The organism is Chthonobacter rhizosphaerae (assembly GCF_013839525.1).
GTDB classification, from domain to species: domain Bacteria; phylum Pseudomonadota; class Alphaproteobacteria; order Rhizobiales; family Pleomorphomonadaceae; genus Chthonobacter; species Chthonobacter rhizosphaerae.
Window position 1 is genome coordinate 451,501 of record NZ_JACDIS010000002.1, and the last position, 57,671, is coordinate 509,171.

Annotated in this window: 43 protein-coding genes (2 of these 43 only partly in view); 10 read left to right on the forward strand and 33 right to left on the reverse strand. The window is 69.7% G+C overall.

The window, feature by feature from the left end:
* Positions 1 to 104 carry the 3' portion of a UbiH/UbiF family hydroxylase gene (locus HND91_RS05880; protein ID WP_181705591.1) on the forward strand. 1,090 nt of this gene lie to the left of the window's left edge, so only the last 104 of its 1,194 coding nucleotides appear in the window; its start codon lies beyond the left edge, outside the window; its stop codon occupies positions 102 to 104.
* Positions 105 to 111: 7 nt separating this feature from the next.
* Here the strand turns inward: HND91_RS05880 and HND91_RS05885 are convergent, their stop codons facing one another.
* Positions 112 to 1,062 (reverse strand): AEC family transporter, encoded by a 951-nt coding sequence (locus HND91_RS05885; protein ID WP_181705592.1) that lies wholly within the window; start codon positions 1,060 to 1,062, stop codon positions 112 to 114.
* A gap of 135 nt (positions 1,063 to 1,197) precedes the next feature.
* On the opposite strand from HND91_RS05885, the gene HND91_RS05890 reads away from it, so the two are divergent.
* Positions 1,198 to 2,169 (forward strand): LpxL/LpxP family acyltransferase, encoded by a 972-nt coding sequence (locus tag HND91_RS05890; protein WP_181705593.1) that lies wholly within the window; start codon positions 1,198 to 1,200, stop codon positions 2,167 to 2,169.
* Positions 2,170 to 2,287: 118 nt separating this feature from the next.
* Positions 2,288 to 3,337 carry an HpcH/HpaI aldolase/citrate lyase family protein gene (locus tag HND91_RS05895; RefSeq protein WP_181705594.1) on the forward strand — a complete coding sequence of 350 codons (1,050 nt, stop codon included), beginning with the start codon at positions 2,288 to 2,290 and terminating at the stop codon, positions 3,335 to 3,337.
* A 122-nt stretch (positions 3,338 to 3,459) separates the two neighbouring features.
* On the opposite strand, the gene HND91_RS23195 is transcribed toward HND91_RS05895, so the two are convergent.
* The 5 genes from HND91_RS23195 to dusB form a co-directional block, all read right to left on the reverse strand.
* Entirely contained in the window at positions 3,460 to 5,430 is a 1,971-nt protein-coding gene (locus tag HND91_RS23195; protein WP_181705595.1) for a methyl-accepting chemotaxis protein, read from the reverse strand.
* Positions 5,431 to 5,622: 192 nt separating this feature from the next.
* Positions 5,623 to 6,609 (reverse strand): TRAP transporter substrate-binding protein, encoded by a 987-nt coding sequence (locus HND91_RS05905; protein ID WP_181705596.1) that lies wholly within the window; start codon positions 6,607 to 6,609, stop codon positions 5,623 to 5,625.
* Positions 6,610 to 6,799: 190 nt separating this feature from the next.
* The gene (gene ntrC / locus HND91_RS05910) at positions 6,800 to 8,242 is read right to left on the reverse strand and encodes a nitrogen regulation protein NR(I) (RefSeq protein WP_181705597.1); all 1,443 of its coding nucleotides are present in this window, start codon (positions 8,240 to 8,242) and stop codon (positions 6,800 to 6,802) included.
* 24 nt (positions 8,243 to 8,266) lie between these two features.
* Positions 8,267 to 9,415, reverse strand: a complete 1,149-nt coding sequence (locus HND91_RS05915) for a two-component system sensor histidine kinase NtrB (RefSeq protein ID WP_181705598.1) — start codon at positions 9,413 to 9,415, stop codon at positions 8,267 to 8,269.
* Positions 9,412 to 10,482 carry a tRNA dihydrouridine synthase DusB gene (dusB, locus tag HND91_RS05920; RefSeq protein WP_181705599.1) on the reverse strand — a complete coding sequence of 357 codons (1,071 nt, stop codon included), beginning with the start codon at positions 10,480 to 10,482 and terminating at the stop codon, positions 9,412 to 9,414. The genes HND91_RS05915 and dusB overlap by 4 nt, the downstream gene beginning before the upstream one ends.
* Before the next feature lie 165 nt (positions 10,483 to 10,647).
* Here dusB and HND91_RS05925 point away from each other — a divergent pair, with 165 nt between their 5' ends.
* Both HND91_RS05925 and HND91_RS05930 read left to right on the forward strand, forming a co-directional pair.
* Positions 10,648 to 11,886 (forward strand): bifunctional 2-C-methyl-D-erythritol 4-phosphate cytidylyltransferase/2-C-methyl-D-erythritol 2,4-cyclodiphosphate synthase, encoded by a 1,239-nt coding sequence (locus tag HND91_RS05925; RefSeq protein ID WP_246329310.1) that lies wholly within the window; start codon positions 10,648 to 10,650, stop codon positions 11,884 to 11,886.
* The gene (locus HND91_RS05930; protein ID WP_181705600.1) at positions 11,883 to 12,395 is read left to right on the forward strand and encodes a CinA family protein; all 513 of its coding nucleotides are present in this window, start codon (positions 11,883 to 11,885) and stop codon (positions 12,393 to 12,395) included. Before HND91_RS05925 ends, HND91_RS05930 begins: the two co-directional genes overlap by 4 nt.
* Here HND91_RS05930 and HND91_RS05935 read toward each other — a convergent pair.
* The 19 genes from HND91_RS05935 to HND91_RS06025 all read right to left on the reverse strand — a co-directional run bounded on the left by HND91_RS05935 (position 12,386) and on the right by HND91_RS06025 (position 41,346).
* The gene (locus HND91_RS05935; protein WP_181705601.1) at positions 12,386 to 12,835 is read right to left on the reverse strand and encodes a type II toxin-antitoxin system RatA family toxin; all 450 of its coding nucleotides are present in this window, start codon (positions 12,833 to 12,835) and stop codon (positions 12,386 to 12,388) included. The genes HND91_RS05930 and HND91_RS05935 overlap by 10 nt on opposite strands.
* 119 nt (positions 12,836 to 12,954) lie before the next feature.
* Positions 12,955 to 13,920: a lipoyl synthase gene (gene lipA / locus HND91_RS05940; protein ID WP_181705602.1), complete on the reverse strand. Its 966-nt coding sequence runs from the start codon at positions 13,918 to 13,920 to the stop codon at positions 12,955 to 12,957.
* 168 nt (positions 13,921 to 14,088) lie between these two features.
* A complete protein-coding gene (locus HND91_RS05945) occupies positions 14,089 to 14,343 on the reverse strand; it encodes a GlsB/YeaQ/YmgE family stress response membrane protein (protein WP_181705603.1) in 255 nt (84 codons plus the stop codon).
* A 110-nt stretch (positions 14,344 to 14,453) separates the two neighbouring features.
* On the reverse strand, positions 14,454 to 15,491 hold the full coding sequence (locus HND91_RS05950; RefSeq protein WP_181705604.1) for a cache domain-containing protein: 1,038 nt from the start codon (positions 15,489 to 15,491) through the stop codon (positions 14,454 to 14,456).
* 344 nt (positions 15,492 to 15,835) lie between these two features.
* Entirely contained in the window at positions 15,836 to 17,272 is a 1,437-nt protein-coding gene (lpdA, locus tag HND91_RS05955) for a dihydrolipoyl dehydrogenase (protein WP_181705605.1), read from the reverse strand.
* 189 nt (positions 17,273 to 17,461) lie between these two features.
* Positions 17,462 to 17,749 carry a GIY-YIG nuclease family protein gene (locus HND91_RS05960; protein WP_181705606.1) on the reverse strand — a complete coding sequence of 96 codons (288 nt, stop codon included), beginning with the start codon at positions 17,747 to 17,749 and terminating at the stop codon, positions 17,462 to 17,464.
* A gap of 115 nt (positions 17,750 to 17,864) precedes the next feature.
* Entirely contained in the window at positions 17,865 to 19,310 is a 1,446-nt protein-coding gene (locus HND91_RS05965; protein WP_181705607.1) for a pyruvate dehydrogenase complex dihydrolipoamide acetyltransferase, read from the reverse strand.
* Between the two features lie 222 nt (positions 19,311 to 19,532).
* A complete protein-coding gene (locus tag HND91_RS05970; RefSeq protein WP_181705608.1) occupies positions 19,533 to 20,945 on the reverse strand; it encodes a pyruvate dehydrogenase complex E1 component subunit beta in 1,413 nt (470 codons plus the stop codon).
* A 26-nt stretch (positions 20,946 to 20,971) separates the two neighbouring features.
* Positions 20,972 to 22,021 (reverse strand): pyruvate dehydrogenase (acetyl-transferring) E1 component subunit alpha, encoded by a 1,050-nt coding sequence (gene pdhA, locus HND91_RS05975; protein ID WP_181705609.1) that lies wholly within the window; start codon positions 22,019 to 22,021, stop codon positions 20,972 to 20,974.
* A 304-nt stretch (positions 22,022 to 22,325) separates the two neighbouring features.
* A complete protein-coding gene (locus tag HND91_RS05980) occupies positions 22,326 to 22,748 on the reverse strand; it encodes an FtsB family cell division protein (RefSeq protein WP_181705610.1) in 423 nt (140 codons plus the stop codon).
* A gap of 260 nt (positions 22,749 to 23,008) precedes the next feature.
* A complete protein-coding gene (gene gyrA, locus HND91_RS05985) occupies positions 23,009 to 25,771 on the reverse strand; it encodes a DNA gyrase subunit A (protein ID WP_181705611.1) in 2,763 nt (920 codons plus the stop codon).
* 545 nt (positions 25,772 to 26,316) lie between these two features.
* On the reverse strand, positions 26,317 to 27,504 hold the full coding sequence (locus HND91_RS05990; protein WP_181705612.1) for a urate hydroxylase PuuD: 1,188 nt from the start codon (positions 27,502 to 27,504) through the stop codon (positions 26,317 to 26,319).
* 333 nt (positions 27,505 to 27,837) lie between these two features.
* Positions 27,838 to 33,324 carry an alpha-2-macroglobulin family protein gene (locus HND91_RS05995; protein WP_210272599.1) on the reverse strand — a complete coding sequence of 1,829 codons (5,487 nt, stop codon included), beginning with the start codon at positions 33,322 to 33,324 and terminating at the stop codon, positions 27,838 to 27,840.
* Between the two features lie 111 nt (positions 33,325 to 33,435).
* On the reverse strand, positions 33,436 to 34,464 hold the full coding sequence (locus HND91_RS06000; protein WP_181705613.1) for an Ldh family oxidoreductase: 1,029 nt from the start codon (positions 34,462 to 34,464) through the stop codon (positions 33,436 to 33,438).
* Positions 34,461 to 36,305 carry a single-stranded-DNA-specific exonuclease RecJ gene (gene recJ / locus HND91_RS06005; RefSeq protein ID WP_181705614.1) on the reverse strand — a complete coding sequence of 615 codons (1,845 nt, stop codon included), beginning with the start codon at positions 36,303 to 36,305 and terminating at the stop codon, positions 34,461 to 34,463. Before recJ ends, HND91_RS06000 begins: the two co-directional genes overlap by 4 nt.
* 199 nt (positions 36,306 to 36,504) lie before the next feature.
* Positions 36,505 to 37,494: a class II fructose-bisphosphatase gene (glpX, locus tag HND91_RS06010; protein ID WP_425485423.1), complete on the reverse strand. Its 990-nt coding sequence runs from the start codon at positions 37,492 to 37,494 to the stop codon at positions 36,505 to 36,507.
* Between the two features lie 270 nt (positions 37,495 to 37,764).
* On the reverse strand, positions 37,765 to 39,099 hold the full coding sequence (locus HND91_RS06015) for a homoserine dehydrogenase (protein ID WP_181705616.1): 1,335 nt from the start codon (positions 39,097 to 39,099) through the stop codon (positions 37,765 to 37,767).
* A gap of 464 nt (positions 39,100 to 39,563) precedes the next feature.
* Complete coding sequence (locus tag HND91_RS06020) at positions 39,564 to 40,790, reverse strand: LL-diaminopimelate aminotransferase (RefSeq protein WP_181705617.1); 1,227 nt, start codon at positions 40,788 to 40,790, stop codon at positions 39,564 to 39,566.
* Between the two features lie 151 nt (positions 40,791 to 40,941).
* Positions 40,942 to 41,346: a hypothetical protein gene (locus HND91_RS06025; protein WP_181705618.1), complete on the reverse strand. Its 405-nt coding sequence runs from the start codon at positions 41,344 to 41,346 to the stop codon at positions 40,942 to 40,944.
* Positions 41,347 to 41,582: 236 nt separating this feature from the next.
* Between HND91_RS06025 and phaC the strand changes: the two genes are divergently transcribed.
* Complete coding sequence (phaC, locus tag HND91_RS06030) at positions 41,583 to 43,400, forward strand: class I poly(R)-hydroxyalkanoic acid synthase (protein WP_181705619.1); 1,818 nt, start codon at positions 41,583 to 41,585, stop codon at positions 43,398 to 43,400.
* 22 nt (positions 43,401 to 43,422) lie between these two features.
* Here phaC and HND91_RS06035 read toward each other — a convergent pair whose 3' ends face one another.
* The gene (locus tag HND91_RS06035) at positions 43,423 to 43,776 is read right to left on the reverse strand and encodes a DUF423 domain-containing protein (protein WP_246329311.1); all 354 of its coding nucleotides are present in this window, start codon (positions 43,774 to 43,776) and stop codon (positions 43,423 to 43,425) included.
* Positions 43,777 to 43,941: 165 nt separating this feature from the next.
* Here HND91_RS06035 and HND91_RS06040 point away from each other — a divergent pair, with 165 nt between their 5' ends.
* A complete protein-coding gene (locus HND91_RS06040) occupies positions 43,942 to 44,748 on the forward strand; it encodes a TrmH family RNA methyltransferase (RefSeq protein ID WP_181705621.1) in 807 nt (268 codons plus the stop codon).
* Here HND91_RS06040 and HND91_RS06045 read toward each other — a convergent pair.
* The 6 genes from HND91_RS06045 to HND91_RS06070 all read right to left on the reverse strand — a co-directional run bounded on the left by HND91_RS06045 (position 44,738) and on the right by HND91_RS06070 (position 52,836).
* Positions 44,738 to 45,787, reverse strand: coding sequence for an ATP-binding cassette domain-containing protein (locus tag HND91_RS06045; protein ID WP_181705622.1), 1,050 nt, complete (start codon positions 45,785 to 45,787; stop codon positions 44,738 to 44,740). The genes HND91_RS06040 and HND91_RS06045 overlap by 11 nt on opposite strands.
* A complete protein-coding gene (locus HND91_RS06050; RefSeq protein WP_181705623.1) occupies positions 45,784 to 46,647 on the reverse strand; it encodes an ABC transporter permease in 864 nt (287 codons plus the stop codon). The genes HND91_RS06045 and HND91_RS06050 overlap by 4 nt, the downstream gene beginning before the upstream one ends.
* Complete coding sequence (locus tag HND91_RS06055) at positions 46,644 to 47,510, reverse strand: ABC transporter permease (RefSeq protein WP_181705624.1); 867 nt, start codon at positions 47,508 to 47,510, stop codon at positions 46,644 to 46,646. The genes HND91_RS06050 and HND91_RS06055 overlap by 4 nt, the downstream gene beginning before the upstream one ends.
* Positions 47,511 to 47,522: 12 nt before the next feature.
* On the reverse strand, positions 47,523 to 48,758 hold the full coding sequence (locus HND91_RS06060; protein ID WP_181705625.1) for an ABC transporter substrate-binding protein: 1,236 nt from the start codon (positions 48,756 to 48,758) through the stop codon (positions 47,523 to 47,525).
* 303 nt (positions 48,759 to 49,061) lie between these two features.
* The gene (gene ntrX, locus HND91_RS06065) at positions 49,062 to 50,429 is read right to left on the reverse strand and encodes a nitrogen assimilation response regulator NtrX (RefSeq protein ID WP_181705626.1); all 1,368 of its coding nucleotides are present in this window, start codon (positions 50,427 to 50,429) and stop codon (positions 49,062 to 49,064) included.
* A 64-nt stretch (positions 50,430 to 50,493) separates the two neighbouring features.
* Positions 50,494 to 52,836 (reverse strand): sensor histidine kinase NtrY-like, encoded by a 2,343-nt coding sequence (locus HND91_RS06070; protein WP_246329312.1) that lies wholly within the window; start codon positions 52,834 to 52,836, stop codon positions 50,494 to 50,496.
* Between the two features lie 287 nt (positions 52,837 to 53,123).
* On the opposite strand from HND91_RS06070, the gene hspQ reads away from it, so the two are divergent.
* Positions 53,124 to 53,459, forward strand: a complete 336-nt coding sequence (hspQ, locus tag HND91_RS06075) for a heat shock protein HspQ (RefSeq protein ID WP_181705627.1) — start codon at positions 53,124 to 53,126, stop codon at positions 53,457 to 53,459.
* 308 nt (positions 53,460 to 53,767) lie between these two features.
* Here the strand turns inward: hspQ and HND91_RS06080 are convergent, their stop codons facing one another.
* Positions 53,768 to 54,442 (reverse strand): invasion associated locus B family protein, encoded by a 675-nt coding sequence (locus tag HND91_RS06080; protein ID WP_246329313.1) that lies wholly within the window; start codon positions 54,440 to 54,442, stop codon positions 53,768 to 53,770.
* 307 nt (positions 54,443 to 54,749) lie between these two features.
* Between HND91_RS06080 and HND91_RS06085 the strand changes: the two genes are divergently transcribed.
* Both HND91_RS06085 and HND91_RS06090 read left to right on the forward strand, forming a co-directional pair.
* A complete protein-coding gene (locus HND91_RS06085) occupies positions 54,750 to 56,531 on the forward strand; it encodes an extracellular solute-binding protein (protein ID WP_246329314.1) in 1,782 nt (593 codons plus the stop codon).
* A gap of 37 nt (positions 56,532 to 56,568) precedes the next feature.
* Positions 56,569 to 57,671: the 5' portion of an AMP-binding protein gene (locus tag HND91_RS06090; protein ID WP_181705628.1), read on the forward strand. Its footprint extends 544 nt past the window's final position; the window shows 1,103 of its 1,647 coding nt (coding positions 1-1,103); its start codon is at positions 56,569 to 56,571; its stop codon lies beyond the right edge, outside the window.

The following is a 57,671-nucleotide window of genomic DNA, read 5'->3' on the forward strand; positions in this document are numbered from 1 at the left end:
AGATCGGCCGCACCGTGATGCTGCAGCTCGCCCGCGACGTCGGGCCGATCCGCAAGCTCCTGATGCGGGAGGGCCTGCGGCCGCGCCTGTTCCAGAGCGTGTGAGGCGGTCTCAGAGCGGGATGAGATCGTGGGTGACGAGGTAGAGCGCGGTGGTGACCGTGAGCACGGAAACGGCCGTGCCGATCAGGATCGCCGTCGCCGCCCGCGCCACGTAGATGTTGTACTGCTGGGCGGCCACGAAGATGGTCGCCGCCGGCGGCAGGGCGGCCATCAGGACCGCGGTCTTGACCCACACGGGCTCGAAGCCCCCGATGGTGGTGACGAGCGCCCAGGCGATGATCGGGTGGACGATCAGCTTCACGGCGACCAGAGCCGGGATCTCCCGCGCGCCCCGGCCCACCGGCTGCAGCGCCACGGTGACGCCGAGGGCGAACAGGGCCGCCGGCGCCGCGGAATTGCGCAGGAAGGTGACGATGCCCTGCACGGGCGCCGGCGTCTGGAAATCGACGAGGGCCGCGGCCGCGCCGACGAGGGTCGCCAGGATGAAGGGGTGGAGGAGGACGCGGCGCACGACCAGGAGCGCCGTCGCGACCGCGCCCCGCTTCTCGCCGCCGAACAGCGACATCATCACCGGCACGAGCGTGAACACGAGGGCGACGTCGAAGCAGAAGATGAGCGCGGTCGGCGCAGCCGCCGCCGGGCCGAGGGTCGCGAGCGTGAGGCCCGGCCCCATGTAGCCCACGTTGGCATAGGAGCCGACCAGCGCCCGGATGGTGCCGACGCGGGCGTCGCGCTCGCCGAGCAGCATGCCGAGGCCATAGGCGATCAGGAAGGCCAGAAAGGTGGAGAGCGTGGTCGCCAGAATGAAGCTGCCGCGCGCGAGCTCCTCCACCGGCGTGCGGGAGATGAGGTCGTAGAACAGCGCCGGCAGGGCGACGTAGATGAGATAGAAGTCGAGCCAGGCGAGGCCCGACCGTTCGATCCGGGCGATCTTGCCGGACACGAACCCGATCAGGATCACCCCGAAGAACGGGAAGGCGAGCGTGATGACCTGAAGCATGCGGGGAGGATCCGGGCGCCGGACGAGGGAGCGACGGACATGCCGTCGCCGGGCTGGCCTTTCCCCGCCTAGACGGTTATCGAGGGCCGGTCAATCCGAACCCCGCCCCGTCCTCGCGATCGCCGAACGTCCGCCGTGTCCGACAGGCCCACAGACACCGACCCCGACAGCCGCCGCGCGGCCATGCAGGACGCGGTCCGCCGCAATCCGACGCGTCGCCGGACGTCGCGGGAGACCGTCCGGGCCACGGACTGGGTCGAGCTCGCCGCCCTGCGGCTGGTGGCGTGGATCCTCGGCGCCCTGCCGGTCGACCGCGGGTCGGCGCTGATGGGTTGGGTCTGGCGCAAGGTGGCGCCGTTCAACGCCCGCCACGCCCGCGCCGACCGGCATCTGGCGGCCGTCATGCCGGAGCTTTCGCCGGCGGAGCGGCGCGCGCTCCTCGACCGCATGTGGGACAACCTCGGCCGGGTGGCGGCGGAGAGCTTCCGGCTGGCGGACATCATGGCCGATCCGGATCGCTTCGAGCACGCCTTCACCGCCCTGGAGGCGCACCGGGCCGACCTCGCGCGCGGCGCGGTGTTCGCCTCCCTGCACCAGGGCAACTGGGAACTTGCCGGCTGGGGCATCCGCCTCGCCGGCTTCCAGGTGGCGGCGGTCTACAACCCGCTGAAGAATCCCCTCGCCGAAGCCTTCCTCCTCGACCGGCGGACGCCGGTCTACGACCAGGGCCTGTTCACCCGCGACCGGGTGTCGGCGCTGAAGCTGCGCTCGCTCGCCCGCCAGGGAGTCGCGATCGGCATGCTGGCGGATCTCCACGACTATACCGGCGTGGAGGCGGACTTCCTGGGCCACCGGGCGCGGCTCGCCACCTATCCGGCGGTGCTCGCCCGCCGTCTCGGGGTGCCGCTGGTGGTCGGGCGGGTGCTGCGCACGACGGGCGTGCACTTTCGGGTGGAGGCCGAGGTGATCGACGTGCCGGTGACCGACGACGTGGACGCGGACATCCGCGCCGGAGCGCTCGCCATGCACAGGCGGTTCGAGACCTACATCCGCGAAGCGCCGGACCAGTGGATGTGGGCGCACCGGAAGTGGCTGACGCTGCGCTGACGCTCCGGCTCGGCCGCCGGCCCCTGCGACCGATCGCCGTGCGCCCTTGGTCCGATTGTGCGGCGCGACGGCCGTGCGCTACCCCTTCGCCCCGAGACTTGCGAGGGAGGAGAGCCCGATGACCGTAAAGACGCCGCGCGCCTACTGGAAGCCGCTCGCCATCGGGGCGCCGGAGCCTCTGAGGGACATCCCCGTCAAGGTGGAGCGCATGATCCACTTCGTGCCGCCGCACATCGAGAAGGTGCGCGCCAAGGTGCCGGAGCTCGCCCGCCAGGTGGACGTGGTGCTCGGCAACCTGGAGGACGCCATCCCGGCGGACGCCAAGGAGGCGGCGCGCGCCGGCTTCGTCGAGATGGTCAAGGCCACCGACTTCGGCGACACCGGCGTCTGGACCCGCATCAACTGCCTGAACAGCCCGTGGGTGCTCGACGACCTGTTCACCCTCGTCGGCGAGATCGGCGACAAGCTGGACGTGGTGATGCTGCCGAAGGTGGAGGGTCCGTGGGACATCCACTACCTGGACCAGCTGCTCGCCCAATTGGAGGCCCGGCATCAGGTGAGGAAGCCGATCCTGATCCACGCCATCCTGGAGACCGCCGAGGGCGTGAAGAACGTGGAGGCGATCGCCACCGCCTCGCCGCGCATGCACGGCATGAGCCTCGGCCCGGCCGACCTCGCGGCCTCGCGCGGCATGAAGACGACCCGCGTCGGCGGCGGCCATCCGGACTACGCGGTGCTGGCCGATGCGAACGGCGACGCCCCGCGCACCGGGTTCCAGCAGGACCTCTGGCACTACACGGTCGCCAAGATGGTGGACGCCTGCCTTGCCGCCGGCATCAAGCCCTTCTACGGCCCGTTCGGCGACTTCGCCGACCTCGCCGCCTGCGAGGCCCAGTTCCGCAACGCCTTCCTGATGGGCTGCGTCGGCGCGTGGTCGCTGCACCCGACGCAGATCGACATCGCCAAGAAGGTGTTCTCCCCCGACGCTCGCGAGGTCGCCTTCGCCAAGCGCATCCTTGACGCCATGCCGGACGGCACCGGCGCCGTGATGATCGACGGCAAGATGCAGGACGACGCCACCTGGAAGCAGGCCAAGGTCATCTGGGACCTCGCATGCCAGGTGGCGGGCCGCGATCCGGAAAAGGCGAAGGAATACGGGATCGGGTGACGCGGGAGAGAGTGAAAACGGCTGGTTCGGGCAGCGGTATGCGCCACCCGGCTACCGAAGCCAATCCGTGCCGTTCGCCGCTCGTGAAGGTTTGCCCAAGCGTGGCGAACAGGCCGTCGCCATCAGGCGGCGGCCACTTCGGCCAGGAAAGTCTCGATCTTCCGCTTCAACGCTTCGGACCGATCGGTGACGGCGCCCGCGACCCGGTTCACGTCGTCGATCGCCTCCCGCGCGCCGAGCACGCCGTCGAGGACCCGCCGCACATCGGAGGCCACGTTCTTCGTGCCATCGGCAGCCATCGCGGTGTTCCGGCTGATGGCGCCGGTTGATGCGGCCTGCTGCTCGACGGCGGCGCTGATGGCTCCAGACGTCATTTGGACGGTGTCCATGCTTTCGGAGATCCGGTTGATGGCCATGACCGCCCGTTCGGTGGTCGACTGGATCTCCGCCACATGGTCCGCGATGTTGGTCGTCGCGTGGGCAGTCTGGTTGGCCAAATCCTTGACCTCCGCGGCGACGACCGAGAACCCGCGCCCGTGTTCTCCCGCCCGAGCCGCCTCGATCGTCGCGTTCAGGGCGAGCAGGTTCGTCTGGTCGGCCACCTTGCGGATCATCGAGATAACTTCTCCGATCTGCTGGGCGGCGTATGCCAGGCCGGCCACCTCTTCCTTGGCCGACCGGCTGAGCGTGGCAACTTGATGAACCGTCGTGGACGACGTGACGATCTTCTGGGCGACCTCATCGACGCTATCAGCCAGCTCGCTTGCCGATGCGGATAATTGCTCCACGCTGTCCGACACGCGGCGGGACGCGCCCGTGGCGGACTCGGCTTTGGAAGCCCCCTCCTCCATGAGCCTGACCACCTTACCGGAAGCGACACTCAGCTGACTCACATCCCCCACCACGTCCAAGAGCAGGCCATTGGTGGTGCTTTTGAATTCGTCGATCAGGCTGGAGACCAGCTCGTGCCTCACCCGGTCGCGTCGATTGCGAGCCTCGTCGGCCGCCTGGAGCTCCAACCGGCGGATCTCGTTCAGGCGAAACTGCTCGACGCTGCGGGCCATCTGGCCGATTTCGTCCGGCCTGTTCAGGTCCTGGACCACACTGCCGAGGCTGCCGGCGTTGATGGCGACCATGGCGCTTTGCAGGTCGAAGATCGGCCGCGTGATGCGGCGTGCGAGGAAAAAGGCCAGCAACAGGCCGACAATAGGGATCAACACGGCTGCGAGCGTCAGACCGGAGCGGAGCATCCAGCCGGCTTCTTCGGCGCGGGCGCTGGCAGCCTCGAAATCGGCCAACGCACGGGCCCGAGCGACATCACCGATCTCGTCGAGAGCCTTGTAGGCCGCGTCCAGGCGAGAGGCCGCATCGTGGGATGCCCTCTGCGCGGCGTCGAGCTTGGGCATATGGTCGGTCACGAGCGCGGACAGCTCGGCCATCTTGGCGGCCATTTTGCCGACACGTGGCGGTGCGCCAGGCAGCCTGGACATGATCTTGGCCGCTTCGTCGAGGCGAGCCAATTCCTGCAGGATCCGTTCCCGGTCAAGAGCCTGAAAGGTCGCCACGTAATTCGTGGTCGCGGTGGACAGCCGACCCGACGCATCGGTCATCGTGAATCCGGCGTTGATCATATCGACGCTGCCGCTCCGGCTCGCGATGCCTGCCAGCGCGCCCGCCGGATTGCCCACCTGCACGGCGGAATCAACCAAGCGTGTCATGGCAACAGAGAGCGTGTGGATCGATCCAGCGGTCTCCCCATAAGCGGCCTGAATACTCGCGACGGCGTTCGCAACGGTCGCGTCGGCAGGATGCAAGCGGCTGTAGGTCTCCAGCGCGACCAGATTCTCCTCGGCGCGCTTGGCGTCGTTTCCGGTCCGAGACTGCACGAACACGAAGGCCGAGCGTCGCGCTTCGGAGGCCAAAGCGATCAGCTCGGCAGCTTGTTGGACGATCGCGAAAGCGTCGTTCCGCTCCAGGTCCGCGACGCGGGCACGGTTGGCCGCAAAGGTCGCTACGACCGCCAGCACGGCCGACAGGACGGCGATGGTAGAGAAGTTCCAGATGATACGACCGGATAGGGATCCAATGAACACGGCGCTCTCCAATGGGCAGAGATTGAAGGTGGCTTGATCGACGGAGCCCGAACTCCGTCGCTCTTTGCTTGCGGGCGCTCTTGGGGAATGTTGTCACCGGGGATCGTCTGCAGGTCCGATCCGCGGTGCGTCGGTCGATCCGGTCGGCCAGAAAGCGCCGGCGCGGAGAGCGGTCGGCGCGCCGGCTGGGATTCAGGCCGCCAGCGACTTGATTTCCGCCAGCACGTCGGCGCCGACGATCTCGGCGCAGGCGGCATGGACGGTGCCGGCGGCCTTCATGAAGGACGCGACATCCACATCGTCGACGATCGTCCAGCCGTTGTCCTTCAGAAAGCCGAGGCCGCTCGCATCGGCCTGGTTGGACTCTGCATGGCTCGCCTTCATGCCCGCGACGGCCGCCTCACGGAACATGGCGAGTTCGGCAGCGGTCAGCTCGGCCGCCACGTCTTCGGACAGGCCAAACATGCCCGGGGAGTAGGTGTGGCCGGTGAGTGAGACGTGGGTCTGCATGCCCTCCAGCTTGGCCGCGATGATGTTGGTGATTGGGTTCTCCTGCGCGTCCACCTCGCCGGCCTTCATCTTCGGCACGAGCTCAGCGAAGGGAATCGGGATCGGATTGGCGCCGAGCGCCTTGAAGGTCGCCACCGAAACCGGCGATTCCGGCACGCGGATCTTCAGGCCGGCAAGGTCGGCCGGGGTTCGGACGGGCATGCGCGCGGTCACGTGGCGAAGACCGTTCTCGTACATGCCTATGCCCACGATACCCGTGCCGGAAAGCGACCGGAGGCCGAACTCGCCGAGCTTGCCGGCGAAGGCCGCGCGGGCGGCGTCGCGGCTCGGGAACAGGAAGGGCGTGACGAGACCCTTGGTCGTGTTCGGGACGTCGGTCAGCACGTCGACAGCCAGGCTGAACATGTCGATGGAGCTGTCCTTCACGCCGGCGACCAAGTCGACGGCCTTGCCGATGGCTGACGCGTGGAAAACCTCGACCTGAAGCGTGCCGCCCGACTTCTCGGCCAGTGCTTTGGCGAAGCTGTCGGAGGCAATGCCGATGGCGCTGTTGGTGGCGGAAACCGTTCCGAGCCGGAACCTCCGAACGGCGGCACGGGCGATGTGCGGCATGGCCAGTGCGGCCACGCCGGCGACGGACGAGATCAGAAGGTGACGGCGAGAAAACATCGGGCGCTCCCATGGCAGCGAATACTTCCCGACGTTAATGGAAAGGCCTGAATATTCGGTTAAGAACCTTGCAATTTATAACAATGACTCCGGAAGCTCGGGATGTCCGATGGCTTAGGGTTCACGCTCCCTTCGCTTCAGGTCGGAAATGTCCCGGGCCGCGCTGAACCACGCCGGTGGTGGACCGTTCTCACCGCGTCGAGCGGATCACCTGCACGTCGAGGTCCCGGATCTTCTTTCTCAGCGTGTTCCGGTTCACACCCAGAAGCTCCGCCGCCTTGATCTGGTTGCCCCGGGTGGCGGCAAGCGCCGCGCCGATCAGCGGGTATTCGACTTCCTTCAGGATGCGGTGATAGAGGCCCGGGGGCGGGAGGCCGTCGCCGTAGCCGGTGAAGTATTTCGTCAGGAAGCGCTCCACCGCGTTGGAGAGGTTGTCGTCCGGCGGCGGCTCGTCCTCGGTGGCGGTCATGGACGGCGTCGCCAGCTCCTGCTCGATCAGGTTCACCGTGATGGTGTCCTGCGGATAGAGGGCGGCGAGGCGGCGGACGAGGTTCTCCAGTTCGCGGATGTTGCCGGGCCAGCGGTAGCGCTTCAGGCGCTCGATGGCTGCCGTCTCGATCTGCTTCGACGGCAGGCCCTCCTTCTCGGCGAGGGCGAAGAAATGGCGCACGAGGTCCGGCACGTCCTCGGTGCGCTCGCGCAGCGGCGGCAGGCGGATCGGCACCACGTTGAGGCGGAAGAACAGGTCCTCGCGGAAGAGACCCTGGTTGATCAGCTGGCGCAGGTCCTTGTTGGTGGCGGCGACGATGCGCACGTCCGTCTTGATGGCGGTGCGGCCGCCGACGGTGGTGTACTCGCCCTGCTGGAGGACGCGCAGGAGCCGGGTCTGGGCGTCCATCGGCATGTCGCCGATCTCGTCGAGGAAGAGCGTGCCGCCCTCCGCCTGCTCGAAGCGGCCGGCGGAGCGGGACTGGGCGCCGGTGAACGCGCCCTTCTCGTGGCCGAACAGCTCGCTTTCGATCAGGTCGCGCGGGATCGCCGCCATGTTGATGGCGACGAACGGCCCGGCGCGGCGCTTGCCGTAGTCGTGGAGCGCGCGAGCGACCAGTTCCTTGCCGGTGCCGCTCTCGCCGGAGATCATGACCGTGAGGTCGGTCTGCATCAGGCGGGCGAGGACGCGGTAGATCTCCTGCATGGCGGGCGAGCGGCCAACCAGCGGGATGGCATCGCCGCCGTCGTCCGCCGCGTCGAGCCGCTGCCGGTTCTTCGGCTCGGCGAGGGCCCGGCCCACGATGGAGATCAGCTCCTTCAGGTCGAAGGGCTTGGGAAGGTACTCGTAGGCGCCCTTCTCCGACGCGCGGATCGCGGTCATGAAGGTGTTCTGCGCGCTCATGACGATGACCGGCAGCTCCGGCCGCACCTTCTTGATCCGCGGCAGGAGATCGAACGCGTTCTCGTCGGGCATGATCACGTCTGTGATGACGAGATCGCCGTCTCCCTGCGCCACCCACCGCCAGAGGGTCGCCGCGTTGGAGGTGAGACGCACTTCGTAGCCCGCGCGCGACAGGGCCTGGTTGAGCACCGTGCGGATCGCGGAGTCGTCGTCGGCGACAAGGATGCTGCCGGTCGGCATGAAGGCTTCCTCAAGGGTGAGAGCTCAGTCGGCCATCTTTTCGGTGAAGGCCGGGAGAAGGACGCGGAATGCGGTGCGACGGGGCTGGCTGTCGCACTCGATGACGCCGCCGTGGTCGCCGATGATCTTGGCGACGAGCGCGAGACCGAGCCCGGTGCCGTTGGTCTTCGTCGTCACGAACGGGTCGAACATGTGGGCCTGGATCTCCTCCGGAACGCCGGGTCCGTTGTCGCGAACCGTGAACTCCAGCGGCAGCGTCACTCGCTCGCGGGTGCCCGGCACGGACAGGCGCACGCCCGGCCGGAACGCGGTCGCGAGCGCGATCTCCGCGTCCGGCGTGTCGGTGAGGGCCTCGGCGGCGTTCTTGACGAGGTTGAGGAAGACCTGGATGAGCTGGTCGCGGTTGGCCCACACCGGCGGCAGCGACGGGTCGTATTCCTCGATGATGCGGATGTCCCGGGCGAAGCCCGACTGGGCGAGGCGCTTCACGTGCTCCAGCACCGCGTGGATGTTGACCGCCTCGCGCTCGATCGGCCGCTCGTCGGAAAAGACCTCCATGCGGTCCACGAGCTTGACGATGCGGTCCGCCTCGTCGGTGATCAGGCGGGTGAGCGCCCGGTCGGGGTCGTCCACGGACTGTTCCAGAAGCTGTGCGGCACCGCGGATGCCGGACAGCGGGTTCTTGATCTCGTGCGCCAGCATGGCGGCAAGGCCGGTGACCGAGCGGGCCGCGCCCCGGTGGGTGAGCTGGCGGTCCATCTTGTCCGCCATGGTGCGCTCCTGGAGCATCACCACGGTGTCCTGGGCGCCCTCGTTGGCGGGCGCGGCGTAGATGTCCACGATGCGCTCCCCGCCGATGCGGGGCGTGCCGATGTCGACGCGGTACTCGTTGACGCTGGATCCCCGGTCGCGCACCTGGTCGATGAGGGTGAGGAGCGGGCTGCCGAAGGGCACGAAATGCTTCAGCGGATGACGGGCGAGCACGGCCGCGCTCGCCTGGAAGAAGCTCTGGGCGGCGTCGTTGGCGGAGCGGATATGGCCCCGGGCGTCGACCAGGATCACGGGATGCGGAAGGGCGTTGAGAATGGCGGCCTCCGAACCGAAACGGATGGGCGTGTCTGCGGGCGTGGCGGAGCCGGCGGCCGGGTCCTTGGGGCGGACACGGTCGCTCATGCGGCTTCCCTCCGGGTTGCTGAACGGGGCGCCGCGTCGGCGAACCAGCGGCGGAGATCGGCGAGGACGGCTCCGGGCTCCTCGGCGGCGAAGATCCGCGTCTTGAGCGCCGGCGCGGCCGGATGCGGATTGGCGACGGCCTCGAAGGTCCAGCCGATATGCTTGCGGGCGATCCTGACGCCGAGAGCGGAACCATAGAGCGAGAGGATCGCCTCATAATGCTCCACCAGCGTGTCGCGGATCTCCTCGACCGGCGGGTCGACCGCCTCGCCGCCGGTGCGCAGCGCCTCGGCGATGCGCCCCGGCGCCCACGGGCGGCCGTAGGCGCCGCGTCCGATCATGACGGCGTCGGCGCCGGAAAGGGCCAGCGCCCGGCGGGCGGTCTCGGCGGAGACGATGTCGCCGTTGACCACGAGCGGGATGCCGATCGCGTCGCGCACCGCGCGTACCTTCGACCAGTCGGCGGCGCCCTTGTAGAACTGGCAGCGCGTGCGGCCGTGGACCGTCACCATCCGGACGCCGATCGCCTCGGCGCGGGCGGCGAGCTCCGGCGCGTTCAGCGAGCGGTCGTCCCAGCCGAGGCGCATCTTCAGCGTGACCGGAAGGTCCACGGCGCCGACGACCGCCTCGATCAGGCGGGAGGCGTGGTCGAGGTCGCGCATCAGGGCGGAGCCGGAGTAGCCGGTCGTCACGCGCTTCGCCGGGCAGCCCATGTTGATGTCGATGACGGACGCCCCTGCTGCGGCGGCCCGGATCGCGCCCTCGCGCATCCAGTGGGCCTCCCGGCCGGCGAGCTGGACCACATGGACGTCGATGCCCTCCCCTTCGGCGCGGGTGAGGGTCTCCGGATCGCCCTCCGCGAGCGTCTCGCAGGCCACCATCTCGGACACGACGAGACCTGCGCCATATCGTTGGGCGATCCGGCGGAAGGCCAGATCGCTGACGCCCGACATGGGGGCGAGGAAGACGCGATTCGGCGCGGTGACGCCGCCGATCCCAAGGGACAGGCTCGCCGAATTCCCTTGTTCCGCCGACGGATCGACTACGCGTCCGTTTGAATTGCTCATAAACGGGGCATCCCGGTTTGCTGCTCACATTTTACGCATTGGAAGCGACGGCACAAGCGGTCTTGCACGCCTTCTTGCCGTTTCCTTCAAGCATCGCTAATCCACGACGATGATTTCCGATCGGCTCCGGTCGCTCGGCCTCGGTTCTTGGCCCAGAGCAGGACGATGTCCGACAGCAATTCCCTCGCACCCGCAGCAATGAACGTCAACGTGGCCGTCCTGCTGGTGGCGGCGGGGCGCGGAAGCCGGGCCGGCGGTCCGGACGCCGGAGGGCCGAAGCAGTACCGCGCCCTCGCCGGCAAGCCGGTGCTGCGGCACACGGTCGAGGCTTTTCTCCACCACCCGGTGGTGACCCGGATCGTGACGGTGATCCATCCGGACGACGCGGATCTCGCCGCCGCCTGCCTTGCCGACGTCGCCGCCGGGCGCGCCCTGCCCCCTGTCACCGGCGGCAGGACACGACAGGAGAGCGTGCGGCGCGGCCTGGAGGCGCTGGCCGGCGACCCGCCGGACCTGGTGCTCGTGCACGACGGGGTGCGGCCATTCGTGACGGGCGGAACGATCGACGCCTGCGTCGATGCGCTCGGACGCCACGAGGCGGTGGTCGTCGGCGTTCCGGTCGTCGACACGGTGAAGCGCACCGGTCCGGACGGCCGCATCCTGGAGACGGTGCCGCGCGAGGGGCTGTGGCGCGCCGCGACGCCGCAGGGCTTTCGTTTCGCCACCATCCTGGACGCCCATCGCCGCGCGGCCGCGGCCGGCGTCTCCGACCTCACCGACGACGGGGCCGTGGCCGAGTGGGCCGGCCACGCGGTGCACATGGTCGCCTGCGACGAGGGGAACACCAAGTTGACCACCCAGTCCGACTTCGCCGCCGCCGAGGCGCGGCTGACCGCCGAAACCTTCCTGCGCCTGCCGGACGTGCGCGTCGGCGTCGGCTACGACGTGCACCGGTTCGAGGAGGGCGACGCGGTCGTGCTCGGCGGCGTCACCATCCCGCACAGCCACAAGCTCAACGGCCACTCGGACGCGGACGTGGCGCTGCACGCGCTGGTCGATGCCATCCTGGGCGCGATCGGCGACGGGGACATCGGGCAGCATTTTCCGCCTTCCGATCCGCGCTGGCGCGGCGCGGCGTCCACGCTCTTCCTGGAGGACGCGGTGCGGCGCGTGCGCGAGCGCGGCGGCATCGTCGCCCATTGCGACATCGCCATCCTGGCGGAGGCGCCCAAGGTGGGGCCGCACCGGGACGCCATGCGGGCCATCATCGCCGGCGTCTGCGGCATCCCGGTCGAGCGAGTGGGCGTGAAGGCGACCACGAACGAGAAGATGGGCTTCGTCGGCCGGCGCGAGGGCATCGCCGCCATGGCGACGGCGACGGTGCGCCTGCCGGTGGCTCCATGAGCGACCTGACGCCCCTGCTGCCCCGCGCGGCGGCTCTCCTCGACGCGGCCCGGGCCGGCGGCCACCGGATCGCCACGGCGGAGTCCTGCACCGGCGGGCTGATCGCGGCGCTGCTGACGGAGATTCCGGGCTCGAGCGCCGTGGTGGACCGGGGCTTCGTGACCTATTCGAACGGGGCGAAGACCGATCTCCTGGGCGTGCCGGCGGACCTGATCGCGCGGCATGGCGCGGTCAGCGAACCGGTGGCGCGGGCCATGGCCGAAGGCGCCCTCGCCCGCTCCGACGCGACCGTCGCGGTCTCGGTCACGGGCATCGCGGGACCGGGCGGCGGGTCGACCGCCAAGCCGATCGGTCTCGTGCACTTCGGGCTTTCCGTTCGCGGCGGCGCGACGCGACACCTGGAGCGGCGCTTCGGCGATCTCGGCCGCGGCGCCGTGCGCCTCGTCTCCGTGGAGACCGCGCTCGGTCTCCTGGAGGAGGCGATTGGCCGTGCCGGCGGTCAGCCGTAGACCGTGTCGGCGCGGCTTTCGAAGGCTTCGGCGAACTTCCGGAACGCCTTGTCGAACATGGCGCCCATCAGCGCCCCGAGGGTTCGGCTCTTGAACTCGTAGGTGATGAAGAAGTGCACCTCGGAGGTGGTCTCGCCGGTCGGCCTGAACCGCCAGACGTTCTCCAGGTGCTTGAACGGCCCGTCCAGGTATTCCACCGTGATGGTCAGCGCCGCGCGGTCGAGCGTCACCTTCGAGGTGAACGTCTCCCGGAACATGGCGTAGGCGACCGTCATGTCGGCCACCATCACCTCGCGGCCGTCCGGCATGGGACGCCGGGCGCGGACGACGAGGCTTTCACACAGCGGAACGAAGCGCGGGTAGGTCTCCACGTCGGCGACGAGGTCGAACATCTTCTCGGCGGAGTGGCGCACGCGGCGGGTGGTTTCGAAGGACGGCATGACGAGCGAACGTTGAACCCGAACGATGGTTGCGGCGGCCGGCCGGTTCCTGCGCGGCCGCGGCGGCGGGCGCCCGGCCGGGCGCTCCGTCGTGTCACACTATACCGGCGCTGTGTTGATCAGGCCTTTCCGCCCTGGCGCGCCTCGCGGGCGGCCTTCAGGCGGGCGAAGTCCTCGCCGGCGTGGTGGGACGAGCGGGTCAGCGGGCTCGACGACACCATCAGGAAGCCCTTGGTGTAGGCGATCGTCTCCAGCGACTTGAACTCGTCCGGCGTCAGGAAGCGGACGATGGGGTGATGCTTCCGGGTCGGCTGCAGGTACTGGCCGACGGTCAGGAAATCCACCTCGGCGGTGCGCAGGTCGTCCATGAGCTGGAGGATCTCGTTCCGCTCCTCGCCGAGCCCGACCATGATGCCGGACTTGGTGAACATGGTCGGATCGAGCTCCTTCACCCGCTGCAGCAGGCGGATGGAGTGGAAGTAGCGCGCGCCGGGCCGAACCGTCAGGTACTTGGACGGCACGGTCTCCAGGTTATGGTTGAACACGTCTGGCTTCGCCTCGACGACGATCTCCAGGGCGCCGTCCTTGCGCAGGAAGTCCGGCGTCAGCACCTCGATGGTGGTCTGCGGCGAGCGGGCCCGGATGGCGCGGATCACCTCGGCGAAATGGCGGGCGCCGCCGTCGGCGAGGTCGTCCCGGTCCACGGAGGTGATCACCACGTGGGAGAGGCCGAGCTTCTCCACGGCGATCGCCACGTTCTCCGGCTCGTGCGGATCGAGGGCGCCGGGCATGCCGGTCTTCACGTTGCAGAAGGCGCAGGCGCGGGTGCACGTGTCGCCCATGATCATCATGGTGGCGTGCTTCTTCGACCAGCACTCGCCGATGTTCGGGCAGCCGGCCTCCTCGCACACGGTGACGAGGCCGTTCTCCTTCACGATGCCCTGGGTCTCCCGATAGATCGGGGAGCCGGGCGCCTTGACGCGGATCCACTCGGGCTTGCGCAGGACCGGATTGTCCGGCCGGTGGGCTTTCTCCGGATGGCGCGCCTTCGGCGGGTTCTTCACCGTATCGAGCAGGGTGACCATGTCGTCCTCAGCCTCTGTTCCCGGAGGGAGGCGCGCGCCGCCGCCCTACCGTTCAATTGCCCCATGGATCGCGGTTTCTCAAGGGGCGGCCGAGCATTACCGGGTTGCAGCCGACGAATGGCGGAGACACTTCCGGACCCCGGTTCAGCGGCGACGGGGGGCGGCGGCTCAGGACCGCTTCAGCCACTGATAGATGGTGATGAGGCCGAAAGCCCCCACGATGGCGCCGACGAGGTTCTCCGCGAACCCGTCGATGGTGAAGCCGAGCCTCCGGGCCAGCCAGCCCATCACCACGGCGCCGAGCACGCCGAGGAAGATGTTCGTCAGGAAACCATGATCCGAGCGGGTGATCCGCTCCGCCACATAGCCCGCGATCAGCCCGATGATGATCGAGCCCAGGAATCCCACGCCTTCCATGCCCATGGCCGCTTCCTCGCCGGCCTGGCCGCGCCCTCGGGCGGCGCCTCCATCCAGACCGGTCCCAAAAGGCAACTGGTGTGGAGGTTACGTTCCGTCAAGCTCCGCGTCACGCTTCACGGACGTGCCTTCATCTCGATGACGCCGGCCCAGCCGAGGCCTCGGTAGGTTTCGTACCCGGGGGTCCGATGAAAGGCGAGGATGGAGCCGTCGGCAGCCATCGTCCAGCCGCTCAGGTCCGCGCTCTCCAGACGAATGCGCTCGGAGAGGATCCCCTTTCCGTCCGAGGCGGCGATCACGCGCCCGCCGGCGTCGACGATCATGGCGCGCGCCGTCGCCTTCTCCTCGTCGGTGAACCGGATGCCCTCCACGATCGTCCGCGCCTGGGGCTCCCAGTCGAAGTGGATGGCCAGGATCCCGATCGGGGCACCATGGGTCGCCGCGCCGGCCCGGACGGGCGTCGCGTAGGTGGCGACCGCGCGGTTGTCCAGCAGCGGTTCCGTGGTGACGTCCTCCGCGTGGAAGTCGTCGCCGGTCCTGAGTCTCGAGGCGGCCCGGAACCATGGCCGGTCGCCGGCGGACCGGCCGCGCACCTGGAACCGGTCGTCACCGGCGGACGCCAGGATGCGGCCGTCCGTGTCGCAGAGCCAGAGGTCCAGGTAGACGGTGTAGGCCTTGATGATGACGCCCAGGCGCTCGCAGGCGAAATCCGCCGCCTGCGGGGTCTTCTCGGCGGCGGCGGCCACGAAGGCCGAGTCGGTGGCCCACCAGCGCACGTCGCAGGTGCGTTCGTAGAGGTTGCGGTCGACGATCTCGATGGCGTTGAGGGCGAGATCGACCAGCCTCTGCCCCTTGGCGGTGCGGGCCATGTCGTCGGCCATCCGCGCGAGGGCGTCTATCTCTCCGGCGAGTTCCGCCTCAAGCGAAACGGACAGGTCCTCCACCTCGTCGGAGATGCCCCGCACCTCCTGCGAGACGACCGCGAAGCCGCGCCCGAGTTCACCGGCGCGCGCCGCCTCGATGAGGGCGTTCAACGCAAGGATGCGCATCCGCCGGTTGATCGCCCGGATCTGCCCCACCTTCGTGACGGCCAGATCGCGCGTGGATTGCGAGCGAACCGAAATGTCGTGCGCGGTGACGGCCCGCAGCGCCATGGTGCCCTCCGATGATCGTCATGGTCGAACCCATGATTGTGCACCGCGACTTAAAACGTGGTTTATAAATCAAGATGATAGAAGCTGATATATTAGTAATACAGAATGTGACGAGTCCGAATACCACAGCCGGACGGCGATCGGATTCTCCTGGATCCCGCTGTGACTGTAGGGGCTTGGCGTGCATAGCGTGAACTGCTCGGCTTGCTTGTCGCAGCCGGCAGGCAACGTTGCGCAGCGCAATTTTTTCTTTGCTGCCTGGACCGACGGCCACACGGCGCTCTCTCATCAAGGTCGAATCAGGAGTGCGAGCCCGCCCGGAGCGGGCCCGCCCTCCCCCGCCGTCAGATGTGGATGGCCCGGCCGTAAGCCGAGAGCACGCTCTCGTGCATCATCTCGGAGAGCGTCGGGTGCGGGAAGACCGTGTGCATCAGGTCCTCCTCGGTGGTTTCCAGCTGCATGGCCACCACGAAGCCCTGGATCAGCTCGGTCACCTCGGCGCCGATCATGTGGGCCCCAAGGAGCTGGCCCGTCTTGGCGTCGAAGATGGTCTTCACGAGGCCTTCCGGCTCGCCGAGCGCGATCGCCTTGCCGTTGCCGATGAAGGGGAAGCGGCCGACCTTGACCTCGTAGCCGGCCTCCTTGGCGCGGTTCTCCGTGAGACCGACGGACGCCACCTGCGGATGGCAGTAGGTGCAGCCCGGGATCTTCGCCTTGTCCATCGCATGCACGTGCTTGCCGGCGATGGCCTCGATGGTGAGCACGCCCTCGTGTTCGGCCTTGTGGGCGAGCATCGGCGGGCCGGCCACGTCGCCGATGGCGTAGATGCCGGGCACGCTGGTGCGGCCGAGGCCGTCGGTGACGACGCAGCCCCTGTCGGTCTTCACGCCGAGGGCTTCGAGGCCGAGGTTCTCGATGTTGCCGACCACGCCGACGGCCGAGATCACCCGATCGACCTTGATCTGCTGCTTGGATCCGTCCTTCAGCTCCACCGTGGCGGTGACGTCGTCGGCGCCCTTGGCGAGCGCCGTCACCTTGGCCTCGGTGAGGATCTTGAAGCCCTGCTTCTCGAATCTCTTCTTGGCGTGCTCGGCGATCTCGTGGTCCTCGACGGGCAGGATCTGCGGCATCACCTCCACCACGGTCACCTCGGCGCCCATGGTGCGGTAGAAGCTGGCGAACTCGATGCCAATGGCGCCGGAGCCGACCACCAGCAGAGACTTCGGCATGACGTCCGGCACCATGGCCTCGAAATAGGTCCAGACCAGCTTGCCGTCCGGCTCCAGGCCCGGCAGCACGCGCGGACGGGCGCCGGTGGCCACGATCACGTGCTTGGCCTGGTACTCGCCGGCGCCGAGCGCGCCGCGCGGGGCCGGGTTGGGCTTGCCGTACTCGGTCTCGCGAGCGGCTTCCACCTTGACGGTACCGACCTTCGGGATCGAGGCCCGGCCCCAGATCACGTCCACCTTGTTCTTCTTCAACAGCCCGCCGACGCCACCGTTCAGCTGGGCCGAGACACCCCGCGACCGCTTCACGATGGCCGCGGGATCGAACCCGACGCCCTGGACGGTCAGCCCGTAGGCCTCCGCGTGGGTGGCGTAGTGGTAGACCTCCGCGGACCTGAGGAGCGCCTTGGTCGGAATGCAGCCCCAGTTCAGGCAGATGCCGCCAAGATGCTTGTTCTCCACCACCGCGGTCTTGAACCCGAGCTGCGCCGCCCGGATGGCGGTGACATATCCGCCGGGACCGGCGCCGATGATGATCACGTCGTATTGGGACATGGGGGATGCTTCCTTATCCTCTGGCGTGTCGTGTTCGCTCGCGTCGCGCCATGCTTGCGGCGTTCAGGTGTGACGCGGTCGGTTGGATCCCGGCTTTCGCCGGGATGACGGGCGTTGGGATGTCCGGATTTGCCCATCGTCATCCCGGCGAAAGCCGGGATCCAACCGACGGCTCAATCACCCTCGCAGTCAGAAAAGTGTGTCGTACAGATCAAGCCAATCGGGGTTGGTCGCCTCGATCAGCTGAACTTTCCAGTGCCGTCGCCATTCCTTGATCTGCTTCTCGCGCCGAATAGCCGTTTCCATGATGTCGTGGGCTTCGAACCAGACGAGCCGGTCGACGTGATACTTCGTCGTGAAGCCTTTCCGGATCTTTTCCCGGTGCTCCCAGACCCGGCTCGGCAGGTTGCTGGTGACACCGGTATAGAGCGTACCGCGTCGACCGCTTGCGAGAATGTAGACCGCGGGTTCCTTCACGTTGCGCTCCGACCGGCAGGGGCATGCACGTCATGCGAACCTGTCGGCCGGATTACCGGCCTTTAGTCGATTGGATCCCGGCTTTCGCCGGGATGACGGGGCGGGACTCCCCCCCTCACACCAGCATGGAGAACGGCTTCTCCACATACCCCTTGAACGCCTGGATCAGCTCCGCCCCGAGCGCGCCGTCCACGGCCCGGTGATCCGTGGACAGCGTCACGCTCATGATCGTCGCGACCGCGAGCTCGCCCTTCTTCACCACGGCGCGCTGCTCGCCGGCGCCGACCGCCAGGATGGTGGCGTGGGGCGGGTTGATGACGGCGGCGAAGTCTTTCACGCCGAACATGCCGAGGTTGGAGACCGCCGTGGTGCCGCCCTGGTATTCCTCCGGCTTCAGCTTGCGGTCGCGGGCGCGCTTGGCGAGGTCCTTCATTTCGTTGGAGATGATGGAGAGCGGCTTGGTTTCCGCCTTGCGGATGATCGGCGTGATCAGGCCGCCGGGGATGGACACGGCGACGCCCACGTCGGCGTGCTTGTGGCGGAGCATGCCGCCGTCGGTCCACGACACGTTGGCGTCCGGCACCGCCTTGAGGGCGAGCGCCATGGCCTTGATGACCATGTCGTTGACCGACAGCTTGTACGCCGGCTTGCCGTCCGTGACCGCGGCCGCCTCGTTGAGCTGGGCGCGCAGGGCGAGCAGCGCGTCGAGTTCGCAGTCGACCGTCACGTAGAAGTGCGGCACGGTCTGCTTGGACTCGGTGAGCCGCCGGGCGATCGTCTTGCGCATGCCGTCGTGAGGCACGAGCTCGAAGGAGCCCGGCTCGAACAGCTTCAGCACCGCGTCGTCGGAGAGGCCCGACGGAGCGGCGGGCTTCGGACCCTCCGGGGCCTTGGCGGCCGGAGCCGGCGCGCCGGCCGGGGCGGCGGCCGGCTTCGCGCCGGGCTTGGCGTTCTCAACGTCGCGCAGGATGATGCGGCCGTGCGGACCGGAGCCGAGGATGTCGGAGAGGCTGACGCCCTTCTCCTTGGCGACGCGGCGGGCGAGCGGCGAGGCGAACATCCGGCCCTCGCCGGACGACGCCGGAGCCCCCTGGGGCGCGGCGGACGCGGACTGGGCCGAAGCGGATTGGGCCGACGGGGGCGCGGACTGCGCAACGGGGGCCGGCGCGGCGGCGCCGTAGCCGCCGCCGGGCGGGCTCGACGGCGGCGGGTTGGCGACCGGGGCGGCGCCGGACGCGGGCGCCTCGGCGGCCTTCGGAGCCTCGCTCGACGCGGCCTTGGCGGCACCGTTGCCGGAGGCGGCCGCCGCGACGTCCTCGCCCTCGCCGGCCAGCAGCGCGATGACGGCGTTGACCGCCACGTCCTGGGTGCCTTCCGGCACCACGATCTTGGCGACGGTGCCCTCGTCGACGGCCTCCACCTCCATGGTGGCCTTGTCGGTCTCGATTTCGGCGATCACGTCGCCGGACTTCACCGTGTCGCCTTCCTTCACCGTCCACTTGGCGAGATTGCCCTTCTCCATGGTGGGAGAGAGAGCCGGCATCAGAATCTCGATCGGCATTCCGTGTCCTCCCCGGTCAGGCCGGTTCCCGTCGCGAGCGGCCCGTCGGCGCTCGGCAGAGAGTGTTCAGGTGGACCGACCAGCCGCAGCGGCGGTCCGCGATGAGTGTGAGGCGCCGGGCGGAGTGGCGGTCCGCCCGGCGAAGATCGGCCTTCAGGGCGCCGGTGCGGCCGCGCCGTCGGCCAGGGCGGCGCGGGCGCGGCGGTGGCCGGCGCGGCGGTCTCAGGCCGTGTAGGTGACCGCCCGGGCGGCGTCGATGACTTCCTGGATCGACGGCAGCGCCAGCTTCTCCAGGTTCGCCGCGTAGGGCATCGGCACGTCCTTGCCGGTGATGCGGGCGACCGGGGCGTCCAGGTAGTCGAAGGCGTTCGCCATGATCTGGTAGGCGATCTCCGAGCCGACGCCCGACTGCGGGAAGCCTTCCTCCACGGTCACGCAGCGGCCGGTCTTTTTCACCGATTCCACCACGGTGGCGACATCCATCGGCCGGATGGTCCTGAGGTCGATGACCTCAGCGTCGAGGCCCATGCCGGCAAGCTCCTCGGCCGCCTTGGTGGCGTAGGTCATGCCGATGCCGAAGGACACGATGGTGAGGTCCTTGCCCTTGCGGTGGATGCGCGCCTTGCCGATCGGCAGGACGAGGTCGTCCACCTTGGGCACCTGGAAGGACTGGCCGTAGAGGATCTCGTTCTCCAGGAAGACCACCGGGTTCGGATCCCGGATGGCGGCCTTCAGGAGGCCCTTGGCGTCGGCGGCCGAATAGGGCTGCACCACCTTGAGGCCGGGGATCTGGCTGTACCAGGCGGCGTAGTCCTGGCTGTGCTGGGCGGCCACGCGGGCGGCGGCGCCGTTCGGCCCGCGGAACACGATCGGGCAGCCGAGCTGGCCGCCGGACATGTAGAGCGTCTTGGCGGCGGAGTTGATGATGTGGTCGATCGCCTGCATGGCGAAGTTGAACGTCATGAACTCCACGATCGGCCGGAGGCCCGCGAAGGCCGCGCCGACGCCGAGGCCGGCGAAGCCGTGCTCGGTGATGGGCGTGTCGACCACCCGGCGGGCGCCGAACTCCTGCAGGAGGCCCTGGGTGATCTTGTAGGCGCCCTGGTATTCGGCGACCTCCTCGCCCATCACGAAGACGCTGTCGTCGCGGCGCATCTCCTCCGCCATGGCGTCGCGGAGCGCCTCGCGCACGGTCATCGAAACGTACTCGACGTTGGCCGGCAGGTCCGGGTCGGCGAGCGTCTGGCTCACCGGCGCGGCCGGCACGCCGGACACGGTCTTCAGCGAGTTCTCCGGCGTCACGGGCTTTTCGCCCTGCTCGGGCGCGGCCTGCGACTTCGGCGTGGACGCGGTGGCGGCGCTGTCCGGCTGCGGGCCGCCCACGGCGGCTTCGCCGTCGGCGGCGATCTTGGCGATGGGCGTGTTCACCTTCACGCCCTCGGTGCCTTCCTCAACGAGGATCTCGCTCAGCGTCCCCTCGTCCACGGCCTCCACCTCCATGGTGGCCTTGTCGGTCTCGATCTCGGCGATGACGTCGCCGGACTTCACGGTGTCGCCTACCTTCTTCACCCACTTGGAGAGCTTGCCCTCCTCCATGGTCGGCGAGAGGGCCGGCATCAGAATGTCGATCGGCATTGTGCGGAAACCCTTTGCGCGGACGATCAGAGGAGGATGTCGGTCCAGAGCTCGGACGGATCCGGCTCGGGATCATAGGTCGCGAAGTCGGCCGCCTCGGCGACGACCGCGCGCACCTGCTTGTCGATGTCCTTCAGCTCGTCCTCGGTCGCCCAGCCGCGCTCCAGGACGCGGTTGCGGACCTGCTCGATCGGGTCGTGCTCGGTGCGCATCCGGGACACCTCGTCCTTGGTCCGGTACTTCGCCGGATCGGACATGGAGTGGCCGCGGTACCGGTAGGTCTGCATTTCCAGGATGTACGGCCCGTTGCCCTCGCGGCAGTGGCGCACGGCCCGCTCGCCGGCGGCCTTCACGGCCCGCACGTCCATGCCGTCCACCTGCTCGCCGGGGATGCCGAACGAGACGCCGCGCTTGGAGAAGTCGGTCTGCGCGGAGGCGCGAGAGACCGAGGTGCCCATGGCGTAGCGGTTGTTCTCGATGATGTAGACCACGGGCAGCTTCCAGAGCTGCGCCATGTTGAAGCTCTCGTAGACCTGACCCTGGTTGGCCGCGCCGTCGCCGAAATAGGTGAGCGACACCCGGTCGGTGCCCCGGTACTTGTCGGCGAACGCGAGGCCGGTGCCGAGCGACACCTGGGCGCCGACGATGCCATGGCCGCCGAAGAACTGCTTCTCGCGGCTGAACATGTGCATGGAGCCGCCCTTGCCCCTGGAATAGCCGCCGCGCCGGCCGGTGAGTTCGGCCATCACGCCCTTGGCGTCCATTCCGCAGGCCAGCATGTGGCCGTGATCCCGGTAGCCGGTGATCACCTGATCCTGGCCCTCGTCGATGCACATCTGCATGCCGACGACCACGGCCTCCTGGCCGATGTAGAGATGGCAGAAGCCGCCGATCAGGCCCATGCCGTACATCTGACCCGCCTTCTCCTCGAAGCGGCGGATCAGCAGCATGTCCGAATAGGCCTTGAGTTCCTCGTCCTTGGTGAAGTCGGCGATCTTGGGGTCGTCGGTGGTGCGGGCCTTCTCGGTCGCTGCCGAGGCGCCTTGGCGCTTCTCGGACGTGGGTCTCACGGCCATGGAGGGTCCTCCCTGCGGGTTCGCTACCGGGGAGGACGGAAACCCATCCCCGGGTTCCCGTCAATGACAGTTTGTCGCATCTCTCATGCACTCAGCGCAGATCGGTGTTGCGCGTGAACTAAAACCCGGTTCATCCAGGTGAATGAACCTGATTGTGGTTTATATGCAGTGCCGAAGAGCATCCCGAAACACTTCGCACACGCGGAAAAAACGCCGGCGAGGATCTAGGCGGGCGTCGATCGTCGAGAGGACAGCGAGTCGGCAGATCCGAGCCGATCGGTTTCGCACCTCGGCGAGACTGTGTTCACTGTCCGGGCGGGAGGGCTTGCCCGATCGCCATCGCAGCCGCCGGATCGGTTCCATCCAGGGCCTGCCCGGCGTCCGGATAAGGCGGCGTTGCCGCCGAGGTGGGCCGGGCTCCGCGCATGATGACCACGTCGTTCGGGTGCACCATGGCGAGGGAATCGCGGGCGCGCTCGTCCACCATGTCCTGGTCGAGGCTGCCGGGCCGCAGGAGACCGACTTCCGTCTCCAGGGTGGCGCGCTGGGCCTTCAGGCGCGCGAGCTCGCCCGACAGCTGCTCCGCCCGGCTTTCCAGGCGGGCACGGCCCACGAGGCCGTATTCGCCGTGGAAGGCGTGGTAGGCGAAGTAGCCGAGGAAGAGCGCCGTAACCGACGGCAGCACGAGACGGCGGAGTTTGGACGGGCGATACTGCCGGGTGGCCATGAACGCGGGACGCTTCCGAGATGCACGGCGGGAGGGGCGCCGCTCATCTGAAGTGTGCAACCGGCAAGGTAAAGAGCTGGTGAACGCCGCGCCCATCTTGATCCGTTCCGGAAAAGAGCAAGGCATCCCTATAAGCGGTTGTGTCATCAGGACCGCCAAGGCGCGGCCGGCGGCGGCCACACGAGACGAGCCGGAAACGACGACGGCGGCCGAAGCGTGTGCTCCGGCCGCCGATCGGTCCCGACCAACGAGGCGGTTGCTTATTCCTCGCCGAGATCCTCGTCCTCGACCCCGAGATCGGCGATGTGCTCCACGCTCACCACCTTCTCGCCGTCCGCAGTGTTGAAGATGCGCACGCCCTTGGAGGCGCGGCTCACCATGCGGATCTGGTCCACTGGCACGCGGATCACCTGGCCGCCGTTGGAGACGAGCATGATCTGGTCGGTCGCCTCCACCGGGAAGGCGGCGACCAGGTGGCCGATCTCCTTCAGCTTGCCCTGGTCGGTCGCCTTGATGCCCTTGCCGCCGCGCCCGGAGGTGCGGAACTCGAAGGACGACGACCGCTTGCCGAAGCCGCGCTCCGTGGCGGTCAGGATGAACTGCTCGGAGGCGCTCATCTCGGCGTAGCGCTCCGACGAGAGCGCGGCCTCGCCATTGGCCTCCTCGGCATCGTCCGCCTCCACGGCGATCTCCTCGCCCTCCCCGTCCACGTCCTCGCCGGTCGCGCGCCGGAAGGCGGCGGCCTGCTTCAGATAGGCGGCGCGTTCGGCCGGGGCGGCCTCGAAGTGGCGCAGGATGGTGAGCGAGATGATCTCGTCGCCGTCGGCGAGCGCAATGCCGCGCACGCCGGTGGAATCACGGCCCTTGAACACGCGCACGTCCGGCACCGGGAAGCGGATGCACTGGCCGAGCGCGGTGACGAGCAGGAAGTCGTCGTTCTCGGTGCAGGTCTCCACGCCCACGATGCCGTCCGCGTCGTCGTCGAACTTCATGGCGATCTTGCCGTTGCGGTTCACGTTCGTGAAGTCGCTCAGCTTGTTGCGCCGGACCGACCCCTGGCGGGTGGCGAACACCACGTCGAGGTCCGCCCAGGTCGCCTCGTCCTCCGGCAGCGCCAGGATGGACGTGATGCGCTCGTCCTCCTGCAGAGGCAGGAGGTTCTTGATGTACTTGCCGCGCGACTGCGGGTTGGCGAGCGGCAGCCGCCAGACCTTCATCTTGTAGACGATGCCGCGCGAGGAGAAGAACAGCACCGGCGTGTGGGTGTTGGCGATGAACAGACGGGTGACGAAATCCTCGTCCTTCGTCGTCATGCCCGAGCGGCCCTTGCCGCCGCGCCGCTGCGCCCGGTAGGTGGAGAGCGGCACGCGCTTGATGTAGCCGGCGTGGCTGACCGTGACGACCATGTCCTCGCGGGCGATGAGATCCTCGTCCTCCATGTCGGCGTCGCTGTCCAGGATCTCGGTCCGGCGCGGCGTCGCGAAGGCGGTTTTGATCTCGGTGAGCTCGTCGCGGATGATCTGCATGATCCGCTCGCGCGAGCCGAGGATGTCCAGGAGGTCCTTGATCTCCTCGGCGAGCGTGTTCAGCTCGTCGGCGATCTCGTCGCGGCCGAGCGCGGTGAGCCGCTGCAGGCGCAGGTCCAGGATGGCGCGAGCCTGTTCCTCGGAGAGGTTGTAGGTGCCGTCCTCGTTCACCGTGTGGCGCGGGTCGTCGATCAGCCGGATCAGCGACGCCACGTCGTGCGCGGGCCAGCGGCGCGTCATCAGCTGCTCGCGGGCGGTCGCCGGGTCGGGCGCGTTGCGGATGAGGGCGATGACCTCGTCGATGTTGGCGACCGCGATGGCGAGGCCCACCAACACGTGGGCGCGGTCGCGAGCCTTGGCGAGCAGGAACTTCGTCCGCCGGCTCACCACCACCTCGCGGAAGCTCACGAAGGCGGCGAGCACGTCCTTGAGGTTCATCAGCTGCGGGCGGCCGCCGTTGAGGGCCACCATGTTGACGCCGAACGACGTCTGCAGCGGCGAGAAGCGGTAGAGCTGGTTCAGCACCACGTCCGCCACGGCGTCGCGCTTCAGTTCGATCACCACGCGCATGCCGTCGCGGTCGGACTCGTCGCGCAGATCCGAGATGCCCTCCACGCGCTTGTCGCGCACCAGTTCGGCGATCTTCTCCACCATGGTGGCCTTGTTCACCTGGTAGGGGATCTCGTGGATGATGATCGCCTCGCGCTCCTTGCGGATGGTCTCCACCGTGGCGCGGCCGCGCATCACGATCGAGCCGCGGCCGGTGAGATAGGCCTGGCGGATGCCGGAGCGGCCGAGGATGGTGGCGCCGGTCGGGAAGTCCGGACCGGGGATCACCTCCATCAGGTCCTCGATCTCGGTCTCGGGCTGGTCGATCAGCCGGATCGTGGCGTCGATCACCTCGCCGAGGTTGTGCGGCGGGATATTGGTCGCCATGCCGACCGCGATGCCGCCCGCGCCGTTCACGAGCAGGTTCGGGAAGCGCGCCGGCAGGACCGAGGGTTCGCGCTCCGAATTGTCGTAGTTCGGCGTGAAGTCGACCGTGTCCTTGTCGAGATCGTCCGTGAGCGCGTTCGTGACCTTCTGGAGACGCACCTCGGTGTAACGCATCGCCGCGGCCGGATCGCCGTCCACCGAGCCGAAGTTGCCCTGCCCGTCGATCAGCGGCAGGCGCATGGAAAAGGTCTGCGCCATGCGGACCAGGGCGTCGTAGATCGACTGGTCGCCGTGCGGGTGATACTTACCGATGACGTCGCCGACCACGCGGGCCGACTTGCGGTACGGCTTGTTCCACTCGTACCCGTTCTCGTACATCGAATAGAGGATGCGCCGGTGCACGGGCTTCAGCCCGTCGCGCACGTCCGGCAGCGCGCGGCTCACGATCACGCTCATGGCGTAGTCGAGATAGCTGCGCTTCATCTCGTCGATGATGGAGATCGGGCGGATATCGGCGGGGGGCTCGCTGCCGCCGGTCGGGCGTTCGGTCTCGTCGGCCAAATCGAGGCTCTTTATGTTTGTTTCGCGTGTGGATCGTCATAGCCGATTCCGCATGGCGAAAGCCACCGCGCGACCCGACGATAAGCGGGGAAAATGCCACGGAATTCAGGCTTTTCGGCGGCGCGGGACGGCGTGGCGGCGTGTCCGGGCGAGGCGATCGCGCGGGGGGGGGGGTCGCGGGCGGGAGGCCGCAGGCGCGTAGGTTCGCGGGCGAGCCACGACGGTCGCTCCGCTCGCCATCCGATCCAGGGCGTCACCCCGGCGAAAGGCGGGGCCCAACCGACGGAGGTCGGACCTGCGCCGTGGAGAGGCTGGCAGGACGGGCAGGCCAGGGCGTCACCCCGGCGAAAGCCGGGGCCCAACCGACGGAGGTCGGACCTGCGCCGTGGAGATGGAGAGGCTGGCAGGACGGTTGGATCCCGGCCTTCGCCGGGATGACGGATCAAAATTGAATTGCGGTAGGCCTTCGCCGGGATGACGGACCAAAAATGAGTTGCACCCGGCCTTCGCCGGGATGACGGAGCACCTTGGTGCCGCCCCCCTCCCTACTGCGCGGCGATCCACGCCCCCAGCGCGCGGCGCTCGTCCGCCGTCATCCCGGTTTCGTTGCCGAGCGGCATGGCGTCGGACTTCACCGCCTGCTGGTCGATCAGAGCGGCGTACTGGCGGAGCTTGGCGACGTCGGTCAGCACCACGCCCTTCGGCGGCTCGGCGAAGCCCTCGTGGGTAGGCTTGGCGGCGTGGCAGGCCGTGCAGTGCCGGGCCGAGATGGCGAGCACGTCCGCGTCTGTCACCTGCACGCCGTCCACGGTCGCCTCCCGGGGCGCGGGCGCGGTCATCACCAGGGCGACGGCGAGGCCGGCGGTGGCCACGGGCAGCGTCCACCAGATCTTCTGGAACGGGTCTCCCGCCTCGTGGCGGTTGAGGAAGTGGCGCGCCATGGCGCCGACCACCAGGATCAGCGCCACCAGGATCCAGCTGTGCGGATGGTTGGTGAGGATCGGATAGTGGTTCGACACCATCATCAGAAGCACGGGCAGCGTCAGATAGTTGTTGTGCACGCTGCGCTGCTTGCCCGTGGCGCCGAGCGACGGGTCGGGGTCCTCGCCCTTGAGGAGGCTGGCGGTGATCTTCTTCTGGTTCGGGATGATCACCGCGAAGACGTTGGCCGCCATGATCGTGCCGACGAGCGCGCCCACGTGGATGAAGGCGCCGCGGCCCGAGTAGATGTGCGTGAAGAGATAGGAGAAGGCCATGATGAGCGCGAACACCGAGACCGCCAGCAGCGTGGTGTTGCGCCCGATGAAGGAGCGGCAGAGGAGCCGGTCGTAGACGAACCAGCCTGCCGCCAGCGACAGGATGGACACCAGGATGGCGTCGCCCGGCCGCGCGTTCCAGAGGTCCGGCTCGATCAGATAGGCCCGGGCGTTGAAGTAGTACTGGACGGTGAGGAGCGCGAACCCGGTCAGGAAGGTGAGATAGGCCTCCCATTTGTACCAGATCAGGTCCTCCGGCAGCTCCTTCGGCGCCACCATGTACTTTTCCACATGGTAGAAGCCGCCGCCGTGCACCTCCCAGGCGGTGCCGTAGACGCCCGGATTCATGCGCGCGCGCTTCTTCAGCGAGAGATCGAGCGCGATGAAATAGAAGGACGTTCCGATCCAGCCGATCCCCGCCACGAGGTGCGCCCAGCGCAGGAGGATGTTGGCCCACTCGGCAAGGAAGGTCGTCATGAAGGGTCCATGTGGCGAAAGGCGACCGGGCTGGGATGCGGGGATGCGGTGCGGCACGCTACAGCCTGAGACCGAGGCAAGCAATCGCCATGCCGAGCGGGGCTGCCGCGTGTGGTCGCGATCCCGCCCCTGAGGGGCGGGTCCGGCCGGAGGCCGGGGATGGGGTCGTGCTTGTCAGCCCGGCCGCGCGTTTTTCGGTCTTCGTCGAGCACCGAACAGGCCAGTACAAACAAAAGACAACCCTTCCGGCCCTTCGGGCCACCTTCCCCTAAGGGGAAGGATTGCGTCGATTCCGAGCCTGTCGCCAGGACCGACCCGACACTCGCCATCGCGTCACTGCAGCGGGCCGATCACCTCCACGTCGCCGGCGTCGGTCCGGGCGTTGCGCTCGGGACGGTACATGTCCGTCACGGTCGCCGCCGGATGGGTGAACGCGCCGGGCGCGACGGCGCGGGCCATGTAGGCGAGGGCGAACTCGGTGGCGCCGCCCGCCGGCTGGTCGAGGGCCGCCACGAAGCGGTCTGCCCGGAATTCGGTCCGCGCTGCCTGCGAGACGAGCGGAACCCAGCCGAGCGCCGCCACGTCGCCGCCGGCGAGGAGGCTCGGGTTGTCGATGGCGAGGCCCGCCGGCAGCGGATCGTCCACCACCAGCCGCGCGGCGACCGACTCGGTCGTCGTCACCGTCAGCACCACCACCACCCGCGCGCCGAGCTCCAGCGCCGAGATGTCGATCTCGTTGCCGTCGAGGTCGTACGCCTTGCGGGTGATCGCGTAGCCGGTGCCGCCCGCCGGCTCCGGCGTGACCGGCACGCCGGTGACGGTGACCCGCGCGTCGACGGGAGCCTCCGCCACGTTCCGGATCGCCACCGGACCGGTGGCCAGATCCTCGGCCGTGTAGTGGGCGGTGAGCACCCCCTCGCGGCGCGTGCCGTTCACCTCCACGACGGGCTTCACCCCGTCGTTGAGGAGCGCGTTGGCGGCGAGCAGCATCCAAGCCTGCTCCTGCGTGCTCCGGGCGGTGCTCGCCCTGGCGAGCGCGCCCACCTCGCGGCCGAGGGTGGCGAGATCCACCGAAGGCACGCGGGTCTCGGAGGCGAGCGTCAGGATGGCGGCGCCGTCGCGGAGGTCGGATCCGTAGTCCTTGCGCCAGCCCTTGTGGTCGAGGCGCTGGGCGAGATCCCCGGTCGCCGCCTGGAACACGGCCCCTGCCCGCTCCGTGTCGCCGTAGAGCGCCAGGGCCGCCCCGAGCTGCGCCTTGGCGAGCGGGGTCGCGAAGGCCTGCAGCTTCGTCTCCGCGTAGTAGCGCAGGTCGCCGATGGTCGCCCGGCCGTTGCGCGCGAGCACGTAGAGCGCATAGGCGAGATCCTCGCCGCCCTCGGTCACCTCGCTCGTGTAGGAGACCCGGTTCTTCAGGTTCGTGACCGCGAGATCGAACGGGATCGCCGGTACCGGGATGCCCTTCTCCTTGGCGCGGGTCAGGAAGTCGGTCACGTAGGCGTCGAGCCATAGATCGTCGGCGGACGGCCCCCAGAGGCCGAACGAGCCGTTGGACGCCTGGTTCACCAGCACCTGCTCGACCGCCTTCGCGACCCGGTCCCGCACCGGCGTCTCGCCGGCAAGCCCCGCCGCCAGCACCACGTCGTCGAGGTAGACGAGCGGCAGCGCCCGGCTGGTGATCTGCTCGGAGCAGCCGTAGGGGTACTTGTCGAGCGACGAGACCAGCCCCGGCAGGTCGATCCCCGACACGCCGCCGACGGTGACGGTGGCCTGGGCGGTGCCGGGCACGAGGTCGGCGAACAGATCGGGCGCGATGTCGAGCCGCCCGGACCCGGCCGGCAGCGTCAGGTCGGACACCCGGACCACCGGCGGCTCGTTCGCCCGGACCGGCACGGTGAGCGTCTTCGTCAGCACCTCTCCGGCGGGCGTGGTCAGCGCGACGGAGACGGTCTCGTCGCCGACGGCGACCGCCTCGATCGGGATCAGCACCTCCGCCCTGCCCTTGTCGGCGAGGGTCAGTGTGCGGCTGCCGAGCGCCGGGTCGAGCGTGACGAGATCGCCCGCGACGGCAACCGACAGGTCGAAGGCACCCGACGGGCCCTCCAGGTGGGTGAAGTCGAGCTTCAGGCGGGAGCGGTCGCCGGGCGCCAGGAAGTTCGGCAGGGCCGCCTGCACGACCACCGGATCGCGGACGACCACGTCCTTGAAGCCGTGCCCGACCGCGTCGCCGGACCACGCGATCGCCATCACGCGGACGGTGCCGTTGAAGTCCGGCAGCGGGAAGGACGCGCGCGCCTTGCCGTCGGCGTCCACCTGCGTGACGCCCTGGAAGAAGGACACGAGCTGCTCCGTCGGCGGCGGGCCCTCCAGGCGGGCAAGGCCGGTGCCGTCGCCGCCCGAGCGCACCTCGCCGCGCACGCCGGCCATGCGGTCGATCAGCTGGCCATAGAGATCGCGCATCTCGATGCCGAGCGCCCGCTGGCCGTAGTACCAGTCCTCCGGGGCCGGCGGTGCGAACCTGGTGAGGTTCAGGATGCCGAGGTCCACCGCCGCGATCGTCACGTAGGCGGGCTCGCCCGGCTTGGCGTTCGCGAGCGTCACCTCCACGGGCAGCGCGGTGCGCGGCTTCTGCTCCTCGGGAAGCGAGACGTCCACGGACAGGAGCCGGTCGCCCGGATCGACGCCCGCCCAGGCGAGGCCGAGCGCGCGGGCCGGCATGCGCCGGGCCTCGATATCCATCGGGCGGAGCAGGGTGGCGGTCACGTAGGCGCCCGGCCCCCAGTCGGAGGTGACCGGCAGGTCCACCGTCGCGCCGCCTTCCGGCACGTCCACGGTCTTCATGGCGATCAGCCGGTCGTCCACGACGGTGACGACCGCGACGCCGGGGAAGCGCGGCTCCAGCCGCGCCTTCACGGTTTCGCCGATGGCATAGCGCGGCTTGTCGAGAGACACCTTCAGGATGTCCGGCGTCTCCTCGCTGGTCGGCGCCACATACCAGCCGGCCTCGAACGTCATCGAGACCGGTACGGCGTCGCCGGACGGATCCTCCACGGTCAGCTCGTATTCGCCCCAGGTCACCCGCTCCTCGATCCGGGCGTGCGTGTCCGCCGTCACGTCGAGCGTGCCGTTGGCGACGCGGGTACGCGACTTGACCGTGTTGTAGCCCCAGCTTCCGCCGGTGTTGTACCACTGGAACGAGGTCTCGACCTTGTTCAGCACCCATGCGAGCCCCGTCGCCGAGACGCGGTTGCCGTCCGCGTCCAGCACGATGGCGTTGAAGGCGGCGGACCCGCCCTCCTCCACCTGATCCTCGAACTGCGGGTCGAGGCCGATCCGGGCGAGCCCGTCGGAGACCGGCAGGGTGAGCTTGCGCTCCACCGGACGGCCGTTGGTGTCGAGCACGCGTACGTGCACCGCCGCCTGCAGCGGCACGGTGGTGTCGGCGAGTTCCGGCGTGACGAGGGCCACGGTGGCGCTGCCGTCCTCCGCCGTCGCTTCCGCCTGCACCGGTTCCGCCACCGGCTCGAACGTGTCGGACGCGAGCCCGAAGCGATAGCCGGGCGCCGACGGCAGGCCCGCCGCCTTGGTGACGTAGACCTCGCCCTCGATGCCGAGGCCGGCGGCCGGCGCGCCGTAGAGCCATTCGGCCGTCAGCGTCGCCTCGGCGTCGACGCCGGGCTCCAGCACCGTGGCGTCCGTGGCGAGCTCGAACCCGATGCGTTCGGGCTGGAAATCCTCCACCAGGAAGGTGGCCTCGGCCAGCGAAGCCGCCTTCGGGTCGGTGAAGGCCGCGACGCGCCAGGTGCCCCGCATGGCGCCCGCCGGCAGCGGGAACAGGCTGTCGCGCCCGCCGGCGCCCTCGTCGGCCGCGACCGTGCGGGAGAACTCCACGCCGTCCGGCCGGGTCACGATCAGCGTCAGCGGCACGTCGGGCGCGGCGAGCGCCTGGGCCGTGCGGGCGAGCGTCGTCACGTGCACCGTCTCGCCGGGCCGGTAGACGCCGCGCTCGGCGGTCATGAACACGTCCACCGGCTTCGGCGGCGCGCGGCCTTCCACGCCCCGGTCGGTCAGGTCGAAAGCCGATTTCGTGAGGTCCAGGAAGGCGTAGTCCCCCTCCCCGGTCTCGGCGACCAGCAGCGCCGGCGCGTTGCCGCCAGTGCCGCGCGCAAGGCCCGGGTCGAACCGGGCGTAGCCGGCGACGTCCGTGGTGGCGGTGCCGAGGATCTCGTCGTTGAGGGCCACCAGCCGGAGCGTCGCGCCGGCCACCGGCCCGGCGGACGACAGGGAGCGCACGACCGCGTGCACGCCGTCGTTGCCGGAAAGGCTGGACAGGCCGAGATCGGTGACGATGAACCACTGGGTGGCCTGCTCGCCCCAGGTGTCGGTCTGGTTTTTGGCCGTCGCCACCATGGCGTAGACGCCGGGCTCCAGGGCCTTCACCACCTCGCTCACCGGGATCGCCGTGGTGACCTCCCGGTTCAGCTCGCGCTTCACCAGGATGGAGCCGGACCACACCTGCTCGCCGCGACGGGCGGCGATGTCCGACGCTTCCCAGGTGCCGATCTGGCGAAGGAACGTGTCCTCCCCGATCGCCTGGACCAAGGCCCGGTCACCGATCCGAACCACCTCGGCGACGATCTCGTCCACGTTCACGGACGCGACCGGGATGGTGGCGTCGCCGCCCTTCGGCAGCACGTAGGCCTTGCCGAGGAAGCGCACCCGCGGGTCGCGGTCGCGCACATAGGCCTCGATCTCGACGGTGCGGGCCAGAGTTTCGTCCGCGTCCTTGGCCGGCAAGCCCTCGCGGACGGCGATCCGGTAGCGCTTGCCGTAGTCGACGCCCGTGACGCAGACCTGCGTGTCCTCCGCCTCCACGGCCGTCGTGTCGCCACCCTCCACGCTCACGAAGTCGGCGAGGTTGGGGGCGTTCTTGTCGATCTCCTCGGAAAAGGCGATGCATAGGCGCGGGTCGGCGGACCGGCTGTCCACCGTGTTCTCCACCACCCGGAAACCGTGGTTCGCCACCAGCTCGTCGAGCCGCGCTACGAGCTCGTCGTCGCCGCCGATGGAGACGCCCAGCCGGGCGGCCTTGATGGCCGGCTTCCAGATCTCGCGCGCGGCGAGCGCCTCGGTCATCAGCGAGAGCGCGCGCACCCGCTGGCCGTCGTCCACGGACCGCAGGTAGGCGTTGACCGAGGCCGCGAGGGAGGTTTCGAGCGCGGATTGCCGGACCTGCCAATCGCCGTTGGTCAGGGTCTGCGCCGTCACCGACAGGGCGTCCCAGAGGTCGAACCGCTCCGGAGCGAGTTTCAGGGCCGCGCCGTAGGCGACGAGCGCGTCCTGCGCGTTGCCGTTGACCACGGAATTCTCGGCGCGCGCGATCAGGAAGTCGACCGAGCCCTCCTGGTCGCTCTCGTTGATCTGGCCCAGCTGCCGGCGGGCCTCGTCGACCAGCGACTGGTCGAGGAAGGACAGGTCCGCGAGCCGCTCCGCCTCCAGTTCGGGAGACGGCACGGCGCCCGCCACGATCCGGCCGGCGACGGCGCCCGGCGTCTGCTTCAGGTCGCCGAATTCGGCTTTCAGGAAGCACCAGCGGGCCTTCACGTTGTAGGTGAAGGCGCGGCACTGGTCGTCGGCGACGCAGGAGGCCTCGCAGGCGGACTGGTCGATGCCCTTCAGGGTCTGGTAGTCGCGGCCGAAATAATCGGCATTCTCGGTCACGATGGCGCGGCGCTCCTGCGCGGCTGCCGCCGAGGCGAATAGCGGAAGCCCGACGAGAAGCGCCTGCGCGACCCGCGCGGCGAACCGAATGCTCGACATCATGCCAACCCCCGTGCCGGCGTGAGACCGCCGCCGGGAGGAGAGTAAGCACCAGTCCGACCGCCGGACAAGCGGCCTAAACGACGGAACAAGCCGGCGCCCCCGACGTCCCTCTCAGCCCCTCGGACGCCCGATGAGCGCGTGGAGCGCGGCTTCCAGGCTCGCCGGAATGGGCAGGCCTTCGTCTTCAGCCCGCCGGCGCGACGCGCGCCGGCGAGACCCCGGCAGGCGCGCGCCGGGCTGGCCCTCTATGGATTCCGCGAGGGCCGCGATCCGGTCGCCGAACCCGGGGCCGAAGGCGGACGGGTCGAACGCGACGATCAGGTGGCCGATCTCCGGCGGCGGGCCGTCGCCGGTGAAGAGGCTCGACTGCTCCGTCGCCAGCCGCCCGCCCGCCATGGCGCAGAGGATCTCGACCAGAAACGCCAGGGCGGTGCCCTTGGCGTCGCCGGCCGGCAGCATGGTGCCGGCGAGCGCCGCCTTGGCGTCGGTGGTCGGCCGGCCGTCGCGATCCACGGCCCAGCCCTCCGGGATCGGCTCGCCGCGCTGGGCGGCCGCCAGGATGTTGCCGCGAGCCACCTTGGCGACCGAGAGGTCCACCACGATGGGATCTGCGCCCGGGCGCGGGCAGCCGATGGCGATCGGATTGGTTCCGAACACGGCGGCCGTTCCGCCCCACGGGGCGATCGAGGCCGGCGCGTTGGCCACCATGAGGGCGACGAGACCGGTCTCGGCGAGCGTCTCCACATGAAGGCCGATGGCGCCGGCGTGATGGGCCCGGTGGATGCCCGCGGCCGCCACGCCGTTCGACCGCGCAAGGGCCGGAAGCGCCTCGACGGCGGTGTCGATGGCCGGATAGGAGAAGCCGGTGCCGGCGTCGATGGAGATCACCGCCGGCGCCATGGCGCGCACGGACGGAACCGCCCGGCCGTCCACCTTTCCGGTCAGGACCTGGGCCGCATAGCTCTCCAGCCGGACGAGGCCGTGGCTCTTCAGGTCCGACATCTCGGCCAGCACCAGCGCGTTCGCGACGCTCCTGGCGACGTCCGGATCGGTCCCGGCCGCCACCAGCGCGTCGACCGCGAACGCGCGGGCGGCCGCGACGGTGACCGTGCGGCCGGTCGGGGCGTCGGCGGCGGTCATGGGCGGGCGCGGGCCGGGTCGGCGGCGTCGAGCACGCGCATCTGGACGCGCGGCTCCCCATGCCAGTAGTCCAGGCCGAGCACGCCCGCCACGTGGATCGGCCGGTCGCGCGCGGAGGTCAGGAAGTCGCCGAGCGGCTGGCCGGCGGCGCGGAACGCCATTCCCTTCAGCTTGGTGCCGTCCGCCGAGCAGAGCGTCATCCGCACGTGGCCGTTGCCGATCGTCTCGGCATAGGCCACCCGGTGGGCGGGCAGCACGAACACCGGGTCCGGCTGGCCGGCGCCGAAGGGGCCGGCCCGATCGATCGTCTCGACCAGTTGCACCGTGGCGCCGCCCGCCGTGATCGCGCCGTCGACGGCGAGCTCGTGCACCGACCGGGCGGACGCGACGCCGGTCTTCAGGCAGTCGTCCGCGAAGGCGGTGAAATCCGGGATCTTCGCTTCCTCGATGGTGAGGCCGGCCGCCATCGGGTGCCCGCCGCCCTTCAGGAGCAGCTTGGCGTCCACGGCGGCGCGCACCACCGAGCCGACGTCGACGCCCGGAATGGAGCGGCCCGAGCCGGTGCCGGTGCCGTCGCCCTTGAGGGCGATCGCGAAGGCGGGGCGATTGTGCCGCTCCTTCAGCCGCGCCGCCACGAGGCCGACGATGCCGGGGTGCCACTCCGCCGAGGCGGCCACCAGCACCGCCGGATCGGATTGCACCAGGGACGCCGTCACCATGGCCTCGGCGGCGTCGAGCGCCTCCGCCTCCAGCTGCTGGCGCTCGCGGTTGAGGCGGTCGAGCTCCACCGCCATGCGGCCCGCTTCAACCATGTCGGCGCACATGAGAAGCCGGGCGCCGAGCCCGCTGTCGCCGATGCGCCCGCCGGCGTTGATGCGCGGCCCGATCAGGAAGCCGAGGTGATAGCAGGTCGGCGGACCGGAGAGCTTCACCACGTCGGCGAGAGCCGCGAGCCCCCGGTTGGCGCGGGCGCGCATCACCTGCAGGCCCTTGACGACGAACGCCCGGTTGAGCCCGACGAGCGGGACCACGTCGCACACGGTGCCGAGCGCCACCAGGTCCAGGAGGCCGAGGAGATCCGGCTCCGCGAGCCCGCGCCGCTGGTACCAGCCCCGGCGGCGGAGCTCGCGGTTCACCGCCACGACCCCGAGGAAGCTGACGCCTGCGGCGCAGAGGTGGCCGAGCCCGGACAGGTCGTCCTGCCGGTTCGGGTTCACGAGCGCCCGCACCTCCGGCAGGTCGACGCCGCTCTGGTGGTGGTCGAAGGTCACCACGTCGAGCCCGATCCGCCGGGCCGCCTCGAAGGCCTCGAAGCTCTGGGTGCCGCAGTCGAGGGTGACGAGAAGGGTCGCGCCGCCGTCGGCGAGGTCCTGAATGGCGCGCGGGTTCGGCCCGTAGCCGTCCACCAGCCGGTCGGGGATGTAGACCGCCGGGTCGAGGCCCTGGTGCTGGAGAAAGCGCCCGAACAGGGCCGACGAGGTGGCGCCGTCCACGTCGTAGTCGCCGAAGAGGGCGATTCGCTCGCCGCGCTCCACGGCGTCCGCCACCCGTTCGGCGGCGGCGTCCATGTCGCGCAGGACGGACGGGTCCGGCATCAGGCTGCGGATGCTCGGCTCCAGGTAGGCGGCCGCGTCCTCGACCGACACCTGTCGGCCGACGAGCACGCGCGCTACCACGTCCGGCAGCCCGTGCCGCTGGGCGATCGCCCGCACCAGCGGCGCGCGGGCCTCGCCCACGCGGTCGGTCCAGATGCGGGAGCAGGCGGACGTGGAGACGCCGAGAACGGGTCGTGCGGTGACGGTGTCGAAGGACACGGAGTCGGACGCGATTCGGATAGTCATGCGGAATCATAGCGGGACGCGCCCACCCGCGCGAGCGGAAAGCCCACTCACCCGCGCGAGCGGAAAGCCTGCAAAGTGGCGCGAGCGGAAAGCCTGTCGAACCGCCGGAGCGGATCGCGCCGACGGGGACACGGGGGCCGAAGCGCCCGCCCCGGCCGTCGGGCGACGGCCGGACAGGTAGCCGGGCCGCCGCGCGCGCTCAGCGATTGTCGAACTTCGACATGTCCGTGTGGGAGGCCTTGATCCAGCGGACGGTGCCAGTGGAGGAGCGCATCACCACCGTGTGGGTCTCCACCCGGTCGCCGCGGGCGAACTTCACGCCGGTCAGCATGTTGCCGTCCGTCACGCCGGTGGCGGCGAAGAGCACGTCGCCCTTGGCGATCTCGTCCATGGTGTACTTCTTGCGCACGTCCGCGATGCCCATCCGGTTCGCCCGCTGGATCTGTTCGTCGCGGTTGATCACCAGCCGTCCCTGCATCTGGCCGCCGATGCAGCGCAGCGCCGCCGCCGCGAGCACGCCCTCGGGCGCGCCGCCGATCCCGAGATAGATGTCGATGCCGGTCTCGTCCGGCTCGGTGGTGTGGATGACGCCCGCCACGTCGCCGTCGCCGATCAGCCGGATGGAGGCGCCGGTGGCGCGCACCTCCTCGATCAGCCGAGCATGGCGCGGCCGGTCGAGGATGCAGGCGGTCACCTCGCCCACGGGCACGCCCTTGGCGGCGGCCAGCGCCCGGATGTTCTCCGCCGGGGTGGCGTCGAGATCCACGATGCCGGAGGGGTAGCCCGGCCCGATGGCGATCTTCTCCATGTAGACGTCGGGCGCGTTGAGAAGGCCGCCGTGCTCGGAAATGGCGATCACCGCCAGGGAGTTGGGCAGGTTCTTGGCGCAGATGGTGGTGCCTTCCAGCGGGTCGAGGGCGATGTCCACCTTGGGCCCCTTCCCCGTGCCCACCTCCTCGCCGATGTAGAGCATCGGCGCCTCGTCGCGCTCGCCCTCGCCGATCACAACGGTGCCGTGGATCGGCAGCCGGTTGAGCTCGCGCCGCATGGCGTCCACGGCCGCCTGGTCGGCGGCCTTCTCGTCGCCGCGACCCCTCAGGCGCGCGGCGGCCACGGCCGCCCGTTCGGTCACCCGGACCAGTTCCAGCGTCAGAATTCGATCCAGCGTGCTCGCCGGGTTCGTCGACATGAACATCCCCCCTGCCTGCACGACATTCGATCCGGACGTCCCGCCGGCGGTGGGGCGCGTCCCCGCGCTTGCCGATATGGACGGGTGGATGACCTTGGACATGCCGAACACCTCATGCAGCTTCCAGACCGTGTGTAACCCGGTTCAGAGGTGTCCGGCGATGCATAAAAAGGCTGATTAAAGATCAGCCTAAATTCGGATTACGAATAAAATGCAAGTAAAAGCGCACCGCAGCGACGCTTATGACTTGCTGCGTCGCCGCATGACCGCTCAGAGCTCTTCGATCCGGATCAGCCGCGGCGTCGCCGCGATGTGCCCGTCCGACTCGATCTCCTCCAGCGCGCTTCGGATCGCCGCTTCCGTGGTGGCGTAGGTGATCAGGATCACCGGCTGCGGCTCCACCGACGCGGTGTGCGGACCGTCGGCGCGCGGCGCTTCCGTGCGCGGCGCCCGGCGGCGCTGGACGATGGATTCCAGCGAGATGCCCTTCTCGGCCATGCGCGCCGCGATGGCGGCGAACGCGCCCGGACGGTCGTTGACGGAGAGCCGCACGTAGTAGCCGCCCTCGTGCGCCTGGATCGCGGCGCGCTCATAGGGCGCGAGGTCGCGCACCGGCCGGCCGAACGTCGGCACGGCGTGGCCGCGGGCCACGTCCACCACGTCGCCGATCACCGACGAGGCGGTCGGGCCGCCGCCGGCGCCCGGGCCGACGAGCACGATCTCGCCCACCGCGTCGCCGTCGATCGCCACCGCGTTGAGGACGCCGTCGACCCGCGCGATGGCGCAGGACTTCGGCACCATGGTCGGATGCACCCGCGCCTCGATGCCGCCGTCGCCCCGGCGGGCGACGCCGAGGAGCTTGATCCGGTAGCCGAGTTCGTCCGCCGCCTCGATGTCGGCGGGCGTGATGGCCGAGATGCCTTCCACGTAGATGGCGTCCGCGTCCACCTCCACGCCGAAGGCGAGGCTGGTCAGGAGGGCGAGCTTGTGGGCGGTGTCGAAGCCCTCCACGTCGAACGTGGGATCCGCCTCGGCGTAGCCCAGGCGCTGCGCCTCGGCGAGGCAGACGTCGTAGGAGAGGTTTTCCTTCTCCATCCGCGTCAGCATGTAGTTGCAGGTGCCGTTGAGGATACCGTAGACGCGCGTCACCTGGTTGGCCGAGAGGCTTTCCTTCAGGGTCTTGATGACCGGAATGCCGCCGGCCACCGCCGCCTCGAAGGCGAGCGGCACGCCCTTCTCCTCCGCGAGCCGGGCGAGGTCCACCCCGTGCCGGGCGAGGAGCGCCTTGTTGGCGGTCACCACCGGCTTGCCGGCCGCCAGCGCCGCCCGCACCAGCGCCTCGGCCGGGCCGCTCGCGCCGCCGATCAGCTCCAGCACCACGTCCACGCCCGGGTCGGTCGCCAGCGCCACCGGATCGTCGTGCCAGGCGATGCCGTCAAGGTCGAGCCCGCGGTCGCGAGCGCGGTCCCGCGCGGAGACGGCGGTGACCACCACCGGCCGGCCGGCTCGCGCCGCGAGGGCGGCGGCATTGGACCGCACGATCTTCAGAACGGACGCACCGACGGTGCCGAGCCCGGCGACGCCGAGCCTGAGCGGTTTGGACATGGGAAGCCTGATCGCCCTTCCAGATGGTTCACGGGACCGGTGCGGGGGATATCAGGTCGCCGCCCCGGAGGCAAAGGGGAAGGTCGGTGCGTCCTGTCGCGACAGCCGCACGCGTGAGGAGACACGGGCGGAGCCGCGCACCGACAGATCGTCCGGGCCGTCGCCTTGGCGCCCGCATGCCGCAACAGCCCGATGCGGCTGAAGCCCGTGGTCGGAGCCATGCACCGACCGCCTCCGCTGGCCGTCACCCCGGCGAAGGCCGGGGCCCAACCGTCCCGGACATGGGGCTCTCGGGTGCGGATGGAGCCGCCGACGGTCGGATCGGACGTCCGCCGGGATGACGGTGGCCGCCTGAAGCCGGCCACCCGCGACAGTCGTCAGGGTCCGGTTCATCCGGACCATCCAGGCGTCTCCCGACGCGATCGGCCGGTCTACGGACGTCGTCCGCCCGCCCGGCCCGACCCTCACGCCCGCTTCAGCGAGATCACGTTGTGGAGCGTCTCGTCCGCCCCGTCCATGAACTTGCGGATGTTGCGGGCCGCCTGACGAATGCGCTGCTCGTTCTCCACGAGCGCGATGCGCACGTAGTCGTCGCCGTGCTCGCCGAAGCCGATGCCCGGCGCCACCGCCACGTCCGCCTTCTCGATCAGGAGCTTGGCGAACTCCAGGCTGCCCAGCGCCTTGAACTTGTCCGGCAGGGGCGCCCAGGCGAACATCGAGGCTTTCGGCGACGGGATCGTCCAGCCGGCGCGGCCGAAGCTCTCCACCATCACGTCGCGGCGGCGCTTGTAGGTGGCGCGCACCTCCTCGATGTGCTTGTCGGCGTCCGGCGCGTTCAGGGCGGCGGCGGCGGCCACCTGGATCGGCGTGAAGGCGCCGTAGTCCAGATAGCTCTTCACCCGCGACAGCGCCGCGATCAGCCGCTCGTTGCCGACGGCGAAGCCCATGCGCCAGCCGGCCATGGAGAAGGTCTTGGACATGGAGGTGAACTCGACCGCAACCTCCAGGGCGCCCGGCACCTGCAGGATGGAGGGCGGCGGCACGCCGTCGAAATAGATCTCCGAATAGGCGAGGTCCGACAGGACGAACACGCCGTGCTTGCGGGCGAAGGCCACCACGTCGCGGTAGAAGTCGAGTTCGACCACCTCTGCGGTCGGGTTCGACGGATAGCAGAGCACCATGGCGATCGGCTTCGGGATCGAATGGATCACCGCCCGCTCGAGCGCATGGAAGAACTCCGGCCCCGGCGTCACCGGGATGGAGCGGATCACGCCGCCGACCATCAGGAAGCCGAAGGCGTGGATCGGGTAGCTGGGGTTCGGGCACAGCACCACGTCGCCCGGCGCGGTGATCGCCTGGGCCATGTTGGCGAAGCCCTCCTTCGACCCGAGGGTGGCGACCACCTGGGTGTTCGGGTCGAGCTTCACGCCGAACCGGCGGTCGTAGTAGGCCGCCTGCGCCCTCCGAAGCCCGGCGATGCCGCGCGACGCCGAATAGCCGTGGGTGTCCGGGCGCTGCACCGTCTCGATCATCTTGTCGACGATGTGCTTGGGCGTCGGCAGGTCCGGGTTGCCCATGCCGAGGTCCACGATGTCTGCGCCTGCTGCCCGCGCGCTCGCCTTCAGCCGGTTCACCTGCTCGAAGACGTAGGGGGGAAGGCGCTTGATCTTGTGGAACTCGTCGTTGCTCATGGTCGTCTGTCCTGGTGGGCCGATCCGGCGGCCGGACTGCCGGTTTCCATCGAACCGGGGGTTAAGCTTCTAGCACCGTTCCGGACATCGCAGAAACGGGAAACCGGGGTACGCTCGCGTCAAAACGTCGGGGGCCGGCGACGCCGTCCGGTCAGGGCGCCGGCTTGTCCGGGCAGACCACCAGCTTCGGGTCGCAGGGCTGCGCGCCGGCCGGCGGCACGGTGCCGGCCGCGTCGAGGAGCTTGCGGGCCTCCTCGTTCTGCTGCTGGCGGATGATGGCGAGCGCCATGGCGGAGGGCAGCTTGTCGTCGGCCCGCCGGCCGGCGGAGGCCTGGGCGGAGCCGAGCCGCTTCAGGTCGCGCTCCAGGGCCGCCTGCTGGGTCTCGCTGCGCAGGGGCACGGCCGAGGCGGCGGGGTCGGCGACCGGCAGGGTCGTCTGGACATAGTCCGACGGCCCTCCCCCGCAGGCCGCAAGCGCCAGCACCAGGCCGGCGACCGCGAACCGGCTTTTGCCACGAAGGAGCGGGACCGAAACCGTCCTCAAGAGAGTTCCCATGGCATGCCGTCCTTCATTGCGTCGGTCGCGGCACGATCGGCCACGCTTGGTAAGGGTCGGGTTAACGCGCCTTGGATCGTGTCGGCTTTCATCTTAGGCGGGCTTTCACGGATTGTCCCGTCGTCGCGCAGCCGTCATGTCACAAGGTGTAATGCGCATGGAGCCGGTTCCCCCTGTCAAACCGGGCGAACGGTCTCTAACATGAACGGCGAACCGAGAGCCCGGGGAACGAGCCGATGAGCGAGAAAGAGAAGACCTCGGGAGGAGGGCCCCTTCTCAACTACATCATCAACAATCCGGAGGCGTTCGCCCACAACATGGCGAACATCGTGGAGCAGTTCGGAAAGGCCGCCGCCGCCTATGTGGAGCCGCGCGAGAAGGGCGCCGTCAAGCCGACCCTCGCGGACGAACTGACCGAGGTCACCAAGACCCTCGCCAAGGTGGGCGACTGGTGGACCCGCGATCCCCAGCGCTATCTGGAGGCGCAGACCCGGCTCGCCACCGGCTACATGGACCTGTGGTCCCAGGCGATGCGCAAGGCCATGGGCGAGGAGGCCCGCCCGGTCGCCGAGCCGGAGCCCGGCGACAAGCGCTTCACCGATCCGGAATGGCGCGAGAACCAGTTCTACGATGTCCTGAAGCAGGCCTACCTGATCTCCACCCGCTGGGCGCAGGGCCTGGTGGACGAGGCGCACGGGCTCGACGAGCACACCCGCCACAAGGCCGACTTCTACGTCCGCCAGATCGCGGCGGCCATGAGCCCGTCCAACTACGTGCTGACCAATCCGGAGCTCATGCGCGAGACCATCTCGTCCAACGCGGAGAACCTCGCCCGGGGCATGCGGATGCTGGCCGAGGACATCAAGGCCGGCGGCGGCGACCTGAAGATCCGCCAGTCCGACACCACGAAGTTCAAGGTCGGCGTCAACCTCGCGCTCACGCCGGGCAAGGTGGTGCACGAGAACGAGGTCTGCCAGATCATCCAGTACGAGCCCACCACCGAGAAGGTGCTGAAGCGGCCGCTCCTGATCGTGCCCCCCTGGATCAACAAGTACTACATCCTGGATCTCACGCCGGAAAAGTCGTTCATCAAGTGGGCCGTCGACCAGGGCCACACCGTCTTCGTGATCTCGTGGGTGAACCCGGACGAGCGCCACGCCGGCAAGAGCTTCGAGCACTACATGCGCGAGGGCATCTTCGAGGCCCTGGACGTGGTCCACAAGGTCACCCGGGTGAAGGAGGTGAACGCCATCGGCTACTGCGTCGGCGGCACGCTGCTCGCCGTCACCCTCGCCTACATGGCGGCCGTGGGCGACGACCGCATCCGCAGCGCGACCCTCTTCACCACCCAGGTGGACTTCCAGAACGCCGGCGATCTCAAGGTGTTCGTTGACGAGGAGCAGATCCGCATCCTGGAGGAGCGCATGAAGGAGCGCGGCTTCCTGGAGGGCTCCAAGATGGCGGCGGCGTTCAATTCGCTGCGCGAGAACGACCTGATCTGGCCGTACTTCGTGAACAACTACATGCGCGGCAAGGAGCCCTTCCCGTTCGACCTCCTGTTCTGGAACTCCGATTCCACCCGGATGCCGGCCGCGAACCACAGCTTCTATCTGCGCAACTGCTATCTGGACAACACGCTCGCCAAGGGCGCCATGGAGGTGGCGGGAGTGAAGCTGGACCTGAAGAAGGTCACCATCCCGATCTACAATCTCGCCACCAAGGAGGACCACATCGCCCCGGCGAAGTCGGTCTTCCACGGCTCGTCCCTGTTCGGCGGCCCGGTGAAGTTCGTGATGTCCGGCTCCGGGCATATCGCGGGCGTCATCAACCACCCGACGCGCAACAAGTACCAGTACTGGACCGGCGGCCCCGCCGAGGGGGCGCTGGAGGAATGGACCAGGACAGCCACGGAAACCGCCGGCTCCTGGTGGCCGGACTGGCACGCCTGGATCGTCGAGCAGGATCCCACGATGGTGAAGGCCCGGCGCATCGGCGGCGGTCGCCTGAACCCCATCGAGGACGCGCCGGGCCGTTACGTGAGGACGCCGGCCTGAGGGCCGGCTCCGGCCGAAAGGGTCAGTTGCGCCGCCCGCCCAGGCAGGCCAGCGCGGCGATCAGCCATCCGGCCATCATGAGGAGCCCGCCGAGCGGCGCCGCCAAGGGAAAGAGCGCGCCGCCCAGCACCGCCCTCGCCGTCAGGTCGCCGGAGAAGAGCGCCACGCCGATGAGCATCACCAGCGACGCGATGTGCCGGATCCGGTTGGAGCCGACCGCCGGCACCGACAGGGCGATGAGCGCCGCCGCGTGGATCAGCAGCATCTTGCCCGCCGTGTCCAGCGACGTGCCCGCATACGCATGGGAACCGGCGGCGGACGCCGCCACGCCGGCGGCTCCGCCGAGACCCGCCGCCACCCGAATGACCCTGTCCATGACCGCCATGCACGCCCCCACCCGACCCATCCGTCCGATGGCCGGCGCGATGCTCCGGCCCGTTCGCGGTCAAGCCAAGTCCAAGTATTGGACGAACATGTGGCCGGCGTGCGAGTCGGACAATATGAGGATGTCCGAACTCTTGTGGCGAACCAGGGCGGCCCGATGATCGCACCCGTCTTCATCGACGATCCCGCGGATCCGCGCGTCTCAGCCTACATGAACGTCCGGGACCGGGATCTCGCCGGCGCCCACGGAGGGCTCTTCGTGGCCGAGGGCGAGACGGTGCTCTCGGTGCTCCTCGACTCGCCGCTGTTCGCGGCCGAGTCGGTGCTGGTCGCGGAGAACCGGATCAATGGCTTGGCGGGGCGGCTTGAAGCCGCGCTCGAAGTCCCGGTGTTCGTGGCGAGCCAGGCGGTGATGGACCGGATCGTGGGATTTCCGATCCACCGGGGCGTCCTCGCCGTCGGCCGGCGCGGTCCGGACCGCGACGCCTCGTCCCTCCTGGCCGATCGCCCGGACCTGGTGGTCGGGGCCGTCGGGATCGCCAACCACGACAACATGGGCGGCCTCTTCCGCAACGCCGCCGCCTTCGGGGCGGGCGCGGTCCTCCTCGACGACACCGCCTGCGACCCGCTCTATCGCAAGGCGATCCGCGTGTCGGTCGGCGGCGTCCTGAAGGTGCCGTTCGCCCGCGCGGGTGATGGAGCTGACCTGATCAAGCTGTTGCGGGAGCACGGCTATTTGCCGATCGGCCTGTCGCCGCGTGGCCGGCTGCGGCTGGACGAGGTGGATCCGGCGACCCGGCCCGCGCTCATCCTCGGCACCGAGGGGCCGGGGCTTCCGGACGACCTGCTCGACCGGACCGAGACCGTGCGGATCGACATGGCCGGCGGATTCGACAGCCTCAACGTGGCGACCACCGCGGGAATCGCGCTCTACGAGCTGAGCCGCCGCCGCCTCAGCCGCTGACGGGCTGGAGAGCCTCCGGGGGCAGGTGGACGGCGACCGGGTCGCCCACCCCATGGCCCGCCGCCGCTTCCGCCGGAACGGCGACAACGAGCATGTCGGTCGCGGCCGCGACGGTGGCGACCACGTGGGTGCCGCGATACTCCAAGCTCTTGATGCTGCACGCGAATGTGTTGACGCCAGAGGTGCCGCTGCCGGCGGACAGGCGGATCCGCTCGGGGCGGATCACGACGGCCGTGGCCTCCGGAGGCGGCGGGGCGGCGAGGGTCAGCGTGCCGATCGAGGTGGTGACGGAGCGACCGTCGAAGCGACCGTCGAGCACGTTGGTGGCGCCCATGAACAGGGCGACGGCGCGGGTCAGCGGCCGTTCGAAGACGTCGGCGGGCCGGCCGTGGCGGGCGAGTTCGCCGGCGAGCATGACGGCCGTCCGATCCGCCACCGCGACCGCCTCCTCACGGTCGTGTGTAACGAAAAGCGTCGTGATTCCAGTCTGATGCTGGGCGCGGCGGATGAGGTCCCGCATGTCGAGCCGGAGCTCCGGGTCGAGGTCCGACAGCGGCTCGTCGAGGAGAAGCACAGCGGGTTCGACCACCAGCGCGCGGGCGAGCGCGACCCGCTGGGCCTGGCCGCCGGAGAGTTCGGACGGGCGGCGGGATTCCAGGCCGGGGAGCTGCACCAGATCGAGCATGTCGGCCACCTTCGACCGGATCACGGCCGGGTCGACGCCGCGCATCCTCAGGCCGAAACCCACGTTTTCCGCCACGGACATATGCGGAAAGAGGCGATGGTCCTGTCCCATCAGGACGGCGCCGCGCCGCTCAGGCGGGATGCCAGCCATCGGCTGGCCGCCGATGAGGATGCGGCCGGCGTCGGGTTCGGCGAGGCCGGCGATCAGGCGCAGGACCGTGGATTTCCCGCAGCCGGACGGACCCACCAGGGTGGTGAGCGTGCCGGCGGGGAGGTCCAGGTCGAAGCCGCGGACGGCGGGACGGGGGGCGCCGGGATAGGTTTTCGTGAGGGATTCCAGGACGATGCGGCTCACGACGTGGTCCGCTCCCGGGCGGCGGCGGCGGCGAGGATGCGGGCGGACAGGACGAGGGCGAGAACCCCCGGCAGCACCGTCAGGACGGCGATGGCGCCGGCGACGTCCTGCCGGCCCGCCGTGACGAACTGCATGAGAATCAACGGCATGGTCGGAACCCGGCCGGATCCGACGAGGAGCGTCAGCCCGTACTGGCTCCAGGATACCAGGAAGGCGAAGAGGGCCGCGACCGCGAGACCGGGGGCAAGGAGCGGAACGGTGACGTGGCGGAGGACCTGGGACGGCGTCGCGCCGAGGCTGCGGGCCTGATCCTCCAGGCCGGTGTCGAAGGCGGAGAAGACGCTGGCGGACACCAGAATGACGTACGGCAATGTGGGGATGATGTGGGCGAGGACGACGCCCGGGACGGTGCCGGCGAGGCCGATTTTCAGGAACACGGCGTGCAGGCCCATGGCGACCGCGAGCGGCGGCACGACCAGCGGGGCGAGCACCAGGACCTCCACGAGCCGCCGGCCGGGAAACCGGTGGAGCGCCAGTGCCCGGCCGGCGGGGACGCCGAACAGCATGGCGAGCCCGGTCGCCGAAAGCGCGATCAGGACCGACCGGCCGAGCGCGGCGGGCACACCCGAGGTGGCCGAGAAGACGGACGTCCAGGCAGACAGATCAAGGGTTTGCGGCACGATGGCCGGGTAGAACCAGGCGCGCGTCACCGACCAGACCACAACCGGCAGGAAGGGCGCGACCAGGAGGACGAGGAGAAGCGCCAGCGCCGACCGGGCGGCAAACCCCTGAGGGCGGGCGGCCGCGCGACGGACGAGCGCGCCGGCGCGGCGCGGCAGGGCGGCCCCGAACGCCGTCATCGGACCACCTCCAGGCCGGAGATGCCCCGCATCAGGCGGCGCACGGCGACGAGGCAGACGACCCCGACGGCGGCCATCAGGAGCGACACCACGATGGCGGCCGGCCTGTCGGCGATGTCGTTGGACGTGAACATCTGGTAGGCGAGCACCGGAAGGGCCTTCGGGTGGCTCGGCCCGAGCACCGCCGGCACCTCGTAGGTGCCGAGCACGAAGGCGAACACGACCGTGGCGGCGGCCAGAATGCCCGGTCTTATCAAGGGCCAGGTCACGTGCCGGAAGGCCTGGAGGGGCGTCGCGCCGAGGCAGCGCGCGGTGATGGCCGGCGCGCTTCCGACCGCTGCCAGCATGGCGAGCGCCACGACGGCGACAAAGGGCACCTCCTTGGCCACATAGGCCACGATGTCGGCGACAAACCACGGATCGTTGACGAGGGCGGGGAAATCCCCCGGCCGGTCGATGGCACCCGCCCCATGGGCGAGCCGGGCGAGCACGCCGGACTGTCCGAGCAGCCACGCCATCCCCACCGCCGTCACAACGTGGGGCACGGTCAGGTTGAACTGGACGAGCAGGGTGACGAGCCGCCCTCCCCCCGCCCGGTGGAGGAGAAGCGCGGCGCCGACCCCGAGGGCGGTGGCGATCAGGGTGGAGGCGGCGGCGACCCAGAGGGTGACCAGGATGGAGAGGAGGAGATCGGGCTCCTGGAGGGCGCGGGTCCAGGGTTCGAGCGTCGGGTCGAAGCGTCCGGCGAAGGGGACGATGCCGACGGTGCGGATGATAGCCAGCACCAGCCCGCCGAGGAAGAGGCCGCCGAGGACGACCACGGCGGGGAGAAGCATCAGGGCGAGGCGGATCGAGGCTGGCATGGCGTCCGGCCGTCAGCGGCCGACCCGCTCGATCCAGCCCTTCTCGATGGCCTCCAGCCAGTCGGCGGAGAGCTCGGCCATGGCGCGGTCGGCGAGGTCCTCGTCGGCGATCACCGCCGGGTGGCGGGGCAGCGCCCGGAAGGCCTCGGCCTCGGCCGGCGTCAGCCGGTCGAGGTCGAGGGCGGTCGCCATGCCCCAGACGGCGGGGTCGGCCTTGCGCAGCTGCTCGGCCGGGGACAGGAGGTGGTTGGCGAGGACGAGGGCGGCCGCCTTGTTGGCGGCGTTGAACGGCACGGCCACGTAGCTGGTGTTGGCGAGGGTGCCGTCATCGAAGGCGAACGAGCGGGTCGTCTCCGGGAAGCGACCGTCGGCGACGCCGGCGCCGAAGACGGTGGGCTCGTAGTTGAAGGTGAAGTCCACCTCGCTGTTGGCGAACAGCTGGTTCAGCTGGGCGATGTCGGTCGGATAGGTCCGCCCCTCGCGCCAGAGGAAGGGCTCCAGGTCGTCGAGGAGGCCATAGGCCTTCTCGGCGGCGGCGTCGAACCGGGCCTGGTCGAACGGACCGGACAGCGCCTCCGCGCCGCCGGCCGCGTGCATGAACACGTGGCGGACGAAGGCGCTGCCGTTGAAGTCCGGCGGCGCCGCGTAGGTGAAGCGGCCCGGGTTGGCGCGCACCCAGTCGAGGAAGGCCGCCATGGTCTTCGGCGGCTCGGCCGTGCGGGCGCTGTCGTAGGCGAGCGCGAACCGGGCCTTGCTCCACGGCACCTCGCAGCCGTCCACCGGCGTGCCGAAGTCGTTGGCGATCGACGGGTCCGACCAGTCGACGAAGCGGGCGTTGGGCAGGCGCTCGGCATAGCCGCAGAGGAGGAGACCGCCGGTCTTCAGGGTCCGGAAGTTCTCCCCGTTGATCCAGACGAGGTCGACCGCCCCGCCGTCGGTAACGCCGGCCTCCTGTTCGGAGAGGATCTGGTTCACCACCTCGGCGGTGTCGGCGACGCCGACCCGGTTGAGGGTGATGCCGTACTCGGCCTTGAGGGCCTCGGCGAGCGGGCCGGACACATAGGCGTTGATGCGGTCGTCCCCGCCCCAGAGGAAGAAATTCACCGTGCCGCCGCGCGCCGCCTCGACGATGGTCTCAAACGGAGCGGTGCGAAGCGCGTCTTCCGAGAGGGGCGCCGCCCGTGCCGCGACAGGAAGCGCAAGGGCGCCCGCGAGGAGACCGAGGACGATGCGGCGAGGGATGGGCATGGGCAGGCTCCGGACGAGTCGCGCACTGTGATCGGCGCTTGCGCCGAACGATGCACGAGCCAACGCGCCGGCGGGAGAGGGTGTTCGGTCAATTGCGGATGAGATGGCCGTGATGGACGGCCGCAGAGGACCGCCCTGCCCCGCCCGGGTCCGGCTTGCCCCGGTCCGCCCCGCTCCGCTCATGTCTCGGCCCGGCCTGTCCAGCGCGGCCGGCGATCGGTCGGCGGCCGCCCGGATGGGGCCGGCCGACGAGGCGATCGCATTTTTGCCGCCGGGCCGGACGCGGGCCCGACGCGCCAGCGGTCAGGCGATCCCGAGGCTCTTCAGCTTGCGGTGAAGCGCGGAGCGCTCCATGCCGACGAATTCCGCCGTCCGGGAGATGTTGCCGCCGAAGCGGTTGATCTGGGCCTTCAGGTATTCGCGCTCGAAGATCTCGCGGGCGTCGCGCAGCGGCATGGCCATCAGGTGTTCGCCGCCGGTGGAGGTCGGCAGGGACGGCAGCATGGTGCCCACCTCGGACGGCAGCAGGTCGGCGGTGATCACCGCCTCCTCGTCGCCGCGGGTGAGGATCATCAGCCGTTCCACATTGTTGCGCAGCTGGCGCAGGTTGCCCGGCCAGTCGTGAGCCTGGAGCACCGCCATAGCGTCCTCGCCGATCCGGCGGATCGGCAGGCCGGTCGCCCGGGCGATCTGGTGCATCATGTGGTCGATGAGGAGCGGGATGTCCTCCCGCCGCTCGGACAGGCCCGGCACCCGCAGCGGCACCACGGACAGGCGGTGGAACAGGTCCTCGCGGAAGCGACCCTCGGCGATCTCCCGCTCCAGGTCGCGCGCGGTGGACGAGACGATGCGCACGTCCACCTGGACGCGCTGGGTGCCGCCCACCCGCTCGAACGACTGGTCGACCAGAACGCGAAGGATGCGGTTCTGGGTCTCGCGCGGCATGTCGCCGATCTCGTCGAGATAGAGCGTGCCGCCGTGGGCCTCCTCCAGGGCGCCCACCTTGCGCCGGCCGTCGTCGCCGGCCTCGGTGCCGAACAGCTCGATCTCCATGCGCTCCGGCGTGATCGCGGCCGCGTTCATGGCGACGAACGGCCCCTTGGAGCGAGCCGAATGGGCGTGGATAGCCCGGGCCACCACCTCCTTGCCCGAGCCGGACGGGCCGGAGATCAGGATGCGGCTGTTGGTCGGGGCGATCCGGTCGATGGTGTTGCGCAGCTGGTTGATGAGCGACGACTGGCCGACCACGCCGTCCTGGCGGTCGGAGCGCATGGTCAGCTCCTTGACCTCCCGCTTCAGCTTGGAGGCCTCCAGGGCGCGCTCGGCGACGAGGAGAAGGCGGTCGGCCTTGAACGGCTTCTCGATATAGTCGTAGGCGCCGCGCTTGATGGCGGACACCGCCGTCTCCACGTTGCCGTGGCCGGAGATCATGACCACCGGCAGGTCCGGATGGTCGGCCTTGATCTCGTCGAGCAGGGCGAGGCCGTCCAGGCGGCTGCCCTGGAGCCAGATGTCCAGGAAGACGAGATTGGGGCGGCGCGCCGTGATCGCCGAGAGCGCGCCGTCCGCGTCGCCGGCCTTGCGGGTGCCGAAGCCTTCGTCCTCCAGAATGCCCGCCACGAGCTCCCGGATGTCCGCCTCGTCGTCGACGATGAGAATGTCTGAAGCCATGGTGTCCTTCGGTCTTCTTCTTGGGCCGGTGTCCGGCGGGGTTCCGTTCCAGGTCTCAGGTGTGTCAGGCGGCGGGCAGCGGCTCGGACCGCCGCTCCGCAGCCGCAGGGTTCGGCGGCAGGGTCACGCGGACCATGGCGCCCCGCCCGCCGGTCGCCACCGCCGGGCTGTCCAGGAGATCGATCCGCCCGTCGTGCTCCTCGATGATCTTGCGCACGATCGCAAGGCCGAGGCCGGTGCCCTTCTCGCGGGTGGTCATGTAGGGCTCCAGGAGCTTGTGCCGATCGGTGGCGGGCAGGCCGACGCCTGTGTCGATGACGTCCACCACGAAGAGGCCGTTCTCGATCCGGGCGTTCACGGTGACGCGGGCGCCCTCGCGCTCCTCCGCCGGGAGGGCGGTGATCGCCTCGACGGCGTTCTTGACGAGGTTGGTGATCGCCTGGCTCATGAGCCGGTGGTCGAAGCGGCCCACCATCGGGGCGTTCGGCAGGTGCGTCTCGAAGCCGATGTCGGGGTGGGCGACGCTCATCAGGAACACCGCCTCGCGGATCGCGTCGCCGAAGTCGCGCTCCTCCATCGTGGGCTTCGGCATGCGGGCGAAGGCGGAGAACTCGTCCACCATGCGGCCGATGTCGCCCACCTGCCGGACGATGGTGTCCACGCACTGGTCGAACACCACCCGGTCGTCGTTGGCGATGGCCTTGCCGTAGCGGCGGCGGATGCGTTCGGCGGAGAGCTGGATGGGCGTGAGCGGGTTCTTGATCTCGTGGGCGATGCGCCTCGCCACGTCCGCCCAGGCGGACGTGCGCTGCGCGGTCATCAGGTCGGTGATGTCGTCGAGCGTCACCACGTAGCCGTGCTCGCGGTCGGGCGAGCGGTCGGAGGCGACGCGCACGGAGACGGTGCGCTCCTGGCCCCGACGCGCCAGGGTGATGGTGGCCTGGTGGACCCGGGCGTCGTCGCGCATGGCGGCGGCGAGCAGCGGCTTCAGCTCGGGCACCTCGTCGACGAGGCGCTTGCCGATGAAGTCGAACTCCTCCAGGCCGAGAAGCACGGTGGCCGAGCGGTTGGCGATGGACACGTGCCCGTCGTTGGAGACGCCGACGACGGCGGCCGTGACGCCGGTCAGCACCGCCTCGGTGAAGCGGCGGCGGCGGTCGACCTGGTCGTTGGCGGCGAGGAGTTCGTCCCGCTGGGTGCGCAACTCGGTCGTCATCTTGTTGAAGGTGGCGCCGAGGCTGGACAGGTCGTCGTGATTGTCCTCCACCGGCACGGCGGCGGTGAGGTTGCCCTTGGCCACCTCGTCGGCGGCGCCGATCAGGCGGCGGATGGGGGCGACCAGCCGGTTGGCGAAGGACAGGCCGAGCCAGACCGCGCCGAGGAGGAAGACGAGGGCGAGCGCCGCGAACACCATGGCGGAACGCCACTGGAGCGTCTTGCGGCTCGCCTCCAGCTGGCGGTACTCCACCGCGCTCTCGCGGGCGAGGCGGAGGTTGTCGAGCACCGTCGCGTCGAGCATGCGGACCACGTAGAGATAGGTCTCGTCATAGCTCTTGAGCTTCAGGATGCCGCCGACCTGGTTGGAGCTGCCCGGCGAGATCAGCACGGCCCCGCCCTTCTGGGCGTCGGTCATGGCCCGCTCCGGCGGCATGATGGTGCGGGCGAGCGGGTCGCGCTCGGTGCGCAGGAGGACCGTGCCCTCCTTGTCGAGGAGATAGGCGCTCTGCAGGCCGCGGAGCGTCGCCTGCGCCTCGAAGAAGGCGTCGAACCGGCGCGGCTCGAAGTCGTAGAGCGGCTTGGCGCTGTCGAGGGCGGTGGCGATGCCGATGAGATCGGCCCGGAGCACGCGGGTGTGCTCCTGCATGTAGGCGCTCGCCACCGTGAGGACGTTCTCCACGATGGTGCGCGTGCGCGTCTCGAACCAGCGGTCGAGGCCCTGGTCGAGGGTGATCACGAAGGCGGCGGAGACGAGGAGCGCCGGCAGCGCGGAGATGAGCGAGAAGAGCGCGACGATGCGCAGGTGCAGCCGCGCCGCCGCCCTGCCCTGGTACCAGCCGAGCCAGACCCTCCAGGCCTCGTAGCCGACGAGGATCAGGAGGCCGACCACCGGGACACTGTTCACCCAACGGGCGATGGTCAGCATCTCCGGCGAGGGCTCGATGGGCGTGAGGTTGGTGAGAAGGGCGAAGTGGCCGAGGGACGCCGCCACCGAGATGAAGACCAGGAAGAGGCCCACGGTGCGACGGATCCGGCCCTCGCCGGCGCCCCGCGGTCCGCTGTCGGGCTGGGGGCCGCCAGCGGGCGCGGCGGCCGGGGCCGGGGCGTCCGCCCCGCCATGCGGCGCGGCGAAGCCCTCGGGCGCGCCCTGCGACGCCGCAAGGCCTGATGTGTCCACCCCGATCGTCAACCGCCGCACTCCTGCCCCACGCCGGCTCCGTCCGGCGGTCGCCGCCTGGCTTCGGCACCCGATTTCTCCCGACTCGGCGCGCCGAAAGCCCCCCGAGAATCCAGAGGCAGAGGGAGTACCATGATTGTTGCAAAATTGCGACACAGGATCCGGGCGATCACGAAAACGCGCCTTTCCGCGTCAGAGGCCGCGCTTGACAGGACCGGCTCCTGTCTGGCCATTAACGGATGGACGACAGGACCCACCGGCCGGAAACACGAATTTCCGAACCCCGAACGGCTAGACGAATGCAGCAAAAGGTCAGAACGGCCCGCTTCCAGATCGGCGACGTGGTGAAGCACCGCCACTTCGCGTTCCGCGGCGTCATCTTCGACGTGGACCCCATCTTCTCCAACACGGAGGAGTGGTACCAGTCGATCCCCGAGGCCGTGCGCCCCTCCAAGGACCAGCCTTTCTACCACCTGTACGCGGAGAACGCGGAAAGCGAATACGTCGCCTACGTGTCGGAACAGAACCTGGAGCCGGACGACAGCGGCATGCCGATCCGCCATCCGGAGGTGGAAGAGACGCTGGTCGCCACGGACGACGGCGGCTACCGGCTGCCGTCGGCGCAGTTCCACTGAGGGCGGTCCGCCGAGGACGAGCGACCCGGACGGACCTGTCCCGGGCCGCAGCGAGACTTGAAAAAACCCGCGCGATTTCGTCGCGCGGGTTTTTTCGTATTCGCCGGGGCTAGTCCTGCCGCCGCCCCATGGGATGGGGCGCCGCTGCCGGGACGGGGCGCGGCTGGCGGAATGGGGCGCGGCTGGCGGAATGGGGCGCGGCTGGCGGGATGGGCGCGGCTGGCGGGATGGGGCGCCCGAACGAAAACGGGCGCGCGATCCGATCGCGCGCCCGTTCAACGATTGGTCCGGCGCTCAGGCCGGCGCGGTCACTGGCTCTGCTGGCCGGCGGCCTTCTGGGCGTCGATGAGCTTCTGCTGCGCTTCCTTGGCCTTGCGCTGGAGCTCGGACTGGAGCTCCTGCTGCTGGCGCTGCAGGGCGGCGGTGTCGAGGGCCGGGCCGTCGAACGCGGACGTGAAGCCGGACAGCGACAGCTTGAAGTTCACGCCCTTCGCCTGCTGGTTCAGCGTGGTGAGGATCAGCTCGTTGCCCTTCTTCATCTGCCCGATGAACTCGTCGGTGATGGGCAGCTCGGCGAAGCAGGCGTTCGGGAAGCAGATGGTGTACTTGGCGGCTTCCTGCTTGTTCTTGTCGATCTGCACGCGCATGCCCGGCTGGATCAGCATGCCGACGGGGGTCTGCACGAGAAGGATCTTGCGGGCCTCGCCGGCCACCTGACGCACGCCGGCCGAGGCCAGGAACTGGCCGCTGTCGGTGCGCAGCTCGCGCTGGACGAAGCAGATCTCCTTCTTGGCCGCCTTGTCGTTGCCGCACAGCTTGACCCAGGCGTTCTCGTTCGCCGGGGCGGGCGTCGCCGCGGGAGCGGGCGCTGCCGGAGCCGGGGCGGTCTGGGCCAGAGCCATGGAGGAGAAGCTGGACGCGACGAGGCCGGCCGCCACGATCCCGGCGATGCGCGCCGCCCGCTTCTTCAAAGTCGTCGCCATCAGAATAGATCCTCGGTCAGTGAAGGTCGCGATCTCCGCCCGAACGCACACCGGTCCGGGATCGGGCGCACGCGCGGCGAAGACGCGGGAAGCGTCTCATCCAGCCCGCCCGTGCGGCGTTGCCCGTCTCCTGAACCGGAATTAGGGCGACACGGTGACTGGCGTTCTCGCTGTCTTAAACGAGCGGATGCGGGTTTTGAAGCCGAGGTGAGCCCCTATCGCCGAACGTGGTATCTTCGCAACAGATTCGTTCGTGCCTCGGGAGGTGAGCTTCGTGGTCCTAGGTCTTCGGCATTGGGTTCCCGCATTGACTGTACTGGCGTTCGCAGCGGGCCTGACCGCCGCGCGCGCCGAGCCTGCCCACGGCATCGCCATGCACGGCGAGCCGGCCCTGCCCGCGACCTTCACCCACCTGCCCTACGCGAACCCGGACGCCCCGAAGGGCGGCCGTCTGGCGCTCGGCTTCACGGGCACGTTCGACAGCCTCAACCCCTTCATCGTGAAAGGCAACGCGCCGCGCGGCCTGACCGACGCGCTCTACGGCAACAACGTGTGGGACACGCTCCTGATGCGGTCCGCCGACGAGCCGTTCACGCTCTACGGCCTCGTGGCCGAGACGGTGGACGTGCCGGACGACCGGTCCTACGTGGAGTTCCACCTCCGGCCGAACGCCCGCTTCTCCGACGGCAAGCCGCTGACGGTGGAGGACGTCATCTTCACGGTCGACCTGCTGAAGACCAAGGGCCGGCCGATCTACCGGAACCGGTTCGGCAAGGTGGCGTCGATCGAGCGCGTGGGCGAGACCGGCATCCGCTTCGTGTTCGGCGACGGCGCGGACCGGGAGCTGCCGCTCCTCATCGGCCTCACGCCCATCCTGCCGGCGCACGCGACGGATCCGGCCACCTTCGACCAGTCCACCCAGACGCCGCTGGTCGGCTCCGGACCCTACGTGATCGAGTCGGTGACGCCTGGCGCCCGGGTCCTCCTCAAGCGGAACCCGGACTACTGGGCGAAGGACCTGCCGATCAAGCGCGGGCTCGACAACTTCGACGAGATCTCGATCGAGTACTTCCGCGACGGCAACGCCTGGTTCGAGGCGTTCAAGACCGGCGCCTTCGACGTGGTGATGGAGACCGACCCGCAGCGCTGGGCGACCGGCTACGCCTTCCCGGCGGCCGCGTCGGGCAAGATCGTGATGGAGGAGGTGCCGAACGGCACGCCGAAGGGCATGTCGGCCTTCGTGATGAACACCCGCAAGCCCCTGTTCCAGGACCCGCGGGTGCGCGAGGCGATGACCTACCTGTTCGATTTCGAGTGGATCAACCGCAACCTCTACAACGGCGCCTACGCCCGCACGGGCAGCTATTTCCAGGGCTCCGCCCTGTCGGCGCTCGGGTTGCCGGCGAGCGACGCCGAGACGGCGCTGCTGGCGCCCTTCCCCGACGCGGTGATCCCGCCGGTCCTCGACGGTACCTATGCGCCGCCGAAGACGGACGGCTCGGGCCGCGACCGGGCGATGCTGAAGAAGGCGCTCGGCCTCTTCGGCGAGGCCGGCTGGACGCTGAAGGACGGCGTCCTCACCGACGCGGCGGGCGCGCCGTTCCGGTTCGAGTTCATGGCGAAAAGCCGCGAGGAGGAGCGGCTCGCGCTGGCGTGGCAACCTTCGCTCAAGCTTGTCGGCATAGACATGGTCATCCGCACCGTCGACAGCTCGCAATACTACGACCGCCAGAAGACCTACGACTTCGACATGATCCAGATGCTCTGGACCGCCTCGCTTTCGCCGGGTAACGAACAGAACAACCGCTGGTCGTCGGCCGCCGCGACGACCGAGGGCACGTTCAACTACGCCGGGGTGGCGGACCCGGCCGCCGACGCGATGATCGACGCCATGCTGGCGGCGCGGGAGAGGCCGGACTTCGAAGCGGCGGTGCGGGCGCTCGACCGGGTGCTCATGTCGGGCCGCTACGTGGTGCCGCTGTTCCACCTGCCCAAGGACCATGTGGCCCGGTGGGCGCGGATCGCCCGGCCCGAGACCGTGCCGCTGACCGGCCTGCAACCCGTGACATGGTGGGCCGCCGTGCCATGATCCCTTCCCTCGCACCGCATCCGACCGGAGACCGGTGATGATCCTGACGTCCGAAGACCGCATCGCCGAGCGTGTAAAGTCCGGAGCCTGGGCCCGCCTGACGGTGGACGATCTTCTGCGCATGGCAGCGGTCGAGGCGCCGGACCGGGTCGCCTTCCGCGACTGCGGCGAGGCGCCGGTTCCGGGCGTCTCCAGCACCTACACCTATGCGGAGGCCGAGCGCCGCGTGGCCGCGCTCGCCGGCTTCCTGACCAGCATCGGCCTCAGGCCCGATACGGTGATGGGCATTCACCTGCCGCCCTGCGCGGACGCGGCCATCGTGATCCTGGCGGCCATGCGGGCGGGGCTGATCGTGGCCCAGCTGCCGCTCCACTGGAGCAACCGGGAGATCGAGACCGCCATCGGGGTCGCCGGCATCAAGGCTATCGTGACCGCGTCGACCATCGAGGGCGAGGCGACCGGCGAACGGGTGCGCGACGTGGCCGGCGAGGTGTTCGCCATCCGGTTCGTGTTCGCCATGGGAGAAGGCCTGCCGGACGGCCTGATCGACCTCGCGTCGATCATGGCCGAGATGGAGGCCCACCCGGCCATTCCGGCGGTCGCCCGGCGCGGCGCGGCGGCCGACCACATCGCGCTCCTGTCCTTCACGCGGACCGCCGAAGACCGGCTCGCCGCGGTGCCGTTCAGCCACAACCATCTGGTCGGCCTCGCCGCCGCCCACACGGTGGAGGCCGGCATGGCCCGGGGCGAGGCGGTTCTCGTGCCCATGCACCCGGCCGGACTGTGCGGCTTCGCCGGCGGGATCCTGTCCGTCCTCGCCATCGCCGGCACGGTCGCTTTCCACTACGGCACCACCCTGCGGACGATCGCGGCCGCCACCGCCGCCGCCCGCGCCGACCGGGTGCTCGCCCCCGCGACGCTGGGGCCCTCGCTCGCGATCGTGCTGTCGCCGACCGTGGCCTTCTCGCTCTACGACCGCCGCGTGGACGGAATCGACCCGCCGCCCCTGCCGGTCGACCGCCGGGTCGTCGACCTCACCTCCTTCGGCGACCTGACGCTGCTGCCGTCCGTCCGGCAGGCGGACGGCACGACGCCGGCGCCGCGGCTCGGGGCCCTATCGCTCGCCAGCGTCCGGCCGCC

Bases quoted from the DNA above. Each gene is read 5' to 3' on its own strand.
- HND91_RS05885 (WP_181705592.1), bottom strand. From the start codon at position 1,062: ATGCTTCAGGTCATCACGCTCGCCTTCCCGTTCTTCGGGGTGATCCTG.
- HND91_RS05895 (WP_181705594.1), top strand. From the start codon at position 2,288: ATGACCGTAAAGACGCCGCGCGCCTACTGGAAGCCGCTCGCCATCGGG.
- HND91_RS05905 (WP_181705596.1), bottom strand. From the start codon at position 6,609: ATGTTTTCTCGCCGTCACCTTCTGATCTCGTCCGTCGCCGGCGTGGCC.
- ntrC (WP_181705597.1), bottom strand. From the start codon at position 8,242: ATGCCGACCGGCAGCATCCTTGTCGCCGACGACGACTCCGCGATCCGC.
- HND91_RS05915 (WP_181705598.1), bottom strand. From the start codon at position 9,415: ATGAGCGACCGTGTCCGCCCCAAGGACCCGGCCGCCGGCTCCGCCACG.
- dusB (WP_181705599.1), bottom strand. From the start codon at position 10,482: ATGAGCAATTCAAACGGACGCGTAGTCGATCCGTCGGCGGAACAAGGG.
- HND91_RS05925 (WP_246329310.1), top strand. From the start codon at position 10,648: ATGTCCGACAGCAATTCCCTCGCACCCGCAGCAATGAACGTCAACGTG.
- HND91_RS05930 (WP_181705600.1), top strand. From the start codon at position 11,883: ATGAGCGACCTGACGCCCCTGCTGCCCCGCGCGGCGGCTCTCCTCGAC.
- HND91_RS05935 (WP_181705601.1), bottom strand. From the start codon at position 12,835: ATGCCGTCCTTCGAAACCACCCGCCGCGTGCGCCACTCCGCCGAGAAG.
- lipA (WP_181705602.1), bottom strand. From the start codon at position 13,920: ATGGTCACCCTGCTCGATACGGTGAAGAACCCGCCGAAGGCGCGCCAT.
- HND91_RS05945 (WP_181705603.1), bottom strand. From the start codon at position 14,343: ATGGGCATGGAAGGCGTGGGATTCCTGGGCTCGATCATCATCGGGCTG.
- HND91_RS05950 (WP_181705604.1), bottom strand. From the start codon at position 15,491: ATGGCGCTGCGGGCCGTCACCGCGCACGACATTTCGGTTCGCTCGCAA.
- lpdA (WP_181705605.1), bottom strand. From the start codon at position 17,272: ATGTCCCAATACGACGTGATCATCATCGGCGCCGGTCCCGGCGGATAT.
- HND91_RS05965 (WP_181705607.1), bottom strand. From the start codon at position 19,310: ATGCCGATCGAGATTCTGATGCCGGCTCTCTCTCCCACCATGGAGAAG.
- HND91_RS05970 (WP_181705608.1), bottom strand. From the start codon at position 20,945: ATGCCGATCGACATTCTGATGCCGGCCCTCTCGCCGACCATGGAGGAG.
- pdhA (WP_181705609.1), bottom strand. From the start codon at position 22,021: ATGGCCGTGAGACCCACGTCCGAGAAGCGCCAAGGCGCCTCGGCAGCG.
- HND91_RS05980 (WP_181705610.1), bottom strand. From the start codon at position 22,748: ATGGCCACCCGGCAGTATCGCCCGTCCAAACTCCGCCGTCTCGTGCTG.
- HND91_RS05990 (WP_181705612.1), bottom strand. From the start codon at position 27,504: ATGACGACCTTCCTTGCCGAGTGGGCCAACATCCTCCTGCGCTGGGCG.
- HND91_RS05995 (WP_210272599.1), bottom strand. From the start codon at position 33,324: ATGATGTCGAGCATTCGGTTCGCCGCGCGGGTCGCGCAGGCGCTTCTC.
- HND91_RS06000 (WP_181705613.1), bottom strand. From the start codon at position 34,464: ATGACCGCCGCCGACGCCCCGACCGGCCGCACGGTCACCGTCGCGGCC.
- recJ (WP_181705614.1), bottom strand. From the start codon at position 36,305: ATGACTATCCGAATCGCGTCCGACTCCGTGTCCTTCGACACCGTCACC.
- glpX (WP_425485423.1), bottom strand. From the start codon at position 37,494: ATGTCGACGAACCCGGCGAGCACGCTGGATCGAATTCTGACGCTGGAA.
- HND91_RS06015 (WP_181705616.1), bottom strand. From the start codon at position 39,099: ATGTCCAAACCGCTCAGGCTCGGCGTCGCCGGGCTCGGCACCGTCGGT.
- HND91_RS06020 (WP_181705617.1), bottom strand. From the start codon at position 40,790: ATGAGCAACGACGAGTTCCACAAGATCAAGCGCCTTCCCCCCTACGTC.
- HND91_RS06025 (WP_181705618.1), bottom strand. From the start codon at position 41,346: ATGGGAACTCTCTTGAGGACGGTTTCGGTCCCGCTCCTTCGTGGCAAA.
- phaC (WP_181705619.1), top strand. From the start codon at position 41,583: ATGAGCGAGAAAGAGAAGACCTCGGGAGGAGGGCCCCTTCTCAACTAC.
- HND91_RS06035 (WP_246329311.1), bottom strand. From the start codon at position 43,776: ATGGACAGGGTCATTCGGGTGGCGGCGGGTCTCGGCGGAGCCGCCGGC.
- HND91_RS06040 (WP_181705621.1), top strand. From the start codon at position 43,942: ATGATCGCACCCGTCTTCATCGACGATCCCGCGGATCCGCGCGTCTCA.
- HND91_RS06050 (WP_181705623.1), bottom strand. From the start codon at position 46,647: ATGACGGCGTTCGGGGCCGCCCTGCCGCGCCGCGCCGGCGCGCTCGTC.
- HND91_RS06055 (WP_181705624.1), bottom strand. From the start codon at position 47,510: ATGCCAGCCTCGATCCGCCTCGCCCTGATGCTTCTCCCCGCCGTGGTC.
- HND91_RS06060 (WP_181705625.1), bottom strand. From the start codon at position 48,758: ATGCCCATCCCTCGCCGCATCGTCCTCGGTCTCCTCGCGGGCGCCCTT.
- ntrX (WP_181705626.1), bottom strand. From the start codon at position 50,429: ATGGCTTCAGACATTCTCATCGTCGACGACGAGGCGGACATCCGGGAG.
- hspQ (WP_181705627.1), top strand. From the start codon at position 53,124: ATGCAGCAAAAGGTCAGAACGGCCCGCTTCCAGATCGGCGACGTGGTG.
- HND91_RS06080 (WP_246329313.1), bottom strand. From the start codon at position 54,442: ATGGCGACGACTTTGAAGAAGCGGGCGGCGCGCATCGCCGGGATCGTG.